Genomic DNA, 57,671 nt, shown 5'->3' on the forward strand with positions numbered 1-57,671 from the left:
CTGGTATAAAGGAAGTAGTTAATTTAAAAGGCGGATTTCTTGAGTGGAAAAAGTTTGGATTACCATACGAGAATTAATTTTTATCTAGTAATTCATCAAATTAGATATTTATCTTATTAATAAATTACTTATGTTATTACAATTATAATAAATATTGGGTAATAAAACCAGTCTTGTAGTATAATGTATATTGTATTAATATTTATATATTCTTGTTAAATATTATAGGATTGGGTGATGATATTGATGAAAACAATTAAATCTATAACATGTATGTCAGTTTTATTATTCATTTTTACATTATTTTTACCAAAAAATTTAGCATTCGCAGAAGAGATGGATAAGGTTTGGGATCCAGAGAAAGGGACTATTTCTGGTTATATCTGGTTTGATGAAAATGAGGATGGGTGGATTGATCCTGAGGAACAAACACTCGCACCTGAAATAGGTGAAATAAAGTTATATTTAATTAATGAAAATGAAGAAATAGTTGAGGAAAAAATAGTTTCTAGATTACAAAGTGGTCAAGCTCATTACTATTTTGAGGTAGAAGAAGGAAAGTATAAAATACGAGCTGAGTTTACTGAAAAGGGAAAATATCAGCTTACTAGAGATGGAAGAGATTCATTTTTCAATTCTACAACAAATGAAACAAGATATTATGAAATTATGAAGTCATATAATATAGATAGTATTCAGCTGGGATATAAAAAAGCATCTTAAGCATATTTAAAATAAGGAAAAAAGCTAAAGATGATAGTAATGAGGTTGGATTTAAATTTTAAGTGGGGCAATCGCCTCTCTTTTTTTATATATGAGATTTGTTGATTATATTATTTGATGTGATGTTATATGAAAAAAGTGGAGGCGTTTATCGTTGCTGAGTTTTGGACGATTAGATCGTGAACAGAGCTTTAATGTTTTATCTTGGGGGCGACCATTGTAAGGGAATCTTATACAACTACAGCATCAGAGCTTTGTGTTCTCCAGTTCTTTAAATTAAAGACTTGTAACTTTATTTTATCACTAGATTAATCTCACAGAACGAGAAAATGTAAATGTTTTATAATGTAATGTGCTCCTAATTGAGGGATTTTCTTATCATTGGTAATTTCATGTACCGTATTTAATAATAAATTTAATTGGGAAGAAGTGAAACAGGAGGAGCTTCCTGCAAAAGTGAAAGAAAAACTTGCTGCGAAATAATAAAAAGGATTTGGCCTTAAAGGTCAAATCCTTTTCTGTTTTCAAAATCTTTTTGTGAAATGAAAAAAAATCCATATCTTTTAAATTGAGCTGTTGTTACGTCGTAACTAGTTTGTTTATTTCTACTAATTACTTAAGTTTTATCATTTTTGCACCAAAACTTATCTGTCCATTTGGTAAGGCATCGAATAAACCTTACGTATACCACTGCGATTTCTGATAACTTACATGTATAGGTATCACTCAATATAACAAAAATGTAATGTTAATAAAATGTAATTCCACCGATACCATTAATGAAATTATATAAAATGAAGGGGAGTTAAAGAATTTGTATAATGAAAAAGGAGAAGTATTAATGCGAAATATATTAAGTGTAGAAAAAATCGAAAAATATTATGGTAATAAAGATAATGTAACAAAGGCTATAGATAATATTAGTTTTAAGGTAGATGAGGGGGGAATTTATCGGGAGAATGGGGCCCTCAGGAAGTGGAAAACTACATTACTTAACTGTATATCAACGATTGATAATGTTACGACGGGAAAAATAATAATCAATAATAGTGACATTACACGGTTAAAATCAAAGTCACTAGACAAGTTTAGAAAAAATGAATTAGGGTTTGTATTTCAGGACTTTAATTTATTAGATACTCTTACTGCTATCCTTCCACGAATTTCGTATGAAACTTAAGAACAAACGTAAAACGGTATGAAAAGACTAGAAATTCTCTTCATACCGTTTGTATTATTTAGTCATTTAACATATTGGTATATTTAATTGTGAATCAGATCAATGTTAATCTGGATTAGTCATTACTATTTTTGATGCCCACTAATACTTAACGTAAGATTTGGTTTGATTGCTACACAGACCTCGTAAGCGAGGAATTGTACACTATATAAAACAGTAAAATAAATAGCCGATCCCTTAGCGTAAAAGGAATCGGCTATTTTATGTCTAAATTCTGTTCAAACGCACAGTTTTCTTTTTTGATATTGTGATTCTATGCCCATCAAGCTAAGATTTTTAATTACCCCTAAAACGAAAAAGTTATTTCTCTACAGTCATTTATGAAAAATTAATCGAATTTCTTTTTTTACAGATGATTAATTTTTAAAAATTATACTCAAGGGTTAGGGATTCACAATAACTTTTATGAACTATTAATACTTCATAAAAGTTATTGTGAATTTTGTGAATGAGTGTTTTTGACTTTCTACTTTAATAAATCCATGGTGAGCTTCGATAATTGACTTCGCTAGTGCTAAGCCAATTCCAATGGAGCCTTCTTTATTAGAATTTTTTGTTTTGTAAAATCTATCGAATATATATGGCAAATCTTCTGATGCAATACCTTCACCAAAATCTTGAATTATTATTTCAGTATGAATAGGAGAGTTTGTGACTTCAATATAAATAGAACTATTATCATTTGAATGTTCAATGGAATTCTTTAAAATATTTAATAAAGCTTCTTGCATCCAAATACTGTCATGGAAAAGTGGTATTTTTTCATTGGTTTTTAAATGTATGTTCATATTTTTTTTATTTAATTTACTGTTTAAACTAGCAATGACCTCATAAATTGTATCAATAATATCAGAGTTTTCTTTTTCAAATAGTATTGCCCTAGCATCTATTTTTGAAACTTTTAATAAATTATGTATTAAAAAGCTGATTCTTGAAATTTGAACATCATTATTGTGTAAAAAATGATATTGTTGTTCATTTAATTTACCTTGTAATAAGATATCATTGTTCACTGTTAGTGTTGAGAGTGGTGTTTTTAGTTGATGAGAAATATCTTGTAAAGTTTGAATTAAAAATTGTTTCTCTTCCATTAAATTATGCATACTTTTTCTAATAACATTTTTCAGTTTATGAAAAGAATTAGCAAGTTTAGCTAGATCACCTTCTCTATTTTCCTTGATATCAATGGTGTAATCACCTTCAAAAATTTTATTCGCTGCAGCTGTTACATTTCTAATTTTTAAGAAAAAAGATTTATATTGTAAGTAATTTAGAAAAATTAGGATTAAGCTGAACCCTATTGCTCCAAGGAACATGTATATATTGTTTTGGGATATATGTTTATTTAAATAAGGAAAAAGTCTTGAATCCAATTGAGCAGATAGACCATATTGTTTTAATAGCATTTCTCCATCACTGGAATAATCTTTTTTATTGGCTGTATCATTTGTAAGTGCTTGTATTATTTCGTATTCATTTTCTGGGTTTTGTTCAATTAGTTTTCCAGTAATTTCACTCCAAATAGTAATATAATCATTTTTTAAATGGTCATATAGAATATGAACTGTGATAACTTGATATATAATAAATAAAAAAGAGATTAATGCTAATGTAAGTATATTAATTTTTATTTCTCTATTTATCATTAAATTACTCCTTACTGACGTCTTTATTCCAGAAATATCCGACACCTCTTTGTGTGATTATACAGACAGGATTTTGTGGATTATCCTCAATTTTACTTCTCAATCTTTTTACATAAACAGAAAGAGTATTTTCATCGAAAAACACTTCACCTTCATCTGCTATTTTTTTCAATATCTCATTTCTTTGTAACACTTTATGAGGATTTAGCATTAACGTTAATAAGAGTTTGTATTCTAAATGTGTTAAATTTATACTTTTCTCATGCTTAAAGGCTCTGGCCGCTTCAACTTCAAGCTGTATATTTTCAGACTTCAATATAGTATTAGAAGCTGTTTTAAGTTTTTTTCTTAATTGTACTTTTACTCTAGATAATAGCTCTTTTACCCTGAAGGGTTTTGTTATATAATCATCTCCACCAATATCAAGGCCCATTACTACATTTGCCTCCTCATCCAGTGCTGTGAGAAAAATAATAGGTATATCACCTTTTCTTTTAAGATAGGTACATAAATCATACCCATTTCCATCTGGGAGTCCAACATCCAATATAGCTAAGTCAAATTTATTATTTTCGTATTGGTCTTTTGCATCTTGTACAGTAGAAACTCTTATGACCTCAAGTCCTTCTCCTTTTAGAGTAAACTCAATAGCCATTCCTAGATCTTTATCGTCTTCAACGAATAATACTTTATCCACAGTATCTCTCCTCATTTGTCTTTGATTATGACAGTTATTTTACACGTTGATAGGCTAATTTAAAATAGTTTAGTATGGAAATGGATTTTTGAGGCTTTTCTGAGTATAAGCATAATACTCAAATCGACTTAAAGCTTTTCAGTACATAATGAGATACAACAATTACTTAAAGCAGAATATTTATGTAATTCATACATGTACTTGCTTATATTTTGAAAAACCTTGTAATAGTGTCTTGTTGAATTTGTACGTTTTTATACAATCAGTAAAGTTTTGTTTAAGTTATCTTATACAAAAATGTTAAATGAAATTTGAATTCACATTAATTATGTAAATGAATTTTAAAAAACAGATCATTGAGAATAAGAGCCGAATGGGAGCGGATTTTTGAGAATTTGAAAAGTATGTGTGTACTTAAATAAGTATATAAAAGCCGTTTAATTTTAAAGTATATCTTAATCAGAGTTACGAGTATATAAAAAGTTAGATTTAGTAATCTTACTAAACTGTAAGATTAAAGTATATATAGTAAGACAAGAGTTATTCAATTAACAATTAAAGACGTCTATACTGAAAGTAATCATTCTTTATTAAGACTTGTAGCATTTTAGCCACTGTTTATATAAAGAAAAAACCTACTGTTCTAATCCCAGATTAAACATAGTATATGAGGAGGAAGAAAATGAAAAAGATAATAGGATTTCTAGTAGTAACAGCAATTTTTATAGGTATAGGGTTTGCTGTAAATCGGTATATAAATGGTCCTTCACAACCAGTAAACGGTATCATGGTATCTGGAACGAAAGAAAATATATCAGCTGTCAAAAATCTGTATAAAGATCAAAACGTACGAACAGCAGATTATAGTTATAAATTGGTCACAGAAATAATAAAACAAGAATTCACTACCGAACAGAAAGAAGAAATTAAGAAAGAATGGAAAGAAAAAGGAGGAAATATGACTGAAGAAGAGATAGACAAGGAACTTAATAAACCATCTGTTACAAAGAAACAATATGCGGTTATTACAAAATCTACAGCTGAAAAATTCTTAAAAAAAGGAATTATAAGAACACCCTTATCTAAAGAAGATAGTTCAATGACTTCAACCCCGGTAAAAGAAATAAAAGAATTAGCGAGTGAAAAAAACTTATTTTATAGAAAAAAAGCGGAAGATGAGGAAGTTAAGGATGGAAATTTAAATTTAAATGGACAAATGATACCTGTTCAACATATTGAACAAAATAATTGGATTGGCTATTTTTCATCACCGATAGTAATTGTTAATGAGGAAACATATAAACAATTAAAAGAAAAAGAAGTAAGCCTTTCGTTAATTCAGTTTGCAAAAGAAAATTTTGACTATAAAAATAAAAACAAAGTAAAAAAGGTGGTCGAATACGTTTCAAAAGTGTATGCAGTGAAAGACGAGAATGGTGAGCACGATAAGGATAAAATCTATTTTGTAGAGATTCAAAATTAATCTGTGAAAAGGATGAGTTGTATGGAGGTTGTTAGATTAGAAAATGTAGTAAAAACATATGGAGAGGGAGAAACGCAAGTACAGGCGTTAAAAGGAATTAATCTTTCCATTCATAGAGGAGAATTCGTAACCATAGTTGGAGCATCAGGTTCTGGTAAAAGTACCTTATTGCATATTTTAGGAGGGCTGGATCGTCCGAGTTCGGGAAATGTGTTTATAGGTGATGAAAATATCTACAATTATAAAGATAATGAACTCTCTATTTTTCGCCGAAGAAAAGTTGGATTTATATTTCAGTTTTTTAATTTAATTCCTGTCTTGAATGTACAAGAAAATATTTCTTTGCCAGCTCTATTGGACGATGAACAGGTAGATGATCATTACCTGGATGAAATTATAAGAACTCTAGGGTTAAATGAAAGACGAGATCATTTGCCTTCTGAATTATCGGGTGGTCAACAACAAAGGGTATCTATTGGTAGATCTCTTATAAATAAACCCGATATTATCTTAGCGGATGAACCAACCGGAAATCTAGATACAAAAAATACAAAAGAAGTTCTGAATTTATTAAAAGTAACGGCTAAAAAATATAATCAGACGGTGATTTTAATTACCCATGACCCTGCTATCGCATCAAACTCTGATCGAATTATAACCATTACAGATGGCATGATTATTTCAGATAAAAAATTAGTGCAAAATCAAGAGAAATGTGGAGGGGAGGAGTATTGATTCATAGTTACAAACAGTTAAGTCAAAAATATCTCAGAAGTAATATAAAACGTACTCTACTAACATTAACAGGTATTATTCTAGCATTGGCGCTAATAACAACGATTGGACTTTTTTTAAATAGTGGATACACTTCGGGAATTGATAATGCTAAAAAAGGTTCTATGGGTTCTGCAAATATTTCAGTTGAAAATTATAATCAAAAGCTTTTCAATATGATAAAAAGTAATCCAAATATATCTTCTTATGGCATCATAACTCCAGGAGAGGTGCTCCATGTTGATGATATAGTTGTTTCTTATATGTATGCAGATCATCAAGCATTGAAGCTGTTACAGTCTAGTATTCCTGTAGAAGGTAAGCTGCCTTCCAATGAACACGAGGCTGTTTTGGAAAAATGGATGCTGCCTTACTTCGGTCCCAATCTTAAATTAGGCGGTATGTTTACTATTCATGAAAAAAAATATAAACTTGTTGGTTTGCTAAATAAGTCTAGTAGTACTCAGGAAAATAAAACTGGTCAATTATTTACATATAAAAATAAGTTCAAAGTTGGTGAAGGTAGCGTATTGATTGAATTGCATAAGTACGCAAACTTTGATGAAGTTGAAAACCAATTTAAATTATTGACGAATAAAAAAAATATAAGAGTAAATGAGGAATTAAAGAGAGCTTTAAAGCCTAGTGTGGAGATAATGGTCGCAGCCGCTATTAGTATTGGGATTGTTGTGATTTCTACGATTGTTATTATTTACAATGCATTTCAAATTAGTATAGTAGAGCGAATGAAACAGTTTGGGCTATTGAGGAGTATTGGAGCTACAAAAAAACAAATCAGAAAAATTGTGATAAGAGAAGCAACATTTCTTTCTATTATCGCTATCTTTTTTGGGATTTTGTGTAGTATATTAGTAGTCTTTTTACTTAATCAAGTACTGATAAACGTACTTAAAAACTCTATGGGATATACAATTAAATTAGATTGGTTAATTATATGTGTAAGTTCGTTAATTACATTGATAACTGTTTATATTTCAAGCTATTTTCCTGCTTTTTTTGCAGGTAGAATTTCACCGCTACTGGCCGTAAGTAGCCGATTGGCTATAAAAAAAGAAAAAATAAAGAAAAAAAAGAGAACAAAACTAAAGAAACCACTATCTTTTCCGTTAAGTATGGCATTGAAAAATATCCAAAGAAATCCCAATAGATATACAGTTACAATTTTGTCTATTATTATAAGTAGTGTACTGTATATCACGTTTACGTTTCTCATAGATACTGTCATTCAGCGTAAACAACCGGAAATTCAAGCTCTAAAATCGGATATATCCGTTACGGTTAATTCAAATTTAGACAAGCCTAGCATAGATCGTATGAGTCGAAATATTTATAAAGTTAATAACGTAGAGAATCTGTACAAGCAATATCAGGCACATGATTTTTATACGAAAGTACCAAAAAATAAACAAATTAAAGAATTACAAGGAAATGAATCGCTGTATCATAAAGTAAAATACAATAATCAAACTGTAGAAATTATGGAAACACAAATAAAAGCATACGATGAGAATAGTTTAAAGAAACTAGCTGAAAATGTAACTAGTGGAAAAATTGATATTTCAAAATTAAATCGTGAAAAAGAGGTTATTTTAGTAAAGCAAGCTGCATCAAATGATATGAATACAAGTAAAAAATATATAGGTTCTCTAAGTACTTTTCAGGTAGGGGATGAAATCCAAATAACAAGTCGGCAGGAAAGAAAACCTACAGAGGAAATCTCTTACAATGAAGATAAACTAGAAACTTTAAAAATAACTGCAATTGTAGAATTAGATATTTTTAATATGAGTAGAGTGATGGATGCCATAACTTTTATTACTAGTGAACAAATAGCCGAAAATATAACACCATCTCCACAAAAATTAACAGGTTTTGAAATTGATTTAAAGAATCAATCTCAGGCTGATGCTACAATTTTAGATATACAAAAGAAACTGGGTGGAGATGCATCTATAGAAGTAAAAAATAATATTGTTCAAAGTAATTTCCATACAGACAATATACTTTATATAAAAATATTAGGGTACGGATTTATAGCTGTTATTACACTAATTGGTTGTGTAAATATTTTAAATACCATCACAGTCAGCATCATTATGAGAAGAAAAGAATTAGCTGCTTTAAAATCGATTGGTATGTCGCAAAAGGATTTGAAAAAGATGGTTATATATGAAGGACTCCTGTACGGCTTCTTTGGAAGCATACAAGGAATCTTTTTCGGCTGTATGTTGTCGTATATTCTTTATGTAGCACTATCAAATACGGTTTCGTTTGAATGGATTATTCCTTATCAATCTAGCTTTATCACTTTTATAACCGCACTGTTGATTAGTTATGTATCGGTACTAATTCCGCTGCGAAAAATTAAAAAGGATAACGTTATAGATGTAATTAGAGAAGAATAGCAGTGATTATAACAATATGTGATTCGGAAGTTCAACCGAGATACGTGTAAAACGGTTCGTAATCTGTATTATATTTCAATTATTGGTTTTTTAGCTAAAAATATCTGCCTGACGATTAACAAATAGCTGAGTACCTAAATGCTATAAGGCCCGACACGAACGAAAAAAGAAAATTGTACGTTTAGGGGTTCAGCCACATGCCCATCAAGCTAAGAAAGGTAAATGCCCCCAGAACGAAATTTTGTGCTAACTTGTAGCAAAAAAGCTCATTTTTTCGTTTTGGGGTAATTCTGAACTCTTAAGTTGATGGGCACGTATAGTGATCCCTGATAGCCTTTTTATCCAGATGTATTCGTTTCATGAGCAAAATTACTTTACAAAAATCCTCTACAGTTAAAGTTTAGTCCCTGACATACATCAACGCTCATAATCATAAAAAGGCTGCAGTTGTTATACTGCAGCCTTTCAAATGTTTAATCCGTTTTTTAATCTATCCTTTAATTAACCTAGATATGCTTTTTGCAATGCCTCTAGACCATCTTTATAAATTCCATGGAACAGATTAATTGCCTCTTCATCACTTACTTCTACAGGAGTGAAACTACCAGACCATTCAACTAATGATGTGTTAGCATCTTTACCTTCTTTAACACGGATTGTAGATAAATAGTTCGTCACAGGGAATGGCGCTTGCATAATTGAATATGTGTAGTAGCGCTCTTTCTCATTAAATGCTTCTAAACGTTCTACAATTGCATCGCCATCAGGGTTTGCTAAATGACGTACACGTCCGCCTTCCGTTACTTTACTGCTAGGAATATACGGTAACCAATCTGGAAGTGCATCAAAACCTCCAATTAATTTCCATACTTGTTCAGGTGAAGCTGGAATTTCAATAGATGTAATAGTATTTGCCATTTTCATTACTCTCCTTTTTATTTAACGTTAATTGGTAGTGGCGCATTAGCTGCAACTAATTTTTGTTCACGCATTTCTTCCCAGAATGCTGCTGGAATTACTGTTTTCAATGCAGCTTGGTCTTCTGCAATTCGTTCCGGTTTACTTGCACCAGGAATAACAGCAGCAACTGCTGGATTAGCCAATGCAAATTGTAAAGCAGCAGCTTTAATGCTGATTCCATGACGATCTGCAAGGTTTTTCATTTTATTAACTTTTGCAATGATTTCTGGTGACGCTTTTTGGTATTCGAAATGAGTACCTCCAGCAAGAACACCTGAGCTATATGGTCCACCAACAACAATGTCCATATTGTTTTTTACAGCCGCAGGCATTACGCGTTCTAAAGCGCGCTCGTGGTCTAATAATGAATAACGACCAGCTAGTAAAGAAACATTTGGTTTTGCTTCTTCTAAATCCAGCATAAGTTCAATTGATTCTACTTTATTTACTCCAAGGCCCCAGCCCTTGATTACACCTTCATCACGCAACTGAGTAAGTGCACGAAATGCTCCTGTTCGAGCAATTTCAAATTGTGAAATCCACTCATCTCCATAAAAATCTTGTGCTACATCATGAATATAAACAAAATCTAAACGATCTGTTTTTAAACGTTTTAAACTATCTTCAATAGAACGAAGAGTTGCATCAGCACTGTAGTCGTTGATAATTTTATTTTTACGACCAAATTCGAAAAGTCCGCCTTTTTCACCTAAATCACGTGCAGATGGATCTTCCAATTCATCTGAAATAATTCGACCTACTTTTGTACTTAAGAAGTACTCATCACGATTTCTTTTCGATAATGCTTCACCAAGACGAATCTCTGCTAAACCAGATCCATAAAGTGGAGCTGTATCAAAGTAACGAACACCATTATCCCAAGCAGCATCCACTGTTGCGATTGCTTCTTCTTCCGGAATATTACGGTACATATTACCTAGTGGTGCCGTACCAAAACCAAGTGTACCTTTTAATAAATCTTTCATTTAAAATCTCCTCCTAAAATCTATTTAAAAATGTTTAATGAATATCAATTAATGTGACAAGGGCTGACCGATCAAAGTACGATAGTTATGAAAAATAACGTATATGCTTTTTAGTTCTACACTACTCATTTCCCTCTCACGTATGTAATTATGTCTTATCTACAACACAATAAAAAGTACGCACTTTAAAGTGTTATAGATACTAATAAGTAACAATTTTATGTTTCAACGTCTGTAGCTCCAAAATAAAATTATTAAAAATGATTTTATATAAAAAAATCCACTATTCTTGCGGAGGTAACTATAGAAATTATCAGTGGAACATAGAAAGTTGTTATACTTTGTCATTTAAAAAAAGACAAAAAAAGAACGAGTGAATTAAAACGTTTAATGCCTGATATTACACAAAAAATGCTCACGCAACAGTTACGTGAGCTAGAAGAAGATGGTGTAATTCAAAGAAAAGTATATGACCAAGTACCTCCTAAAGTAGAATATTCTTTAACTGAGTATGGCTGTTCTCTAAATACTATACTAGACTCTTTATGTACTTGGGGAGAATGTCATCTTGAAAAGTATGGGAACACGTCTATGCTCAATGCAAAAGGAGAATAGTAAAAAAGAAAAAACGAGCTAAATTTACATAAATAACTGTAGAGAAATAACAATTTTATTTTGGGAGTACTTTAAAATCTTAGCTTGATGGTGATGGGGTAGCACCACATGCCCATCAACTTAAAAAGAACGAGTTACCCCAAAACAATAAAAAACGAGCAAAATGCACCCATTTTTCGTACAGAGGGTATTACGAGATCTTAAGTTGATGGATGTGTGGCGAGACTATATGAAAGAAGGTTTTGCTTTTTTAACTCAAAACGGTCGTTTATAGTTAGATCAACTACTCACAGCTATTTATGTGATACCCATTTTTTTTAATGTAATCAAAGGTAGAACAGTTGCATCATGAATTTGCCAAATTCCTTGTATCTGTTGTCCCATATGGAAGAATCTCGTATATTTTTACAGCAAGTACTTGGGGAGATTCATTTGCCCCTCTTTTAAGCCAATCGTTAACAATATTATAGATACCGCCTGCTAAAAATAGGATTTGCATTCTGCTCATGTCATGATTGCGGGTAATATTCGCTTGAAAGACCTTTTCCATTGTGTAATTCAAATAATCAAGCATCATACTAGATATATTTGCATCAATTAACTTTCCTGATGGTTTCTGTGCGGACACAAATCCCTCTATGATATATTCAATAATTAACTGCATACTTTCATATGGATCCAAACTATCAACCTCTTTCAAGAAATGTTGAACAATTTCATCCACAGATGCTTGTACGACGTCGTAAACGTTGCGGTAGTATTTGTAGAATGTGACTCTGGCAACTCCAGCCTTTTTGCAAATAGCTGTTACAGTTATATCTTGCAGTTTATGTTCATGCAGCAGTGCGCTTAATGCCTCTTTAATGTATGTCTGAGAGTGTATACTGTCTTCTCTTGACTTTCTCAAAGCTAACACATCCCTTCATTCTGTTCGTTTTAAGTGAAAATCATCACATAGTGCTTGAAAGATGAAAATCCCCTGCTATACTTACAACTGTAAGTACAATTGTTAGCGTAGTGATAACGTCATTGTATAAAAGGACATTATTGCTGTCAATGTGTTCCATTTCCGTTGTTTCCTATTGGAAGTTTACCGCCATTTTACAAGTTATAAATAAGGAGGGATATTCAGATACAATTTATGATTAATATTTTAAAAACATATTATATTAATAATGCATAAATAAGTGTTTGTGCGTTTGTTGATTACAACATAAGAAAAAGTGAAATTTTCGACAAGAATAGGGTGAGGTTTAATTGGCAAAATATTTGTATAGGTTAGGACATTGGGCAGTAAATCATAGAAAAAAGGTTGTATTCAGTGCACTCGCAATGCTGATTGCATTTGTGCTTATTGGATTCAACATGGGCTCCTCTTTCAATGATGAGATGAGTATTCCGAATACACCGGCAGATAAAGCGGGAAAAGTAATTGAAAAAGAGTTTAAAGCGATGCAACCCGCAGGTGCACAAGTAAAAGTAGTATTTCAAGCACCAAAAAATGAAACCTTGGAATCAGCGGAAGTACAACAGAAAATTGCAGAAGTTCTAGGTAAGATTAAAAAAGATTCAGCTGTTGATTCTGTGGCAGCACCGATGCAACTGCAGAACCTTAGTGAAAATAAGAAAATTGGATATGCAGTTGTTACGTACAAAGTGGAAGCGGAAAAGGTCACAGAAGCTTCTAAGGATAAGATTTTAGATAGTATTGAAACAACAAGGGATGCCGGCATTCAAACCGAGCTATCAGGAGGCGATATTAAGTTTTCCGACTCAGAAACTTCAGGTATGACTGAAATTGTTGGAGTACTTGTTGCCTTCGTAGTCCTAACATTTACTTTTGTGTCTTTTCTAGCAGCTGGACTGCCGATTCTCACTGCGATAATCGGATTAGCGATTGGAATGCTAGGAATCATGATTGGAACCAATTACGTGGAAATCCAATCTGTTTCCTTAACATTAGCTGCCATGCTGGGACTCGCAGTAGGCATTGACTATGCGCTCTTCATTATCAATCGCTTTAGACAGCAGCTCGCACAAGGAGATTCTGTTCCAGAATCTGTTGCCATTGCAACGGGGACAGCGGGAAGTGCCGTAATCTTTGCAGGATTAACTGTTATTATTGGTCTTTTGGGACTGTCTGTTACAAAGATTCCATTCCTAATAGCGATGGGCGTATCCGCTGCTTTTACTGTGTTCATAGCTGTGGTGGTTTCCGTCGTCATATTACCGGCCATATTAGGACTTATAGGCCATAAGATTGCCCCATCTAAACAAAATCGATTCTTGCAAAAGTTGACAGGGTCAGGTAAGAAACGTACTGGTTCAAATAAATGGGGGGAATTTGTCGTACGACGTCCTCTGGTTGTTTCGATTTTCGCAATCGGACTACTTGCAGTGATTACGATTCCATTTTTCCATATGAACCTTGGGCTGCTTTCTGATGGAACATCAAAGTCCACAGAAACGACAGAACGAAGGGCATATGATTTATTGACGGAATCATATGGAGAAGGAATTCATGCCTCTTTAGCGATAGTGGCAAAATCGGAGGAAGCAACAGCTGAAACACAAAATGTTATGAGCACCATTACAAAAGAATTGGGTAACCTATCTGACGTGAAAAGTGTAACGCCAGCTATCCCTGGTCCTTCTGGAAAGATTTATATGATTTCAGTTACACCAAAAACAGGACCTGACGATACAAAGACGAAGGATTTGGTAAATGCGATTCGGGACAAATCGAACCAGACCGAGAAAGAAAATGGAATTGAACTAATGGTAACCGGCACAGCAGCGATGAATATTGATATTGTGCAGAAGCTGAGTGACGCCTTGCCAGTTTTCGCTGCTCTTATTGTGGGACTCGCATATGTACTTTTAGTTCTAGTGTTTAGATCTCTACTCATTCCATTAAAAGCAGTATTAGGGTTTCTACTGTCTCTTGGTGCTACGTTGGGAGCCGTGGTATTTTTCGTGCAGGATGGGCATTTCCAAAATTTATTTGGTTTCCCAGCTGCCAGTCCAATCTTAGCTTTCTTGCCTGTTATTCTGATTGGCATCCTGTTCGGACTTGCCATGGACTATGAGGTGTTCCTAGTGAGCAAGATGCGGGAAGTATATACGCATACAGGCGACCCGAAGAGAGCTATTTTAGAAGGAATGCGAGAGAGCGGTAAAGTTGTAGTCGCAGCAGGATTAATTATGATGTCTGTATTTATTGGATTCATGTTGGCACCTGATAGCATCATTAAATCCATAGGCATGGCTCTTACATTCGGTGTTTTCTTCGACGCATTCATCGTGAGAATGACAATCGTACCTGCGGTCATGGCTCTCATGGGTAAGTCAGCCTGGTACTTGCCAAAATGGCTGGATAAAATTTTACCTAACATTGATGTTGAAGGAGAAAGCATTATACATCACATGGAAAACAAAAGTGAAAAGATATATAAACAGAACAGTTAAAGTTAATTCATAGTTGTATTCATAAAAAACCGCTTCCCTATAAAAGAGAAGCGGTTTTTTAGAGAAAGTATAGATCCTCCTTCGCTAATTATGTAAATATATAAAAGGAACCAAGGTATTGCACTATCCATAAAGCAAAAAAGACGTTATCCTTTCTGTAGAATCATAAGAGAGGATGGCGTTTTTTGTATGTCTATTTCTGTATCTGACGAACTAAAACTATTCGCACAGGAGATTCAAAGCTTTTTATCCCCAAATATCTTACGAACTCTTGCTAGAGATGTCGGTTTTGTGCAACGAACCAGTAAGTACCAAGCAAAAGATTTAGTCGCTTTATGTGTATGGATGAACCAAAATGTCGCTACGACGTCTTTGACCCAGTTATCTAGCTGTTTAGAAGCATCAACAGAAGTACTCATCAGTCCTGAAGGACTGAATCAACGATTTAATCAAGCATCCGTCCAATTTTTACAACACATACTAGCTGAACTACTAAACCAAAAACTGGCCTCATATATGCCGATTTCTTCTCCATATATTTCTGTTTTCAAGCGTATCCGCATTTTAGATTCAACTGCATTTCAACTCCCAGAATCCTTTTCATTCGTTTATCCGGGTGCAGGGGGATGCAGCCATACAGCGGGAGTAAAGATTCAGCTTGAGTATGATTTATTAAGTGGACAATTCCTTCATATTCATACAGGTCCAGGTAAACAACATGATCGAACCTACGGTTCCCTGTGTGTCCCAACTGTAACAGCGAATGATTTATTTATCCGAGATTTAGGTTATTTTCATTTGAAAGATCTTCAACATATACAAGATAAAAAGGCTTATTATATCTCACGTATCAAATCGAATACACGTATTTATCAAAAAAATCCTAACCCTGATTATTTTAAAGATGGCAGAATTAAGAAAGGTACAGAGTATATCCAGATAGATATGGAGGTTTTAATGAACTCTCTTCACCCAGGACAAACATGCGAAATATCCAACGCTTATGTAGGAATGACTGATAAAGTCCCAACTCGTGTGATTGTTCATCGACTAACAAAAGAACAATAACAAAAACGATTACACGATCAAACTGTAAGAGAAAAAAAGAAAGGAATGAAGTATTCTGCTCGTAGTAAACGACTTAGCGGTATCAATGTATATATGACAAATACTTCTATAGATATTGTCCCGATGGGACAAGTACATGACTGGTATTCTTTACGTTGGCAAATCGAGATTTTATTTAAAACGTGGAAATCATTCTTTCATATTCATCATTGTAAAAAGATAAAACGAGAACGATTGGAATGCCATTTGTATGGGCAACTGATTGCCATTCTACTCTGTTCTTCTACCATGTTTCAAATGCGGCAATTACTTCTTATGAAAAAGAAACGAGAACTGAGTGAATATAAGGCACTATATATGATTAAAGATTACTTTTTTCTTCTTTTCCAAGCTATACAAAAGACACCCAAGAGCTATCAAAGATTCTCATTCGCCTGTTCAATCTCCTACAGCAAAACGGGAGAAAATCTCATAGGTATGAGAAGAAAACAGTCTTTGATATATTAGGTGTCGTTTACAATTGTACTATGTCTGATAATCAAGCGGCTTAAATCCCAAAAATGAAACCCGTTAGGGTTTATTTCGTATGCAAATCTTTAAATTCCCTATACGTAGCCTTTAGAAAAAAGCAACAGTCTCTACTATAATTGACGTTGTATGAGCTTAACTTGATAGCGATGGGGTTCAGCCACATGCCCATCAACTTAAGAATCTTTACAACCCCCAATTGTAAAAAAAACGTTATTCTTTCTAAAAAGCTAAATAGAAAGGATGACGTTTTTTTATGAATCTTTCGATTCAAGATGAACTACAACTATTTTCTGAAAAATTAAAGCGATATATTACACCCGCATTTTTAGCAGAACTTGCAAGAGAAATCGGATTTATAAAGCGAAAACATAAGTTTTCTGGCTTAGACTTAGCTACGATTTGTATTTGGATCAATCAACGAGTAGCAAATGCTTCCTTAGTACAATTATGTAGTAAACTTCATGCAGCCAATGGTACCTTACTCAGCCTTGAGGGCTTAAATACAAAGGCAGTTTTGTTTTTACAACATATTTTTCTTTATTGTTACAACAAAAATGCTGTGAACAAACACAGACTTTAGCATTTAAAACACATAAATATATTTATGCGTTTCAATAAAATATGAATACCATCTTAAAAAACTTTAGATAAATGTTAAAAAAAACTTTAGATAAACTTTATTTTTTCTTTCTATAATTCATACATGAATATGAAAAATTTCTTTAAAAGATACACAACTTTTTTTGTAGTATCGAGGGGGTAAATGACCTTTATTAAAAGGAAAAGTCTACAATTGACAAGGAGAACACTTTATGAGTAAGAGAATAAACGAATTAGATTCTATACGAGGACTAGCGGCTATCACAGTGGTATTTGGACACTTTTGTTTAATGCTACCATCGTTGCCTAATTCTATTAAATTTTCCCCGCTTAGGTTTTTATGGGCTGGTGGGGAAGCTGTAATCGTTTTTTATGTACTCAGTGGTTTTGTGCTATCTATGGCACTCTATCATTCAAAAACAAATTATTGGGGATATTTAATTAAGCGATTTGTACGAATCTATATCCCTTATTATTTCTGGATATTCATCACCTTTGCTTCATTTATTTGGTTTTCACCACATGAAGTTACGGGACTACGAGATTGGTTCTATGATAAGTGGCAAGGGCCAATAACAAAATTAGATATTATGAATCACTTTGTACTTCTTAATAACTTTTTTACGGATAATTATAATCCGGTTATCTGGTCATTAGCTCAAGAAATGCGTATATCTATCGTGTTTTCCTTGTTATTCCTTCTGTTTTATAAACAGAGTTGGAAGAAAACGATACTGTTTGCTATGAGCTTTTCTTTAATCGGTATTTTCCTTAATATGTTGCATATTGGGAAAGCTGAGGGGTTTTATAATGGTTATGCCGATACACTGCATTTCACATCTATGTTTATGGTTGGAATGCTACTTTTTAAACATCAGGAAAAACTTACTCAATTATATAAAAGGATGAAAAACTTAAACAGAAAACTTCTTATCGTATTAGGGATCTTTCTATATCTATATTCCATTATGATTTATGGGCTTTCTAGTAATGATACTACTTTCTTATTAAAAGATTGGGGTGTCGTAATTGGTGTGAGTATAATAATCATTACGGCAATGAATAACCTAAAGGTAAAAGCTATTTTAAATAAGGGCGTATTTGTATATTTAGGGGAAATTTCATATAGTATCTATTTATGTCATTTTCCAATCACGATGGTACTCTTTAAACTTTTGTATGCAAAGATACCCACCCTTTTTCTTCTTATCTTATGTATTACAACGACAATACTTTGTTCTATATTATCCTATCATTTAATTGAAAAGAAATGTATCAATTGGGCAAAACAAAGAACAGAAAAGTTCCAAAAAAAAGTGTGATATTTGTAGGGGTACGGAAACGATTCAAAGAATAACCCGCTTTGAAAAAACCTCCAATTCAGGCGGCTGTTTTTCTTTAAATTACCATATTAAACTTTGCACTTAAAAGAAATAATTTTGAGTCCGAAAAGGTACGAATTTTTAATACGAGGAGGAGTATATGAAGGATACGATTAAAACACGGTTTATTATATTATTCTATATTGGTATTTTAGGTTTAGGAACCATGCTTGGAATATTTTATGTTAAGCATAAAACCAATATTCAAAAAAAACAAGTGATTGCTGCCGAAAAACGTGTATTGCAATATGAGTCTACCTTGAAAAAAGAATTAGAAAAATATAATTTAGGAGAGAAAACAGCAGTTTTATTAGGAATTATGTACCAAGAGAGTAGAGGTGAGGGAAACGACCCTATGCAGTCTTCTGAATCACTGGGATTAAAGCCAAATGAAATTCAAGAGACAAGATTGAGCATTGAACAAGGGGTAAAACACTTTGCTCAAATGTACAAATATGGAACGGAAAAAGATGTTAGCATGGATACAATTATTCAAAGCTATAATATGGGACCAGGGTATATTGATTTTATTGCGAGTCAAGAAGTTAAACAACACTCGGAAGATTCGGCCAAAAATTTTTCTAAGATGAAAGTTGATCAAAATCCAGAGATGTACACTTGTGGTAGAAATAAAAATAATTTTAGGTATCCATATTGTTATGGTGATTTCACATATGCAACAAAGGTGAATGAAAAAGCAAAACTTATTGAAGAACTTCTCCGAAAAAATTCAAAATATAGTTCAGAAAATTTTTAATGCAAGAACTTTAAGATTCATGTGAGAGATCTATTAAATCAGGTCATAGTGATACCCGTATTCTAAAAATAGTCTGACTACATGTCTGGTTCAGGTAGTTTGGAGTAACTCATGCAAAGTAGGCAGGATTTAAAAAGCACTCTACCAAATCACGAAAATTTAGGTTTTACCATAGGTACCATTTTACGTTCAACAAAATAATATTAGTTTGATAATGTATCCATGTAAATAAACTTTGCTTATCCACACTAATCGTACACCTTTTTAAAGTAGTCTAATTAGTATGGATAATTTTGAGAATGTTCAATCTATCCTTATTATTGTAAAATTATATTAATAAATGTTAATGTACACATGAGAAACAGGATAGTTCCTATAAAAAGTAGATACAACAATGTCTAGGGGGGTAATGGTGGAAACAATAGCTTTTTTAAAAAAATTAGATAAGAAACTAATATTCATTTTATTTATATTATGTGTCACCAGTATTGTTGCAATATACAGTAGTCAGCAAACCGGGCAATACGGTAACCAAAATTTTGCTATGAAACAAATGGTAAATTACGCCATAGGTTTTGTTCTATTGTTAATGGTTGCCAATATCGATTTAGATCAATTACAAAAATTAGCTTGGCCGATTTATATTGTTGGGTTCATCTCAATTATCATTTTAAAAGTATTACCAGTGTCAAGTTTTACACCTGAAATATTAGGGGCAAAAAGATGGTTTAGATTTCCAATTATTGGTGCTATTCAACCAGCTGAATTTTTTAAGCTTGCCTTACTTCTTCTGGTCGCAAGTTTAGTCGTAAAACATAATGCACAGTATATAACACGGACATTTAAAACTGATTTACTTTTGATTGGTAAAATATTTTTGATAACTATTCCACCTGCGTTACTTGTATATAGTCAACCCGATACGGGAATGGTGTTCCTATATATAGCAGCCATTGCATGTATTATATTTATGTCAGGAATTCAAAAAAAGTTAATCGTACTATTTGCAGGGATTCCGATGACTGTATTGTCTGCTTTAATATTTATATACGAAAAATATCCAGATATTTTCTTCAATAAGTTAGTTACTTTATTAAAGCCCCACCAACAATCGCGAATTTTAGGCTGGTTAGATCCATTTCAGTATACAGATCAGGGATATCAAACTCAACAAGCACTTTTAGCTGTAGGTAGTGGAGGGATAGAAGGAAAAGGCTTCAGTTCTGGAAATGTTTATATTCCAGAAAAACATACTGATTTCATTTTTGCCACAATTGCCGAAGAAGGCGGTTTTATAGTTGCCACTTTTATAATATGTATATTCTTCTTAATGCTTTCCCGAATACTTATAATTGGTAATTCCGCAGATAATTTATTCGGCACCTTACTATGCGCAGGAATTGTAGGCGTTCTAATGTTACAATTTTTTCAAAATATCGGTATGATTGTGGGATTAATGCCTGTCAAAGGTATTGCACTTCCATTTTTATCATATGGCGGAAGCTCTTTATTTTCGAACATGCTAATGATGGGGCTTATTCTATCCACACGAAAAACATACAAAGAATATATGTTTTCAGTGAATCAGTACTAAATATCAAATGAGAAGTACTTATACCTTAAACTATTCGTAGAATAATATGTGATGAATAAAAAAGGTTACAGAGCTATAATTAAGTATTGTTAATAGACAGAGGGAGGAGAATAATAAACATTCTTCTCCCTTTGTCTGTAATTAGGGTTTGCATTATAAATATACGTTGTAAGGAATTGCTGAAATGAGTTTTAAGGTTACAAAGGGGAAGCACGCACATTTTAAACTCATCCATACACATAAAGCGACTAAATGCTTCGCTTGATACTTACTAATTCGTTGTACAAAACCAACATCTCTAGCAAGATTTCGTAAGATATTTGGAGATAAATAGTTTTGAATCTCTTGAGCAAATAGTTGTAATTCATCAGGTACAGAAATAGACATACAAAAACGCCATCCTTTCCTATGATTATACAGAAAGAATAGCGTACTTTTTCATTTTAGGGTGGATTTTGTTGTATTAGCTTGATAGCGATGTGATGATCCCCCTATTAATAAACTATAAAAAAGATTGATAAAAATAAGCTATTTTACCTCATGCAAATACATTATTTTGCAAAAAATCCATTTTTTTATATATAAAGAGTTCAACCCAAATTATTTCATCGTTTTTATTAAACTTTAAATTAATTCCTAAAATGATTGGTTCGATTAACTATCTTTCTTTAAATAATGGTTTGGTCTTTTCTAAAAATGATTTAGTACCTTCTCTGAAGTCCTCTGTGGACGCTATCAAACCGAAATAATCTGCTCCAAGACGTGCCGACTCTTCTAAAGTTAAATTACCTCCCCGATGAATTGCCTCCCAAGTCATTTTTACTGCGATAGGAGCCTGAGATAGAATTTCTTGGATAAGCGCTTCTGCTTCTGATAATAATTTATCAGGCTCAACAGTCCTATTAACCAGTCCTATTCTATAAGCTTCATCTGCGCTTATCGCGGTTCCAGTGAGCAACAGTTCTGTAGCACGCCCCTTACCTATGAGTCTGGGCAATCTCGTAGTTCCTCCAAATCCGGCAATAGCTCCAATACGGACTTCAGGGTGTCCTAATCTAGCATGATTAGCACAAATACGAATTGTACAGGATTCAGCTAACTCTAGTCCACCTCCTAGTGCAAATCCATTGATGGCAGCAACAACCACTTTTCCTAATGACTCGATTTTATGAGTAACCGTAACAGCCAACTGAGCTAAATCCCGTACTTCTAGTGAAGTGGCTTTATTGAGAAACTGAATGTCAGCACCTGCGGAAAATGCCTTTTCTCCGGCACCGATAATTATCAATGCTTTTACACTTGAATTAGTTTTAACCCTGTCCAAGGTGGAGGAAAGTTGCTCAAGAACATCTCGGTTTAACGCATTTAGTGATTCCGGTCTGTTTAATGTAATTCTTGCAATACCATTTTCCTCAGTGTAGAGGACGGCACTTTTGTTTAACATTTTAATCCCTCCAATAGTTTAGTGTGCAGACACAAAAGGCTACTAATCTCTATTGCTTCTTTTATAACATTAAGAGAGGATTTTTCCTGAAATGTCATCACCGATTGATTGCTCGTTCATAAGTGAGGTTATATTTAGAATATAATGCGCAATTCAAAAAAGTTTTTTATTCATCAATTTAATCTCGTAGGATGCCCTTGTGGCGAAACATCTTGCATTTTTAACCACGACTAATATTCAGACACTGAACCTATCCCACAATCCTCTTTAAACCGCTTTCAATGTAAAATGTTCTTCTTTGGACATAAAAATCCTCTTTAGGAAAAAATACTTAAGGGGGATTAGAAATATGGAAGGATCAGTCCGGATTGGGCACTACAATTTAAAGAAGAACAACTAAAAGGTACAATGGGAGCATTGTTGTTACTAGTTGGTGGAGTTATTTTCTTAAAACATAAAAATACATAAAAAGAGAAGTAAGGACGAGTTACGTAAAATTGAATATGATTACACGTAGTGAGAAACAAGAATTAGAAACGTGTATGATGTATTGATGGCTACATGTTATGGGGGGAGGATACTTGTTATTGGAAAAAGTATTTAGTGAAAACATAAATTGAATTGTTTGTATAAAAAACCTCCCAAAGGAGGTTTTTTATGAAGATAAACGTTTTGAAGCAGTCATCTTTTTAACTTTCATAATAATTTCACGTTCTAACATTTCATTTTTCTTACCAATTCGGCTTCCAATAAAGAAAACATCGATTAAAGCCCAGAAACCAAGCCCGCCAACAGTCAGTGTCATGGCAATTGCCATACCAAAGTCACGTGCGTAGTAGCGGTGACCACCAAGTCCGCCTAGAAAAAACCAAATTAGGTAAGCAAGTCCTTTTGATTTTTTCTTTTTCTCAAACTCTGAAGTAACAAGAACCATTTGATCCGTTGTTAAGTCCTTTTTCAATAGTAGGTTATCCATTAAAATTCTCCCTTTAAATGTAAGATATAATTATTCCGAATATAAATATATCATAATATTAACTTTAATGTAATAACCCAGAAAAATATTATTGGTAATTCAAAAATTAATGGTTAAATACAATTTAAAGAATATGGTCAATCATTTGTGTGAAATAGCTTGTATATACCATTTGGGATACTATAATTAATTTTCAATTTCATTTTAAGAATAACGGAAACAAAAGAGAAATCGAAACGAAATCATGAAAGAAACTATATTAAAAGCACTACGATTTAAAAATAGAAAAGGCCTCATCAAATAAAGATGACATTGGTGGGGCAGTTTCAAGTTGTATAAAATTTAAAGCGCATTTGTAGAATCATGGAGAAATAAGAGATTGTTTGTTCGGTTCGCATAGCGAATCTGTTATTTAATTAAAACAAGAGGTTTAGAAATATATAACATACATAATTATTATAGATGTCAATGGAATTCAAAAAAGATGAAACTGTTGAATACAGAAATAGCTTTTTCGATGTTGCCTAGCTTTATTAATGTCCTTTACAAAGGAGACAGATTACTTTATATATATAATCATTAAGAGTATGTTTTGTTGGATCAGTATTTCTCAATAACAACAGCTACACATCCCATTTACATTTATTGTATGTAAAGCGTATGCTAGATTTAGTTGTAATAAATGGAAGGGAGCTGTATTTTTGAACAGAAAAGTTTTTTCTTCAGTTTTACTATCGTCACTTTTGTTTTTAGGAGTAACTGGTTCAGGAGGAGTAGAGGCTTCTATGATTACACAAATAAAGTATAAACAAGGCGGAGCAAAGTACATATATACAAATGCACCAGAAAGTGTATACGATAATCCAAATATGGGATCAAACTTTGAAGCTGGTAAGTATGCTTACTACACAAATGAAAGAATATTAGAAGCAAATCAAGAGTATAGTGCTGAATTTTTTAATCGAAATTATACTGGAGGTCAATTGAAATTTGGATATGCTATACACAATGAAGATCGCCAACCGCGAACTATAAGAATTAAAAATATTGCTGTAAATGCAGCATATCCGGTTAGTTCTGATGGTTCATGGGATATAATGGGCATTACATCTAGTACTATAGTTCAATATGGAAATAGTAACAATGATCAAGTTATTACAATTCCAGCAGATGGGCATGTATTTATATTAGAAAAAGATGTAGAAAATACTTTTGCAGTTAATGGAAAAATTAAGTTTATTCCGAACGCAAAATTAACCCTACGTCAATTTGTTTCAAAGAAAAAACCAGATGGACAGTTCTCTAGCCCATCAGAAATTTTTGATCCTATAAAAACATCACAGGTTAAAAATTATAATAAAACTACTTCAACTGCTAATTATAATTACGATGAGAGGTATGCTGTTATTGATAATGTAACAACAAGTACCTTTTATGTAGGTTCAAAGACAAGTAAAGCCTATCCTCAACCTCGTGTTGGTATTAATGAATACGAAGCACCTATATGGTATCTAGAAAATTCTAACCCGACGCTTGAAGGAAACTATGGAATTGTTTATGATTTTCAATTTAAAAATGCGGCAGGAAAGAAAATTAGAATTAAGCCTGAAATTATATCAGAAAATGATAAGTCAACCGATCCAGAGAAATTCCCGCCACTAGCATTTTTTTCACAAGTAACGTACTGGACTTCAGGAACTTGGAAAAGTACAACCAAATTAACTAAACCTGATCAATATCATTATATAACTATTCCAGCAGATCAACATGTGAAATTTATATTACCAGGTGGTAATAATGGCAATAATCTTTTTGAAATTATAGAATAATGTTTTGGAAGTTAGAATTAAATAAATAGACAGAGTCATATTGTTGATGCTAATTTAAATAAAAATGTAAGAGAATAAAAAAATCGTCAGTTGCTTTTTAAAAGCGCTGACGATTTTTTGTATAGTCTCATAGCTAGACTTAATTATTAAAAGTTAAATAAATTTCTATATAGTGTAAATTAAAGAAATTAAATAGGAATTGGGGGCTATATTTGTTTTAAAGGGATTGAGGTGGATCTAATTTCATTGAATCTATCATAACTTTAATATTTTTCAAATTACCTTTAACAGATAGTTTCACTTTTTCAATTTCCAATGTTTTTGAAAAATCTTCATTTCCTATTGAACCAATTAACTGATCTAATTCATTAGTCCATGTAATGTTAGTAGCTTGAATCATTGCCTTAATCGTAGGTATATCTGCGTAGCCAGTATACATAATTCCATCAATTACTTTTCCGTTTTCTCCTAACATGACACTTATCCATTTCATATCTTGATCTGATTTATCTACTTCTTTAGGGTAATAAAACCTATATGTATTGGATTGCTTTTCTAGTTCAAGATTAAATGGAAGAATTTCAATACCTTGTTTAGATACAGTGCTCTTAATGTTATTATAGTTTTTTAAATATTCTTCTGCTGTCATATGTTTAAGTGCAACTTTTTCTTTTACATCCACTGGTTCTTTTTCGGGTGCTTCTATTTTGTTGAGAGTATCTTTGTGTTCTATATCTGTGCAGCCTAAAAGGCTAGCCGCTATCAGAAATGTTCCGAGTATAAGTATTTTCTTTGGCATAAAAATCTCTCCTTAAGTGATATAGGAAAAATGCCGAAAGAGTTAATATCCTTAACAGTTTCGGCATTTTTCAAGTTTGGATACTTGAATTTTTTTATAACGAAAAAGAATCATTTATATGATCTAATTGATTTAAGAAAGAACAGTACAACTAGTCCTGAAATAAATAATAAGACCCCATTTATTAATAAGATTAATGGTGGACCATAAATGTCAGCGAAAAATGAGGAAATTGCTAAAGCGACTGGTGATGCAATACTCGTAAGAGAACCAAGTGTTCCAAAAGTCCTTCCCTGTAACTCAGGATCTACCTCAACTTTAATAATCACATTGACAAGCAATGTACAAAATGAAAAAAGTATTCCTAAGAGGAGAATTAATGGTACTGCGTAAAGAACAGATGGAGCAAAAGATAGCCCTACAAAGATTGGAGCTAGTAAAACCATACTAAGGATTATCCACCAACCCCGTCGATGTAACTTATTATCAAAAAAGATAATAATGCCTGCGCCTAACATATAACCTATTGGAATGCTAGATTCAATTATCCCAAATTCAATCGGATTTGCTTTCCACACTTTTACAGACATTACTTGAATAAGCATTAATGAAGCAGTGAAAAATGTGATTAAAGTAGGCGAGAGTATAATAACAGATTTAGCAAAAGGGTTCTGCCATATATACTTGAATCCTGCAACAAGGTCCTCCTGAAATGAATTTTTGATTCCTGTTTTTTTTGTAGAATTAGGAAACTTTCCACTTAACAGCACTAAAATAGCGGATAACATAAAAGTAACTGCGTCAACTGAGATAGCAATGCTACCACCAAATGCTGCAACTACAACGCCCCCTATAGCTAGCCCCGAAATACGAGATACATTATCTGCTACATTTAATACTCCAGTAGCTTGTTGAACTTTGTCTTTTCCTACAATATCAACTAAGGAAGCATGGAATGCAGGAGACTGAAATAATCCTGCACAAGAAGTAAGAGCGGTTAAGATAATAATAAGAATAAAGGGGGTACCGGGTATTGCAATACAAAATGCGATACTTAGTATTAAAAGACTTCTTATTATATCTGTTATCCACATTAGTTTTCTGCGATCTACCCTATCTGCAACAGTACCTGCAATGGAAGAAAACAACATGCTCATGACCATATGAGTTATGGCAATTGTAGACATCAATTTGGCACTTCCTGTTGCTTGTAGTACCCAAAGGTTTAAAGCAATACTGTGAAATGAATTTCCGAACATTGATAAGGTATAACCTGTAAATACAAAAGTAAATGTACGATTTTTCCATAATGTCTTTTTCGAAGAAACAGCAAGAGCGGAATCTAATTCGACCTGTTGTTGCATAGTATTGTCACCTCACAAATTTAAGTATCTAATTTATAAAAATTTGTTTGCAAACTAATAGTGGTGAACTTTAGTAATCAAGTTAATTAGATGATTAATGAAATGGAATCTAATTGTAAAATAGATATATTGATATAATATATTGTTATTTTGAGGTAAAAACGGTAGGTATGAAATGGATTTAAGTACATACATGTTTGAAAAATAAAACGCAATATAAATTGACCATAGAAATCTTAGAATGTAAGTGGATTTAAATTGTTATGAAATTAAATTACTAGAAAATATCTACTAATGGCATTATTAAATTTGTAGAAGTAAATCTTTAATTTATAGAGAAAATTTTAAATAGCATTTAGGAAGGAACATTTTAACTGTACAATAATGTTTTAATTTTTATATAAGATTTTTGCAAATAAAATATTTCTCCAGATTATTTTGAAATTTCTTTACAGCTTTTCCCTAGGTTTTTAATATTTGTAAGATCGAAAGCTATATTTATATTTTATAGTTTATTTTGGAATATAAGATTGGTATTAGTAGTATAAATAGTATTTTTATTAATAATCTAGTATTTATTTTTAATACTCCTCTCCGCATAAAGTTTTACCAAATATTTTCAGGTGAATATTACCAAATAAAAAATGTTTTGTCTATGTATTTTATTGGGGCTATATTTTGTAAACATAATTCTATGTAAGAATTTTCTATATTTACCTCCCCTATATAATGACATTTTTTCCCTTACTTCGACATAAATCAAATGGTACAGTTTATAGGACAAATATAGAACCCACTTGTAGACATTATTTTGTATGAAAAATTGAATCGAAACATGAGTTACTAGTTAGGAGGCGAAATATATTTTAACTATTTTTCAAATAGTACTTAAGGGTAGAGTGCTAAACGTTTGAAAATAGCTGGTAAATGCTTCTATGGGATGGAGGTTGTCATTTGAAAGAAAAAGATAAGCTTAAGGTGAATGGGAACAACGTTAATTTTTCTAAAGATATAATCTATCAAATTGTAACGGACAGATTCCATAATGGATGCCCATCATATAATCCCAAAGGGGGATTATACGATGAATCTAGGAAAAATAAAAAGAAATACTTTGGTGGAGATTGGATAGGGATTATTGAAAAATTAAATACAAATTATTTTACTGAACTAGGTGTGACGTCATTATGGATATCTCAACCGGTAGAAAATATCTTTACTCCAATAAATGATTTGGTAGGAAGTACTTCATATCATGGATATTGGGCTCGTGATTTTAAAAGAACAAATCCTTTTTTTGGGACATTTGAAGACTTTCAAACCTTAATAACAACCGCTCATGCAAAAGATATAAAAATTATTATGGATTTTGCACCTAATCACACTTCGCCTGCATTACATGATGATGCGACCTATGCTGAAAATGGTAGATTATATGATAATGGATTGTTACTTGGTGGATACGATAATGATTACAATCATTATTTTCATCATAATGGTGGAACGGATTTTGAAGAATATGAAGACGGAGTTTATCGTAATTTATTTGATCTTGCAGATCTAAATCATCAAAATATAGCTATTGATTTGTATTTTAAAGAAGCTATTAAACTATGGCTAGACCAAGGGATAGATGGTATACGAGTTGACGCAGTAAAACACATGTCATATGGCTGGCAAAAAAGTTGGCTAAATTCAATCTATAATTATAGACCAGTATTTATTTTTGGTGAATGGTATATCAATCCGAATGAGAATGACCATAGAAATATTCATTTTGCAAATAATAGTGGTATGAGTTTATTAGATTTTAGTTTTGCTCATAAAGTACGTGAAGTTTTTCGAGATGGAATGGATTCCATGCATGGATTACACAAAATGATTGAAGAAACATATCAAATTTATAATGATGTAAATAATCTTGTTACTTTTATTGATAATCATGATATGGACCGTTTTCACATTAATGGACAAAGTAAACGTAGAATAGAACAATCATTAGCATTCTTGTTAACTTCAAGGGGAATACCTTCTGTATACTACGGTACAGAGCAATATATGGTTGGAAATGGAGATCCGAACAATCGTGGTCAAATGGAATCTTTTGATGTGAATACAGATAACTTTAAGATAATACAATCTTTATCTTCGCTTCGTAGTTTAAATTATGCACTTCCATATGGAAATACCAAAGAAAGATATATAACGGATGATATTTATGTATATGAAAGGTACTTTGGAAGTGATGTGGTATTAATAGCGTTGAATCGAAATTTAACAGAAGGATATGAAATAAAAGATGTTAAAACAATTCTTCCTTCTAGAAAGTATAAGGACATATTAGTTGGTCTTTTAGATGGTGAAACAATTAGAGTTGAAAATAATAATATAGATTCATTATGGCTTGGACCTGGGTCAGTACATGTTTGGCACCATAAAGGAGTAAATAGTATACCTTTAATAGGAACTGTGGGACATAAAATGACAACCGTTGGTCAAATAGTTTGTATTGAAGGATGTGGCTTTACTTCTAAAAAAGGATCAGTATTATTTGAAGAAAAAGAGGCGGAAGTTGTTTCGTGGTCACATACTAGTATAAAAGTAAAAGTTCCAGCAGTGAACGATGGTAAATATGAAATTACTGTTGTAACAGATACAGGAACTAGGAGTAATATCTATAAACATGTAGAGGTCTTAAATACAAAGCAAGTTTGTATTCGATTTGTTATTGAAAATGGATATGAAATACCAGAGAGTGAAATTTTTATAATGGGGAACACATATTCATTAGGAAATATGAATCCTTGCAAGGCAGTAGGGCCATTTTTTAATCAAATAATGTATCAATTTCCTACGGGTTATTTTGATATAAGTGTTCCGGCTGATACCTTGCTTGAATTTAAATTTATTAGAAAGATCAATAACACACTATTGATTGAAGGAGGAGAGAATCATAAGTATCGGACCCCGAGTTTTGGAACTGGAGAAGTAGTTGTAAAATGGCAAACTGCAGAAAAAACTATCTTGGTGGAGTCTTAACTATGGGGGTCTACTTTTTTACAATTGTAATTAAAATTGGGGGAATTTCATTTTGGTAGCTAAAATAAAAGCTTATACTGAAAAATTCTCTTAAAAGTTAATAAAGGGTACGGTTTTAAAGAAAAAAACTAGAAAAGAGCTGTATTAATGAAAGTGAAAAATAGAAAATTGGAGGTTACTATGGAACGAGCTTCTAAAGTGATTACGATTGAAAATTTTCATTCTGAAATACTTGAGAATAGTAGGAAACTATTTATATATTTACCACCTGGTTATGAAAGCAATTCGTACCAAAAGTATCCTGTATTATATATGCATGCTGGGCAGCGCTTGTTTGAGCCAGTAATAAAAAATGATGAATCATGGAATGTCCACAAAACGACTGATATGCTAATTTATGAAGGTAAAATTCAAGAGATAATAATAGTAGGTATAGCACATAAAAGAATCATAGAAAATAATGAGTTTTGTCATTTCATTTCACCAGATAAACATATAGAATGCTCAGGTTTATTATATGAAAAATTTATAATCAATGAGGTGAAACCTTACATTGATGAAAATTTTAGAACATTGACTAATGCTGAAAATACAGCTCTAATAGGGTCATCAGCAGGTGGTTTATCAACTTATAATATTGGTTTCCGCAATCCTGAAGTGTTTGGAAAAATTGGGATGTTATCTCCATTCTTTGTGAAAGTTGAAGATGACCATTCGGAATTAAAATTATTTGAAATGTATGAAGGAAAAAAAGACTTGAAAATATGGATGGATATAGGTAGTGCGGAAGGTTTTTTCTTGGTAAAACATGTGAGAGATATTGCAGAAACTTTATTGAAAAATGGTTACAAATATAGAGATGATTTAATTTTTTATCAGGATCCAAATGGTGCACATTTTGAGAAAGACTGGGGAGAACGTATGCATCTACCATTAATATATTTCTTTGGAGATGTTGGTAATATAGTTAATGTTACATTAGATGGTCGAGATGTAGTTGGATTAAATGGAATGAAAGTGAAAATTAATCCAATTGTTACGTACGATAGTGGTTTTGAAATGAGTGTTTTAGATGGTGTATTTTTAGTTGATAACCCAGATGTGCTAGAGGTTATGGGGGATGGAACAATTATACCTAAGAAAATAGGAGAAGCCGAAGTTACCTTTGTGACACAAGGTGTAAAAGGAATACCTAAAAAATATAAGGTAATAGAAACATTATCAGAATTTGTGGATGTTTCTGTAACAGTCGAAGTACCTGAAAATACACCAGTTGGTGAACGAATTTATATGAGTGTAGGCATGATACTAGATAGAATAGAAAAAAATCGTTTTGCAGGGAATTTTAAAGTGCCAAGGGACCTTGCATGCAGGTTTAAGTTTTCAAGAGGCTTTAGGCTCTTTGAAGTGGATAAATTAGGACAACCTATTCCAAATAGAAAATTTAAAGCTACTAAGGACTTACAGTTGAATTATACTGTTGAGAACTGGATAGGGCTGTAAAAAAATAAATATGGGGTGAGTGCTGTAGTGAAAATGAAAGAATTAATTCCAACTTTTGATGTCCCTTATTATTATTCATGCTATATACCAATTCTTCACGATAAATTAAAAAGTATGGGTAGCATTAGTTACATGAGTTTAATAGCTAATGAAGAATTATATAGTATACCAGCATATCGAATGGATACTGTCACATCGGTACCTTCTGTAGCAAGATATACACAGTTGTTAGAATATAATCAAACATTTCGTATGGAGAAACATGTATATTCTAATTTTGAAAAGGGGCTTCAATATATAAAAGAATGTTTGAATCGTCAAGAAGTATTTATTGCATTAGGAAGCACCTTTTTTCTACCATATAGTAATGATTATTTGAACCCCAAATTTATAAAAAGTCATATAGATGTCCATACGGATAAATATGTTACAGACCATTACCTCGCAATTAACAAACTTACAGAAGATAGAGTATTTGTTCAAGATCCAGTTCCTAATAAATTTATGGGTGAGATATCAATGGAGGAGTTCCATTCTTTTTGGAAAGGAGGAAAAGCTATACCTGAATTGGCTCAAGCAAAAGGTATAGAAAAAATTTCATCTTACTCATCAATTGATGTGATTATACAGGAAAAAATAAGCAAGGAAAATCTTAAAGATATTTTTTTGAGAACACTAAAAAAAATATCAAGTGAGTATGTTCGAGGTTTAATTATGCAAAAAAACAATAAGATATATTATTTTGGAAAGATTGCAGCCCTTGAACTTAAAGAAAATATAAATGAAGATTTTCATAAACAAAGAAATATGTTTCCTTTGTATTTGAAATGTTTATTTGATATGAGATGGAGTAGATATTTTTTATATGACTTACTTATAGACATGAACGAGTTATTTAAAGATAAATTTATTCATATTACTAGTGAGTTAATGGATATAAAACAATCATGGGAAAGACTGTATAAGATTGCACATATTAAATTATTAAAAAAAGATAGTAACTTAAGTGATCTCGAATCTTTTAATTTGATAATGATGGATATTATTAATAGAGAGTGTGTCTTACATGAGAATATTTTATTTCTTCTGCAACATAATTATAGCCTTCAGTCTTAATAGGGGAAAGATAATTGAGAGAAGGAGAGTAAGGCTACTACGTATACTTACAAACTTTATCAGTAGAAGAATAAGTGTATTTAGTGTTCATATTATACAGTACTAGAGTTGCTGGAAGGGAATCTTCATAGTAAAAAGATGATTCATAAAAGGAGTGTATTTACTTGAAAGATACAAATAAAGAAAAAATTATTCAGATTGTATTGTGCTGTGTTGAAGAAGTGAATGAAAATCTTGAAAATAAAATTGATCTTGAAAAAGGCTTGAAAGCACATCTTTATGATTGGGAGGGGTATTTAGATTCGTTAGGGCTGGTATCTTTACTGGTAAGTATTGAACAAGGATTAGAAGATGAATTAGGTTTATCAGTTGATTTGGTGAATTTAGATACAATGTCACAACATAATAGCCCATTTAAAACAATAGAAGCATTAGTTGCGTATATTTTAGAATGCCAGGAACAATTAAAATCACTAACATAACAAAATATTAAAGGAGAAAATTAAAAAGGAGGTTAGGTATGTATATTGATTTTTTATTTGAAAGATTTGAAATGAATAAAGATTGCGAAGCCATTGTTTGGAAGGAGAAAACTTACACATATGAGTGGTTTCTAAATCAAATAAAGATTTATACAAAGGAGTTAAATGAACATCGAAAGATAGATTATACAACAGTCTCTTTGGAAGCTGATTATTCTCCATACTCTATAGCAATGTTTTTAGCACTTATTGAATTAGGGTGTACTGTAGTACCGATCTTAAATTCATTGGTTGAAAGTAAGAAGAAAGAATACTATGAAATAGTTGAATTAGAAAATGTGATTAAAGTTGAAAGCGGAAGCTTTGAAATAATTAATATACAAAGAGATTACATTCAAAATGAATTATTATTACAACTGAAAAAGTTAAAACATCCAGGATTAGTATTGTTTTCATCTGGTACAACTGGACGTAGTAAAGCAATTGTACATGATTTTACATTACTTCAAAAGAAGTACAGTGTTGCAAGGAGTGCAAAACGCGTTATACCATTTATGTTATTTGATCACATTGGAGGAGTGAATACTCTATTCCAAATCATTTCCAGCTCAGGGTGTTTGGTAATTATTGATGATCGTAGCCCTAATCGAGTATGTAACATGATTGAGAAACATCAAGTACAAGCTTTACCCGCATCACCAACTTTTATAAATCTACTTATACTGAGTGAGGTTTATAAAAAGTATAATTTAAATAGTTTGCAGACCATTTCTTATGGATCAGAAGTTATGCCTGAGGCTACACTAAGTAAAATAAACGAAATATTCCCTCATGTTAAAATTACACAAATGTATGGGTTGTCAGAATATGGAGTTTTATATTCACAATCTAAATCGAATGATTCTTTGTGGATCAAACTAAGCGATAAGAATATTGAGTCAAGAGTAGTGGATGGAATGTTGCAGATCAAATCAATGTCTACAATGATTGGTTATATTAATGCTCCAAGTCCATTTACTCAAGATGGCTGGCTTATGACAGGAGATATGGTGGAAGTAGATGGAGATTATATTAAAATTTTAGGAAGAAAATCAGAGATTATAAATATTGGCGGAGAAAAAGTATTTCCAGCTGAAGTTGAAAATGTAATACAGCTAATGGATGGAGTAGAGGAGGTTGCTGTTGTTGGTGAAAAAAATGGAATCACAGGGCAAATGGTTAAGGCTGTGGTTAAATTAAGAACAAATGAAAGTGTAAGTGAATTTAGAAAGCGATTAAGAGAGTTCTGTAAAGATAAACTACCATTATATAAGATTCCACAGAAAGTGGTATTAACAACTGAGAAAATGCATACAGAGCGTTTTAAAAAAGATAAGAAGGTATTTATGTAACCAAAAGTTGAAGTCCTTTTATACAATAATTTAAAAGTAAATTATAAATCCCTTATATTTTGAAAAAACTTTTTCAAAATATAAGGGATTCTTTTTATTTTTTTCGAATCTAAATTGAGTAATTCATATAAATAAGCCTCTTCGCAAAATAAAAATTTACGTGTTGAGGAGAAAATTTATGTTTATAGAGTTTGTTGTTGTTTATTATTACGATTCGATAGGAATTTATCTAATGAAATAGAGTGGCTGTTATTTACTACAAAAAATAAAGAAACAGCCAATAATAATAAATCAAATTCATACCCTCCTATAAATCCTTGATCAAATTTCACAGTAATAATGGCTCCGGCTATAAGTAAAGAAAATAAGGTTGAAATAATTCGTGTACCAAGCCCCAGAATAACTAAAATTCCACCCACTAGTTCAAGAATTGCTACTGGATATGCAAGCCAATCGAATATTCCTAGGCTGTTGAAGAAATTTTCCGTATTATGAATGCCATCTTGAAATTTTGTTAGTCCATGAGCAAAAAAAGTTAACCCCAATACTAATCTAATAATGAAAAAACTTAACTCATTTTTGTTTGACAATTGATATTCCCCCATTCAGTGATTTTGAAGTACGATTAGCCATAGATTTTTCCCTTTCCTTATTCTAATGATCTATATATGATATAGAATCAAAAAACAGTATATTTTTTTGTTTTTTAACTTTACTACTTGATCACTTTTTGTTTATAGGAATAAGGTTCTATCCCTTTAATATCCATTTCAATATCCTGAAGTACTGTATTGTTAATAGATCCTTCAATTATTCCAAATGTTTTATTTAGGATGTGACCGGCACTTTTAAACCCAACATAATGTCCACGAACCATACGTGGAAAACATGCACCAAACATGCCTTGTACTGTTATAATTGATTGGAAATGTAGAACTTCAGTAATTAATGTTCCTATCATTGCTATTTTGATTTTACTATTTGGAGGCACTTTAATAGAATGTTCAATTGAAGGAGAGATATGAATTGATTTTGAATTACTTTCGCCTACAAAAGTCGAAATATTAAATTCATTACCCGACTGAAATTTACCTGCAATGATGAGATCTGATTTTAAAGTTAAACCTGTAATAGATTTCGAAGTCCAAGATTGTATATTTACCCATTGTTCTTCTATGGTCACTACAATCTCTTTTTCTTCATTATTAGGATTACATACAAATTGTTCCTTTAGGGTTATTTCATTTTTCGAAGGTTTTTCAGGATCTCGAAATATAAAAGGTCCCAGCATTTTATAACAAGCATGATCATAACGTTCAGTAATAGCAGGCTTATTATGAATTGGAAACGTCTCATTATTTACTGAAATTTCATCAGGAAGTATTCCATAAAGATCTTTAAACGCATCCATTATGGAGTCGGTAGTTGAATCTAATGAATCTAGATCTGAAAAAGATAATTTTTCTTGTATAATCATACTAATGCTCCTTACCTATTTGTGTATTTTATTTGTTTGATCGTGGTTAAAAGACAATTAAAATATGAAGAAGAGATAAACTAATAGTTTGACAGATAGAATAATTAATAACTTTTGAGAATAAATTCCATTTTATGCCGTGGGATTCCTATCAATTAATACTCGTTAGAAATTTATAAAGATTTGATTGAATTTTAGGAAAATAGAGGTTGTTATTGAAAATCTAACTAAGGATAAAGTTATGGAACGCATCAATAAACGGATTACTAAGGATGAAAAATAAAGGATAAATAGCAGAGAGATGAATACGAACGAAAGAAAACTTGTGGATCATAAAGAATTTAAGAGCTAGAGGTGTAAATAACAGCACAGATAAGGTTGAAGAAACGTACAAAAAGTTTACCTATACCAACCTTTAGCTAAATGATAAAAGCCCTGCAGGGGATGCAGGGCAAGACTAAGGGTATTGAAGAATTGTCGATTCTAAAAGTAAAGGACTTCTTGGAATGTTTTAAGTTTAACACATAAAATATTAAAACTTTATATAGAGATGTTACAAAAATATGAATATAAAAAAATCTAATAAATATTATGAAAAAGTTGATAATCTATAGAAGCTAAAAGGGATTATGTTTGTAATGGTGTCTTTATAGAGTTAATAGGGCAGGCTTTTGTTTGTCTTAATATTCGGGAATCTAGTAGAATTCCCCAACTAATAGGCAGGTTCCTGGGTATTACGAAGCGTGTAAGCATCAAAAAAGCCCGTACAGAAGCACAGGCCGGTTGATACACATATCGGTAACTAAATATTAACAGAAATACTTAGTAAGTACTATCGAAAAAATAAAAAACTGCTTTTCACCTAAGACAGTTTGAAGAAAACACATATAATAAAGCACTTATATTATACCAAATGTTTTCTCCTACCTTAAATTAAGGAGGAATGTGGAAATGATTGAGAATCCAGTGTTAATTGACAATCATCATGTTTCATCAGCCGATAATTCTATTGGAAATTGCGAAAGGTGTTCTCAAGAGTTTTATTAAGGTAATGAGTATTTTTACTTTGATGGTGTTTATATACATAACTCAACGGAATGAGTTGACAAAACAAAATTGAAGCTGAAATTCAAATTATGAAGAGTTTAGTTAAATGATATAAACAAAGTAAAGAACCTAATGCTGTATTTCGATGTTTTTTATGAACGCCAAGGAAAATCTACTATACACTAAGGAATAGTAATAAAAAGATGATACCAATAAAAATGTATACAAACAAAAAGAATCCTAATAGGGGTAATTCTTTATGAAAGTTGAGCATGACAAACCTCCTTGGATATATAGAATATTTTAATATATTGTTGTTCTATTTAAAAAGGAAAAAATAACTTGGTACATTGGATTAGAGGATATCTATATAAATAGGTAGAATCTAATTATTTGGTTCATATTTTAATCCAAGGGGTACAAATTCGATGCGACATGAAAAGGATTTGTTGAAACAATGGAAGGCGGATTTGCAAGCTATTCAAGAAGAGAAAAGGCTGAAGAAAAAGGCTAAGAAAAAGAATAAGAAATATAGCATTCCGGGTAAAACTGCTGACTTCATGGATGGCAAGAATACTTATCGTAAAGATAATGGGGTATGGAAGCAAAGAAATAAATAATGTGAGGATAAATAAGTTTGATCAAGCTTATAGCAATTATCGGAGGCGCTGCCGTGATTTGGGAGGCGTCTTGTTTGTTTTTAAGGAAAGATAATAAAACAAACAAATACAATGAACGAAAAAATACCTGAGACTATTGCCACAGGTAGGCTTGTACATTAATAAAAACAATTTTATTAATGTACTATTTTGAATGTAGATTTAATTCAGTAAGATTCGAAACTATAATGCCATGATTTGAAAATGAGCTCAAGAGTGTTTGTAAATTCATGCCGCTCTATAATCTTTGTTTTTAATCTTTTTTCTAATATCTATAAATCCTATAATCATTATTGTTATGCATATTAACTTGAGCCAACGAACCTCCTGATGGAATATTAGGCCAGAGAAGAATTCATAAGCGAATAATAAACCGACAATTGGGAATAGCCAAGTCATAAATTTCAAATCTTTTAGATGAAACTTATAATTATTAATCTTTTTCCACATATGAATCAACTCCTATTTTCCTAATGTTTTGTAGTTTTTCTTTCTAATATCTCGCATGTTTAGGATAAAGAATAGAAGGAAAATCAAGGCTATGATTCCGTTAACCCAGTAGTATGTATGTCCTGCTATGAATCCAGTATAGAAAGAAAAGGAATTCCAAACTAAAAGGATTGTTGAACAGATAGTAGAGATCAATAATGAACCAAAAGTCCTCATGATTGTCACCTCGATTCAAAATGTAAGTAGTTAATTATAATTATACATTTAAATAAATAGATCCAAAAGGGTAGGATATAATAAAATAATATAAAGGAATCACTGTGAGGCGAGAAATATGGATAGGTAGCGAATCCGCTGGTTTTTTTATTTTAAATAGAAAAAGGAATCTCGAAAGATCCCTTTTTCTAATTCCGATATATCTTAATCGCATATAAGTAAAGACATGAAATATTATATAACAATAAAAAAATATAAACAATAAGTATTTTAGTTAACATAAGGAGGATTTATACAAATTACTTCCTATTAGTACAGAGAGTGGTGGGTGATATGAAAGGAAAGAGAATACGTATCGAAAAAGTGCATGAGGTAAACAATAGCACTCAAAATAATGATGATGTGTGGATTTGGTCTTAATTTGATTAATAATACCAGAATCAAAACAGTAAGATGTTCTTATGTTATAAAAGCTATACTGAAGTGAGTATGGATTATAATATTCATTTCAATTAAACAAAGGAGAGGAGTCTATTCTATGACTTCTCTCCTTTGCTTTATTCAAACTTTGTTTGAGTCTATGTATATGACCATATTTAAGCAAAAATAGCTTTTAAAATCGACACTTTGTTTGTAGTAAATAATACATAATTTTGTTTTACAGTTCTAATTAATATACGGTCAGTTGTCCCATATGCTGTTCCAATACGGATTGCAGTTGGTTCTTCAACTCCCGCATAGGTAGCATCTTCGGTAACCTCAAGCACATCACTTAATGGGATCGTAACCTCCGCCAATTGCCATGAAATTATTAACTCTTCTTTTGTTTTTTTTACATCAATACCTAGCATTATACCAAGACCCTTCTATAATAGAATGCTACACTTCATATCTTATTATACAAATTCTTAAATTATTTTTCTACATGTATGAATAGAACTGATATTTTAAAGGTGTCAACAGAATGGAGGATATACTATCAATCTATTAAGTAATACGCTATGAAGAAAAGTTCACAAAGAATTAATATGGATATGACATGGTTACAGTATGATGAATGAGTAATAGTAGGCGTTGCAGGAAGGAAATGAATGATGAGACTTAAATTAGTAGGAACCTTAACTTGTATAGTAGTAATATTAGGTATCTTTATAGTTTACACTAATATATCTATTGGTAAAGAACCATATAAGACAAACCATGAAACTAGTGAAAACTCCATAAATAATGAAAAAAATAGAAAGCAAAATGGAGCTTCAAGTAAGATAGCAAGCTCTTTTGCTAGTATACAGGCTGTAGTAAATAAGGAATATGGTTTACCCGAAAACTATAAGCCAGAGGATTTAGTTGTACCCAATGTACCCTTCTCATTTAGTGGAACGGTAGAAAAGAGTCACCTTCGTAAAGAGGCAGCGGAAGCGTTAGAAAAACTATTTCTTTTAGCTAGGCAAGATGGTATACAGTTGAATGCTGTTTCAGGATTTCGTTCCTATGAATATCAAAAAGGCCTGTATGCCAGCAATGTCAAAAAGAATGGGCAAGAGCATACGGATCGCTTCTCGGCAAAGCCAGGGCACAGTGAACATAAAACAGGCTTAACTATGGATGTTTCTTCTAAAAGTGCAAACAATGAATTAGAGCTAGCCTTTGCCAATACGAAGGAAGGGAAATGGTTGAAAGATAACGCACATCGTGCAGGGTTTATCATTCGTTACCCAAAAGGTAAGGAAAGTATAACAGGTTATGCATATGAACCTTGGCATATTCGTTATGTAGGAGATATCTCTGACAATATATATCAAGAAAAGCTAACTCTAGAAGAATATATGAATCTGAAAAAATAAAGAATTATTGGCATATATCATGTAAGTGCGAATGCAGATGTACTGATTCGCACTTACATGAAGCAGAAAGCACACAGAATGAGGTTACACTGAGTGAATATAGTAGGGAGGAATGTTGCTTAAAAAAAGGCAAAGGTATTTACAATAACATACTTTTAACCAGTTTACATAACACATCTCATAGATATTTGTAAAAAACAAGTGAATAAATCTCAAAATGAAAAGAATACTTATATCATTGAGACAGAAAGAGAAATTTAGTAGTGATATTTTAAAATCTGCATTTAAATAATATTTAGCGGAATGCTCAGCTAAATCAAGTACAATAAAAAGAATTAAAGGAAATGCTCTATTTCGACATCACAACAATTAAATTTTGTAAAATACACCATCTATTTAGTCTTAAGGAGTTAAAGTTAACTGTTTTGTATTAAAATGTTATACACTGGCTATGTCCTATAAGCAACTATTTAATCAATATCAATATCAATATTAATATGTATAGCTGAATGTATCTGAAACTAAAAGATATTTGTACTGATGAAAGGTAAGGTATATGATACCTTTATAAAAGTGGGAAAACAAACACTTATAACTTCGCACGAAATACCAATTTTACGAACAATAAGATATATAATTAAAAATCTAATACAGTATTTAGGGATTTCGAGCTCGATAGCATGAATCTCTGTATATTGGTATGTGTCTATATAATTCATGCTTTATATAGAAATCATAAACTGCTAAGTTAGTTATTAATATTTTTTATGGTAGATTACATTTTAATTTATAAGATTTTTTCTTAAGTTGATCTAATTAACCCCTCATAATCATGATTAAATTAGCCAATTCATGTTAGATAACGAATTTTGAACTGTTTTCATATATTGATTTTTTGTATGAATTTATATAAAAAATTGTTTTATTTTACTTACATTTATATGTAGTTTTTACACTAATTTTTATGGTCTTATACAAATTTATCACTTAGTTAGCTATAATTTTCATTTGACTAACTACACTATATCATTCAATTTTGTGTATATTTTAGTATTTCATAATTTAATTATGTAAATAAGTTTGTGTAAAAATTGAATTTAACGCGAACTTGTGTTCGATTCTGTTTTCTGTTATATTATATATGAGGTGATTTTTATGGACTACAGCAAGCAACGTCAAAAATCCGTACATCGTAAAAAATTATACGAAAATCTAAACGAAATGCCCTTTTACATAGAAGAATTTGTGGAGTACAAAGAATTGCATGACGCCTCTCCCTCCACCCTACTGAATTATGTATATGATTTTAGAGTCTTCTTTAATTGGCTATTATCTGAACAAGTTATTGAATTAAAACCCATTAAAGACATATCCTTCGCTGATTTGGAGAATTTAAAGAAAAAAGATGTTGAGAACTTTATGAGATTTCTAAAACTACAACAGAACATGCAGAATTCTTCTGTTAACAGGAAAATTTCAGCCTTAAAATCCTTATTTAAATACCTTACCTCCCTATCAGAGAATGAAGATGGAGAATGTTATTTTTATAGAAATGTAATGGCTAAAATCGAAATACATAAAGATAAAGAAACATTAAATGCTCGTGCAAAACGTATGAGATCTAAAATATTTCATAATAATGATGATCAAGAGTTTTTAAATTACGTTAAGTATGAGCACGAAAAATCTTTAACAAAACATCAGTTGTTCTATTTCCTAAGAGATAAAGATCGCGACGTAGCAATCCTCTCGCTTTTTCTTGGCAGTGGCATTCGTGTAAGTGAATTGGCGGATCTTCGTATGGAAGATATAAACTTAAAAGAAAGACTCATTGATGTAATACGAAAAGGAAACAAAGAAGATTCTGTATGGATTACCCCAATTGCATTAAATGATCTTGAAAAATATATGGAAATTCGAGATAACAAATATGCTCCAGGGAAAGAATTGAAAAATGTGTTTCTATCAAAATATAAACATACTGCACAGCCTCTTTCAGTTAGGGCTATCCAAGATATAGTAGAAAAATATACTAAAGCTTATGGAAAAAGAATGTCTCCTCATAAATTAAGACATACATTGGCAAATAAATTATATATGGAAGAGAAAGACTCATTACAAGTCATGCAGCAACTTGGACATACGAGTCAAGATACAGCTTTGCTATATACACAACTTGGGGAAACAACTATTAAAGATAGTTTAGGCAGAATAGGAAAGAATAAGGAATAAAAGTTCAGCAATTTTGCATTGTTGAACTTTTATTTTTTTACATACTTACGTTAGCTTTAAAAGCTATTTATTATTCGTTTTAAATTTGATTTTATTATGTAAAAAATACATAATTTGAATCCTTCTATAATTGGTATATAAAGACTCTCTCTTGTGGATTATAAATGAAAATTTTAGATTACTACAATTGTTGGTTACTTTAATACTCATAATAAAACTAAATACTCGTTTATTCTCAATATGTTGTACGTTAACACTTTTTTTAAAACATAAACCAGAGGAGATTCATACTATTTAGTAACAAAGTAAAATTGAATTTATCAAGGATAAACCATTTAACAATTAGTTTGCAGCACTGAATGATTTACAAAAGAATCCCCATCGATACACTACGAATAAAAATAATCAGCTAATCGAGGGAATATAATTATTTTTATTTAATTCGCACTTGTACTTCTTGTTCTTGTATTACTTGAATGATTAACTCCAATACAATATTTTGTATTAACTGATGCTCATTATCATGAAGTGTACTTTGTTCTGATATGTATTGAATACATTGATATATATACCCTTCTACCAATAAGCTCCCTTTTTCAACTGTAAGTGTATTTTGCCCATTCTTTTTTACCTTTGGTATTAAAAATTCGTTTTTTGTCAAAATAATCTCCTGTTCAACCTCTTTTATTCCTATGACTTTTTCTTTAAATACAACCTTTTCTCGTAAACTAATTTCACCTTTATATCTTCCTATTTCTATTGGTAGTTTCGCTGTAATAAAATTATTTACGTCTTCCCCATTTTCACTCTCTAATATTATACTGTGAATAGGAATCCATGAAGATGCCTCTACCTTATTCTCTTCTTTATTCCCTTTATTTTTTTTGTTATATAATTCAAAATGAACTCTCTTCTCATGAAGATTTAAAGAAACTAATTTACAATAACTATCCGAATGATATTGTTGCACTGTATTTAATAACTTACAATCTAATTCACGCCCTTCTACACCTTTTTCATTCCTAAATACAAATGCTTCTTGATTTTTTACATTTATTTTTGGAAATATTTTAAAACTAGTTACTTCTGAAAAAATAGAAAATGGAGTTTTGACCACCAGTGAGCGTATTAAAGGCCCTATTTGTGATCCAGACGCTTGACCTTCTTTCTCTAATTTTGATGCTACATCTTCTTCCTTTAATTCAGGTGGTACTTCTTCTTTTTCACCTCTTTTTTCGTGTAAATTATCTTGTATATTCAGGTTTTTATACTTGTAAATTTCATCCCATATTCCCTTACCAATCCATGGATTTTTCATCACCATCCCCCCGTCTGATGAAATTCAAAAAATTTGTTTTTTTGTATGTGACCATTTCATCATTATATATGTTGTATAAAAATAAAAAGAAATTGTCTTTATTAAAAAGACAATTTCTTTTTATTTTTATAGTGCTACTTGTACTTGTTGTACTTGTAAAACTTTTAAAGTAAGATCTAGTACAATTTTTTCACGAAGCGTATCAAATGGTTCGTTTAGGTCTGTAGAACAAGGTGAAAAGTCTAATTCAAAAAATTGAGCGCTTACTAATTCACAATATGGTTGTTCGTTATAAAAAACTGCATTTTCAAAGAAATATTTGTCTAGACGTGGTAAATCACCGTTTTTAGGATTTATAAAATGAGAAGTAGTGTCCGAAGAAGAAGCTACTAAAGCTAATGATAGAAAATCACCTTCTGTCAGATCTGCAAAACCAGAAAATGGAACATTTGCAATACGATCATATAGAACTCCATTACATTCGTTATTTGCATATTCAATATTTTTACGAATATAGCCTTGTACAAATAATTTTGCTCTTGTAACTCGTCGGTAAGGTGTACCTGGTACTGGTACGAATGCTACAGGCACTAACTTACATTGTGTTAAAAATACGTTTTTTAAGATGCGTTTAATTTCGACTGCTGGAGGATCTAATGAAATATCGGACTCTACAACAATTTGAAGTGTTCTTTCAGCTAATACAACTGGAATCTTTACAATGGGTGCTCCTGGAGTAACAATTGGTGTTGCAGTCTCATCACTTAATGGTGTTTGGGTTTGTCCTTCTACCTGACATGGTACATTAATTGGACATTGTTCGCTCATGTTTTATGCTCCTCTTTTTATAAGATTTTAGAGTTTATGAAATTTTCAAACTCATAGTACCTGTATATGTCTTTCTTCTATTAATGTTTGGGTTCTATAGTAGTCTCTTTAATCATTATCATTAAGTTGGTATAATTTAATCATTTTTATTGAAAATTCAGAAAACTAACATTTTTAGACAGATACTAGATTATAGTAATTAAAAAGCTGACTAAAATTATTTTCAGTTTTTTAGCTTGCGAAGCTGAAGCTTCAATGTACTTAGAACCTTTCACCGTTTTTATCATTGACCAGGCTTTCTTTAATTCTTGCCAAGATGTTTCGATTACTTGGTTTAATTCATCATTTTTACCAATTTTCATCGTGTTCCCATTTGTTGATTTTCTTTTTAAATATTCTACCGTGTTCTTTATTATGGCGATCCACACAGATTGTTTCGAGATTATCTATATCAAGTGCAAGCTCTTTGATATGATGAACAACTAGTTGTATCTTCTTACACTGGGCACTCTCATTGTACTCATTCGTATCAAAACGAACCCGACCATTACGTTTACATTCTGGATATTCATAGTTGTCACATTTCTTTACTTGTTCACGTATACTATTCCCGTCACCACTGTCATAGAACTTACGCTTCTGTTGTTTAGTTTTATATTCATTCATCTGTCTTTACACAGCGTATTCGATTCCCTCTATCTCTTTCCAATAAATCTTTTATTGGCGTTTGTGTGAGATATTCTACAGAATAAAACATCGGCTTCTGTTCATATAACTTATAATATTTGAATTAATTAACATCAATCCCAGACTTCTTGTACGCTTTCTCATGAGGTTTAATGTATTTGATATATGCTTTTTTATCAATAGGTATAAGACCGTGTGCAGCAATCTTACCGTTTAATACACTTTCCAATTATCCTCATTCCTCTCTTAATTTTCTCCAAAATATAAAGCACCCAATTATGGATGCTTAGATATACTTTAGACGTATCTTCATTCTTTTTTATTAAATTGTGATCTATGTCTTTTAATGTCAACTCTTGGTGTTTTACTCTTTCAGACTAACAGCACATATTAATTACATGTAACCTTTTCAAACTACACCAATGCATACTATCCTACACTTAATTACAGAAATTAATATCCTTAAGCTTTTGCAATTAAATAAAATTAAATTGGTCTTGGGCTCCCTGTTCCTGGCGTTGAATTAAACGTAGTAATTACCCATTGATCTATTCTTCTAGGAAAACTCTCCATTGCATAGAAAGGAGCGTAATCCTTTGGTGCCCATCCTCCATTTATAACTTTCATTCCAGGCGCATTTAAAAAAGCAACAAGATATTCGTCTGTATTAATATCATAGCCTGTCCATCTAAATGATATAAAACCATTTCCAAGGTCGGTTTGTGACGCTGAACCAGGTGATAACTGAATTTCTCTTCTTGTAGATCGTTCATCTTTATATTTAGTACCAGGATTTGAATATAGATGGTAATCCTGTTCAACAGTCGACATATCATTTTGGTAATACTGGCAATCAGAGTTCACACTTGAAACAGAGTTTTGATACAAATTATAATTAGATTTATTTCGTCTATACGTACGCTCACTCATACCAATTTTGTTATAAACCATGTAATCAAAGACTTCTTCATCTTCTAAATATCGTTTTACAATAATATCCCTTTGGTTTTTACTAAAACGACTTAATGCCTTATCAATTTGAAAAGATAAACGTTGTAGTTTCACTTCTCTTTCACTCATACAACATTTGCTAAAGCAATATCTTCAGCTGGCTTCCCTACTATATTTGTTGGACCGTGATATCTTACCTCGCTAGATGCTGTAACCTTCATCTCATGTCTAAGCATCCCAAGTTGTCTATAAATAGGAACATTTTCAAGAAACTCTTCTAAACGAGTCTGCGTTGCTTTGCGATCAATTTTAGGTGAAAAAGTTAATTGCACCATATATAAAAATACCCCTTATATATTTTGTTAATAAAAACAAAATAGCGGACACCAAACTACAGAGCAATATCACTAATGCTCTTATAGTTCGATGTCCGCTGGTTCTTCCAGTAGGACTAAATGTTTAATTTGGATTATTATATCATTTTCTCATATTTTAGTAACCTTTTATTAGAAAAGGATTATTTTGTTAAAAAATTTATTTCGATTTATAATCGCTATCTTTTTCTTTAATTTTCCAGTAAAATCAAATGTAAATATTTTAATTATATAGGAGAAAGCAATGAAACATAACATCAATCTATGGTCCTTTATTTTTTCTTTTATTTGCATTGGTTTATTCCTCTTATATCTTGAAATGGGTTCGATAGCCTCATCTGAAACGAAATTGTTTATTATGAATTCGCTACCTGTCCATCCTTTATTTTTTTTACTAGTTTTAACAATAGGAACTTTTTTTGCTGGTATGAAAGGCTTTTCTAAAATAGATAATTGGGTTGCTATGCTTAGAAGCATAGCGACAGTTCTACTAACACTTTTATTATCAGTGTTTTTAACACTAACTTTAATCGTTGGCTATGCATTAAGTTAAACGTCATTCTTTGTGTTTAAAACTCAATATCTCGTCAATAATGTAGACACATGGTTATCTTTCTCCGATTTCCTTATAAGATCAGTTAGCTTTTGCTAGCTGATCTTTTATTTTCAAATCATTGCTGTCATTACCACTGGCGGCCCATTGGTTCCGTATTTCATAATTTTAGAGATTGATTTTAATTGCTGAATTCCTTCTTTTTCATTACGTTCACCTGGGATAATTACTGACGAACAATATAACGGTTGAACTGAGTCGCTATATGGAGACTCTTCAGATAAATAAAACTGCGCGACCATAGGAAGATCTTCTCGTTTACATATTTTTAGGATTCGTTACAATAAAGGTGCAATTTCCTCATCGTATACTTTCTCTTTATCGTACATATCAATCCATTCCCCTTTTATACAAAATGAAATTTTTATGCTAATTTCTTTCGTCCCTCACAATCCAATTCAATTTCATAAGTACATGGTCTAAAATGCCTATTTGTTTATTAACACCCTCTCTATATTCCTCGCTATGGATTCTTGAAAGACCATTTTGGATCCGTTTTACCTAGATTTTCTACATTCTAAATCAATGATAAGCTGATTAACTTCTTCAGGTTTCAATCTGCACATCCTTTTCTACAAAGTGAAGTTTTTGTTATACTCTCTCTCAAAACCCACAATATGTTAATATATACATAGATTAACAACATTTATCATTTAGACATTTAAGAAAGGATGATAAAATGGTTATTTTTCAATGGTTAGAATCATGGTTATCTAGTGACATTCTTCATTTTAATTTATTTGTAGGTATAACAACCTTTCTTACTCTAGCATCTGTCATCTTATTCTCTATAACATTTAAGAAAATAGGTACCAACGACACAGAAAGACTTAGAATCAAGCTCCAAATCTCTTATACAATGTGTACTTCACTACTTGTCTTTTTAGCCCTCTTTATTCTGTGGATGCCTACAAATACTATCTATTCCAGACAGTATCTCATCATGATAATCTCCATCTCACTTCTTTTGGGATCAATATCTGGCCTGTACAATTATAGAAAAGAAGCACTCACACAGAGTTAAACTCTTTTTTAGAACTCGTTGCAGTTAGCGGGTTCTTTTTTTATAAAATAGCGTTTTTGTTAAGTACCTGTAGTTAGATTTTCTCCCCACTTTACCAGGTCTTCAACTGTTGCATGTAGTGCCCCATCACCTGTATGTTCCCAAGGACTTTCATAGATTTTATATGATCCTTGCTCATTCTTCGAATACCCACTAGTAATTGGTACAGTAGTTGGGTAGTAATCTATAATTGTTGTGTCTCTCATATGTAAAGGATCAAAAATACGATCCTTTGTAAACTGACGTAGAGACTTGCCGCTTACCTTCTCTACCACTTGTGATAATAAAAAATATCCTGTATTGCTATACTCAAATTTTGTACCAGCTGCGAACCTTGCAATTTGTTGACTATTAAGGTGGTTTAGCGATTCTTTCACAGTTAATGAATCAGTAAATTTAATATTTACTGATTCAGCTAATGCCATATAATCAACTAGTCCACCAGTATGATGAATTAGATGTTTCAATGTTACAGGTTCAGCATATGTTCCTATAAAAGGGACGAACCTTACAATTGAATCATCTAAACTCAATCTTCCCTCTTGTTCTAAGAGTAATATAGAAAATGCAATGAATTGTTTAGAAACTGAGGCAATATTAAAAATATTTTTTTGTAGTTATAGGTAAATTTTTCTCTATAGAAGCTAAGCCAACCGTACCTTTATAAGTTACCCCGCTATCAACACTAGCAATATATGCAAAGCCAGGAGCTTTTGGTGAAAACTTGTTAAATAATTGTTTAATCAATGTATGTGACTTTTCATTATATGAATTATTCATCTCAATCTCGTACCCCTTCCATTAAATAATTCAAAATAGATTACCCTATTATCTTTCTCATATTGAATTCAATTAACCTTCATATCGAATGTTTGATATGGGGAAAATCTCAAGTTATCTCATTTTAGTTTCCGAGGAAACTAAAATAGAGTATAATTATATTTGCACAATAGATATCGTTTACAAATCCATTGTGCAAATTCTTGTATTAGCTCTTAATTAAATAAAAAAATGGAGGGCATGACATGGAAAATTATTATGATGTAGCGGTAGTTGGCAGTGGTCCGGTTGGACTTATGACAGCATGTGAATTAGCTATTCAAGGTGTAAAAGTTGTCGTTGTAGAGAGAAGATTAAATCGGATAAGAAATTCTAGAGCACTCACACTTCACCCCCGCTCCTTAGAATTAATGGCTATGAGAGGTATTGAAAATCGATTTTTATCTAGAGGGAAGAAATCAGATACAAGCCATTTTGCTGCCCTAGATACAAGATTAAACTTTAAAAATTTAGATACTGATTTTCCATATACGCTTTTTATTCCCCAATCTATTACAGAAGAAATATTAGAAGAGCGTGCGTTAGAATTAGGTGTAGATATTAAACGTGGTTATACATTAAAAGATTTAAAACAGCATGAAACATTCGTACAACTAGAAATAGAACAAGCAGAAACGATAAATAAAATAGAAGTTCCATATGTAGTAGGCGCTGATGGCGCAAGAAGTGTAGTTCGTGAGTTATCACATATACCTTTTAATGGAACAGATACAACAACTACAGCTATATTAGGCGATGTCATTTTAGAAGATGTACCAGATAACCCATTTTTTTCTACATCTAATATAAATGGGTTAATAATAATGGTACCTATTGCACCTAATGTATTTCGTTTTGCAATTGTAGATCCTAAGAATCAGACAATACCTGTTCATGTTGCTGTCACAGAAAAAGAGCTTATCGATAGTATTTATAGTATTACAGGTGAACATGTTCAAATTAAAAGCTCAATATGGCTTTCTCGTTTTGGAAATGCAACCAAACTAGCAAATACTTATCAACATAAGCGTGTATTCTTGGCAGGTGATGCAGCGCATATTCATTTCCCTGCAGGAGGACAAGGTTTGAATATAGGTTTACAAGATGCTTTTAATTTAGGATGGAAATTGGGACTCGCTATAAAACAAAAAAAATATGAAAGCCTATTAGAAAGTTATCATTTTGAACGACATGCTGTGGGAAAACAATTTTTAAAGGATGTACAAGCACAAGAACAATTAATGATAAACTTTTCAAATGCAGGTATAGAATTAAGAGAGTTATTCTCGCATTTACTCACATACCCAGAGATGAATAAAGATTTAGCTGAAAGAGTAAGTGGCTTAGGGGTTATATATTCCTCTATGCATACGAAAGAAAAGCATCCATTAATAGGGAAAAGATGTACAAATCTTACTATTTCTTCTCAAAATAAGAAAACTTATAAACTCTTTGAATTGATGCAAGATGGTAAATATATTTTATTAATACATCCTTCTTATAAAGAAGAAATAGATAAAATAAACATTGATTCGCACACAAAGGTGGTTGTAGGAGAAATACAGGATTATCAATTAAAAAATATTGATGTCATTTTAATTCGCCCCGATGGTCACATAGCTTACATTGAGTATGATGAAAGAAAAGACTGTACAGATTTGAAAATAAAATTGAATAATTTTTAAAAACTACTATTTATGTAATGTTCTTATGGCAGTTAGCTTTTTATTATTAAGTATGTCCTCATCAAAATGATGAATCCCTAACTATTAGCTCAGCTCTTTCTATCTAGAAGAGTAGTTTGTACTTTTGCTTAAAATTCCTTGAAAACAATTTGAGCATAAATTTTTCACATTAAAAAAGGAGAGATTATAACCTCTCCTTCTAATCCATACACTATATAATTAGCGAGTGAATCGACCGACAAGTTGTTCCTCAGCCATTGCTATTAGACGTTTTGTAATTTCACCACCAACAGTCTGTTTGGACGAGCGGTTGCGTCTGCACCAAGTTGTATATCAAACTCTTATGCGATTTTATATTTCATTTGATCAATTACACTTTCAGTACCACGAACTAATAATCCGTTACGGCTTCCACTATTCTTATGTATACTCGTCAAATTTCATGTCCATACTGTTTAGAGACGGTAGTCCATGCCATTCGGATTGACCTCCAGCACATGATAAATTTATAACCGTTCCTATAAATTAGGAGCGGTCTTATTTCATTTCCTATAATTCTAATGATAAGAAATCATTATTTGTTCCCTTTCGATAGCTATCTATAGTCACCTTTAGAGGAAACATATCAATTTATTAGGAGAATACCTTTTTAATATGGATAATATAGTATCATTAGATTCCTTAAAGCCACTACAAGCTAAGTAATTTTGCATGTCTTATTCATGATAAAACACCCATGTCATTCCAATATTTTATTTACCACGGAGATATCTACTTCTTTTGGAACTGTAACATCAAACTTATAAACATCTGTTTGATCAGGATTAATCATATTTCCTTTTACAAGCTTATTAAACCTGAGTATCTTCTCTTCTTCAAGCAATCCACCTGTTTGCGAGTCTTTTTTACAGTAACTTTTATTTGTTCTTTACTTTCTTTTCCTCTACTATCTTTAACTGTTAGTTCTACATTATATGTTCTTTTTTCTCCATATCCATAGCTAGGATTGGCTTCTGTACTTGTTCTACCCTCTCTAAAATTCCATAGATAAAAAATAATTTTTCCATTTTCACTTTCTGTACCATCACTATGGAATTGAATTTCTTCATTAGAATCATAGGAAGGATAACTTATTAGTTATTTAAGATATATTTTGTAAGTAAGTTCAATTTATAATTATAGTCTTATATACATAAGGATTATTATTAATCCTCTCAATTACTTTAAGCGATGGTAACTTATCTAATTCAATGACCATAATATTATTTATCTTTTGAGGAGAACTTTGAATTTTTATAATATTAATTTCATAATCACTGCATAAGGATGTTATAAAAGCGAGAAATTTACAACTATTTTTATTCCTCACTAAAATAGTTGGATTATTTTCTGATATGTTAAAATTAAACCCATTAATTTCTGAAATAAGTAATTTTCCTATATCATTTTTATATGTAACAACTTCTATACTTTCTTTTTCATTAAACAAAGAAATTTTTGCAGTATAAGAATAAGGTGTTTTTGCAAATTCTTCTACAAATTTAATTCCAGTGCTATTACCAATCCTAAAAGGATCTTGTTCTAACATACTTTTTTCTGTAAGATTAAATATCCCTTTCAAAAACGCTATTTGCAATTCATATTTATTTGTAACGTGTTTAAAGCTTCCATAGACTGAAATATTCACTTGTTCTGGTCTTAAAATAAATAACTCTCTAACTAACTTACCCATTTCAGTTCCTAAAATTTCAGGTGATAAATTATTAGTTTTTACAAGATCGAACATAGGACAACTCTCCATAATTAACTCCCCCTCACTTAAAATACCCCATATAAATATGGGGTATTTCAAGTAGTAAACTACATGTAATTTTAATATCCTAAAATATCATTTGATTTACAATCAAAATAATTTTATATATAGATATTATACTATTACTTGTTCTTCCTTCAAGAAAGGTATATCGAATGCAATAAATACCTCAGTCAATGCATTTGTTAATTGTATTATCTGTTCTTCAGTGTGATTTGGAGTAATGTTTACCCTAAATCTCTCAGTCCCAATTGGTACAGTTGGTGAATTAATTGGTTGTAAATAAACATTATGTTTCTCAAGTAACTGACGTGCAGCAGCTTTACACTTTGTTGCATCACCAATTAAAACTGGTAATATATGTGTCTCGCTTGAATTCATAATTGGAATTCCCGCTCTTTCAAAAGATTTTCTTAACATTTCTGTTTTTTTATGTAAACCATCTCTTTCTACGTTAGAAACCTTTAAGTGCTCAACACTTGTATAACATGCCGCTACTATAGATGGTGGTAGTGAAGTCGTAAATATAAAACCTGAGGCAAAAGATCGGATTGCATCAATCATTGGTCCCGAACCCGTAATATAGCCTCCGATAACACCAATTCCCTTAGCCATAGTTCCTTGAATAATATCAACTGAATCTGCAATACCTAGATCAGCAGCTATCCCTGCTCCTCTAGGTCCATACATACCAATTGCATGAACTTCATCAAGGAATGTTAAAGCGTTATACTTCTTAGCAAGTTTAACAATTTCTTCAATTGGTGCAATGTCACCATCCATAGAATAAACTGACTCAAAAACAATTACTTTTGGCCGGCTATATGGTTGTGATGCAAGTAATTGCTCTAAATGTTTTGTATCATTATGTTTAAATATTGTACGCTCTACCTTCGTACTACGTATCCCATTAATTATAGATGCATGATTAAGTTCATCGGAAAAAACAATACAATCTTCAAATAAACGTAGTAAACACTGAAGTGTTGCATCATTTGATCCATATCCTGTCGGGAATACAAGTGCAGATTCTTTACCATGCCATTCAGCTAATGATGACTCCAATTCCTCATATTGGTAATGTGTACCACCAATATTTCTAGAACCACCTGATCCCGCACCATATAAATTGATTGCGTTATGCATGGCTTCAACAACAACTGGATGTTGTGACATTCCTAAGTAATCATTACTGCACCAAACAACTACAGGCTGACTATCTTCTGATCCATTTAATTTAGCTAAAGGATATTGCCCACGAATTCGATTTAATGTAACAAACTCACGATATTGCCCACTTTTTTTCAGTTCTACTAGTTTTTCATTTAATATTTTTGTATACATATAGTGCCTCCAATTATAAGTTCTCTAACTATCAATTTAAAGGGGGTAATGTAAAAAAATGTTAATAAAGTTATGGTGCTCTCTCATTATAGGCATAATACAAACAAAAAACAAACAAAAATTTTAAAAATAAAATTTTTTCGGTAAATTATATTTTTACTCTTCCTATATATATATTTATATTAAATTTTAAGCTTTAGTTCGATTAGAAATAGTGAAAAGCTTATAAATAGAGTGTTTTTAGCCACTTATTTAACAAGAAAATAGATTTTTTATTTTTTTAATTTATTTCTAAAGAGTTAGAAAATTAATATTGATATAATATTTAAGTCGTGATAATATTTGGCTCGTGAAAACTAATTTTACAAAAAAGGTATTTTTAGGTTATTAAAATTAATAGTTAAAGATCAACTATACTTTCTCAAATTAAGTTTATGATTATCGAAATAATACATCATTATATTTTAATTAAGGGATAAATTTGCTGTCTTTAGTCTGGTTATTTTACCCCCTAAAAATACAGATCCATCACACAATGAACTTTAGGAGGAATTTTGATTATGCAAGAAAAATTATTAATTCGTAAAGCTACCATTCAAGACACTGAAGAATTAGTGGAATTAAGAAAGATTTTATTATCTGGTGGTGACACACATTATGCAGCAAAAAGTGAAGAAGATAATTTGGCCTGGCAAAATGCTTATCGCGTTTGGATTAAAGAAAATATTTCAAATGAGAATGTACTGATTCAGGTTGGTCAATATGATGAAGATGCAAAAATATGTTCATGTGTTATTGGAATAATTGATTCACGCGCTCCTATGGTAGGTGCACTTAACGGACGAGTTGGCTGGGGACAATCTCTTGTAGTAAGCAAAGATAGACGTGGTCTAGGAATTGCAGAAGCAATGATGGATGCTTTTCATAATTGGTTTAAAGAAAATAATGTTCAAAAAATTGTTGTCCAATCTAGTAAAATGGCCGAAGAGTTCAATAGAAAAAGAGGCTATCTCCAAACTGGGGAACAGTTATTATTTAAAACAATAGAATAGGAGCGTACCAAAATGAAAGTTTTAATTATTGGAATGGGTTTTTCAGGTCAAATGTTTTTAGAAGCTTTCCAGAACATCTCATCTCTCTACAATAATGATATTGATATTGCTTATACTTCAAGATCTCAAAAAGATATTGATTTAGTGTATTATCCGACTATTGAATCTGCCTTGGAAGTATTTAAGCCAGATATTTTAGTAATATCCGTTAACGACGAAAATCATGGAGAAGTATTATTTTCAATTCAAAATTTCAATGGATTTGTAATATGTGAAAAGCCTTTTGTTGATCCAAATTTCAAGTTAGAAAATGCAGAGAAACTATTGAAATACACATCGGGCTTTTGTTTAAATATGGTTGCAAGATATTCACAAGCCGCTCGATTATTAAAAGCATATGTAAATGAAAATAATTTAAAATTAGTACGTGCCAACTTCTTATGGGAAAAAAATAGAATTAATGATTATCGACCTACAACAGGAGTTATCAGTGAAATTATACACTCTTTAGATCTTGTTCAATGGATCAACGGTAATTCACCATTACAATTAAGACATATTCAAGGAGTGAAGTCTGATTATTCAATTTCTGGAGATGAAATTTCAGATAGCGTTTCTGTTATGGGTGAAATAAATGGTGCTGTAGTGACAGGATATAGTAGTTTTGTAAACTTATTCAGAAGAAGAGAATTAGATTTTGTTTTTCAGGATGCTAATAATCAATTAATTTTTGCACAACTCTCTTATGACACACCAAACTGGTATGAAGATTCAGTAAAAATTTGGACAGAAACTAGCACACAATCTGAAGAACTGTTATACTTTAACTCCCTTGAACACGAATATAATGGGGATAGAAAAATAGAGCGAATTATAAATGTAGTCAAAGATGTTACTGATTTTGTTATGCTGGAAAAAGAACCTTCTTTTGGTTTTCCAAATCTAAAAGATGCAGTTCGCTTACAGGAATTACTTAATGAAATTGATTCTAAGAAATCGAGCTTTTATAGAGTTAAATATAACAGTTCTGAGAAAAGAGTCTTGCTCAACGAAAATAGTGGATTTGGACGATTAGGATAAAAAATAGCAAGGAACTTAAAATAAGTTCCTTGCTATTTTTATAAATTCCTGAACATAATGTCCTTCTGCATGTGTTAATTCTGTAGCATGTTTATAAGATATGTATATATTTCTATAATGTCTATCCGGCAATTCATATATCTTTATATTATCAAATGATTTTAAGAAAAGCTTTGGTCCTATAGAAATACCTATTCCTAGATCAATCATTTTCACAATTGTATTGCAGTCACTTATATACGAATGAACCTTAGGCTCTATACTGTGCTGATTAAAAAATTTCTCAACTTGATTTCTGTATGGCGCTGCTGGCATAATAATATTATTTTGATCAAAGAAATCCTTTAAAGAGCAATCTTCAGGAATTAACTTTAAGTTATTTGGTGTTGCTATAACTAACTCGTCTTCCCAAAATGGGACGGATTCACATCCGAATTCCCCGTTAATTGTAAATCCTAGGTCAATTACTTTATTAATAACCCATTCTTGTATTTCATCATAAGTCCCCTCAAATATTATAATTTCAATAAACGGATACAATTTATTAAATTCTTTCATAATTGGAGGTAATATATGTTTTTTTACACTTGTAAAGGCTCCAATCCTCAGTGTTTTAGGCAATAATTGATCATTAAAATTTGTCTCTATTAATTTACGGTTTATATTTAATATCTGACCAATATACTCATAAGCTTTAGTGCCTTGAGGAGTTAAAGTAATCGTCCGACCAGTTCTCAGGAATAAAGACGTTCCTAATTCCTTTTCTAAGCTAGAAATTGCATGGCTTACTGCAGATTGCGTCATGTTTAATTTTTCGGCAGCCTTTGTAAAACTCCCCGTTGTAATAACTGATTCAAAAATTTCATACTTAATAATACTCATGAGTTTTTTTCATCCCTTGCATTAATATTATTCATTTTATTTAATCCCATTCATTAAGTATACTAATATTAACCTACTTAAGCTAGACGAGTAATGATTATCAAATGTTATTTTACCTTAATTTAATCTGCAGATTTTTTAATTACTATGGCATTATTCAATAATTATATATAACTCAATTATTATAATTGTAAGTAACATCATTATAGAGTTATATATTGATTCAATAATCATTCTCTATCTGTATAAAACTAGCAACTAGAGTGTATAAGATTGATAATTTATTATAATCTTGACAATGTAAAGGTGGCAGAACTATGAAAAAAGTTATCTTTTTAGCTATT

Annotated in this window: 44 protein-coding genes and 13 pseudogenes (2 of these 57 only partly in view); 28 read left to right on the plus strand and 29 right to left on the minus strand. The window is 31.5% G+C overall.

Features of this window, described 5'->3' with window-relative positions:
* The 3 genes and pseudogenes from V7S45_RS28285 to V7S45_RS28295 all read left to right on the plus strand — a co-directional run.
* Positions 1 to 77 (plus strand): annotated as a pseudogene (locus tag V7S45_RS28285) (rhodanese-like domain-containing protein) (its annotated part extends 16 nt beyond the left edge of the window); the annotation flags it as partial.
* Between the two features lie 169 nt (positions 78 to 246).
* Positions 247 to 723, plus strand: coding sequence for an SdrD B-like domain-containing protein (locus V7S45_RS28290; RefSeq protein ID WP_088344617.1), 477 nt, complete (start codon positions 247 to 249; stop codon positions 721 to 723).
* Positions 724 to 1,537: 814 nt separating this feature from the next.
* On the plus strand, positions 1,538 to 1,903 hold the full coding sequence (locus V7S45_RS28295) for an ATP-binding cassette domain-containing protein (protein WP_142292904.1): 366 nt from the start codon (positions 1,538 to 1,540) through the stop codon (positions 1,901 to 1,903).
* 473 nt (positions 1,904 to 2,376) lie between these two features.
* Here the strand turns inward: V7S45_RS28295 and V7S45_RS28300 are convergent, their stop codons facing one another.
* Positions 2,377 to 3,609, minus strand: coding sequence for a HAMP domain-containing sensor histidine kinase (locus V7S45_RS28300; RefSeq protein WP_342762115.1), 1,233 nt, complete (start codon positions 3,607 to 3,609; stop codon positions 2,377 to 2,379).
* A gap of 4 nt (positions 3,610 to 3,613) precedes the next feature.
* Complete coding sequence (locus V7S45_RS28305) at positions 3,614 to 4,306, minus strand: response regulator transcription factor (RefSeq protein ID WP_342762116.1); 693 nt, start codon at positions 4,304 to 4,306, stop codon at positions 3,614 to 3,616.
* A 682-nt stretch (positions 4,307 to 4,988) separates the two neighbouring features.
* On the opposite strand from V7S45_RS28305, the gene V7S45_RS28310 reads away from it, so the two are divergent.
* The 3 genes from V7S45_RS28310 to V7S45_RS28320 are packed head-to-tail and all read left to right on the plus strand — an operon-like array spanning position 4,989 to position 8,989.
* Complete coding sequence (locus V7S45_RS28310; RefSeq protein WP_025687970.1) at positions 4,989 to 5,789, plus strand: lipoprotein BA_5634 family protein; 801 nt, start codon at positions 4,989 to 4,991, stop codon at positions 5,787 to 5,789.
* Between the two features lie 21 nt (positions 5,790 to 5,810).
* Positions 5,811 to 6,524: an ABC transporter ATP-binding protein gene (locus V7S45_RS28315; RefSeq protein WP_088346775.1), complete on the plus strand. Its 714-nt coding sequence runs from the start codon at positions 5,811 to 5,813 to the stop codon at positions 6,522 to 6,524.
* A complete protein-coding gene (locus V7S45_RS28320) occupies positions 6,521 to 8,989 on the plus strand; it encodes an FtsX-like permease family protein (protein WP_342762117.1) in 2,469 nt (822 codons plus the stop codon). The genes V7S45_RS28315 and V7S45_RS28320 overlap by 4 nt, the downstream gene beginning before the upstream one ends.
* A gap of 501 nt (positions 8,990 to 9,490) precedes the next feature.
* Here V7S45_RS28320 and V7S45_RS28325 read toward each other — a convergent pair.
* Positions 9,491 to 9,907 carry an SRPBCC family protein gene (locus V7S45_RS28325; protein WP_342762118.1) on the minus strand — a complete coding sequence of 139 codons (417 nt, stop codon included), beginning with the start codon at positions 9,905 to 9,907 and terminating at the stop codon, positions 9,491 to 9,493.
* 17 nt (positions 9,908 to 9,924) lie between these two features.
* The gene (locus V7S45_RS28330; RefSeq protein WP_342762119.1) at positions 9,925 to 10,935 is read right to left on the minus strand and encodes an aldo/keto reductase; all 1,011 of its coding nucleotides are present in this window, start codon (positions 10,933 to 10,935) and stop codon (positions 9,925 to 9,927) included.
* Between the two features lie 270 nt (positions 10,936 to 11,205).
* On the opposite strand from V7S45_RS28330, the pseudogene V7S45_RS28335 reads away from it, so the two are divergent.
* A pseudogene (locus V7S45_RS28335) lies at positions 11,206 to 11,550 on the plus strand (winged helix-turn-helix transcriptional regulator).
* A gap of 346 nt (positions 11,551 to 11,896) precedes the next feature.
* Here the strand turns inward: V7S45_RS28335 and V7S45_RS28340 are convergent.
* Positions 11,897 to 12,457 (minus strand): TetR/AcrR family transcriptional regulator, encoded by a 561-nt coding sequence (locus V7S45_RS28340; protein WP_342762120.1) that lies wholly within the window; start codon positions 12,455 to 12,457, stop codon positions 11,897 to 11,899.
* Between the two features lie 350 nt (positions 12,458 to 12,807).
* Here V7S45_RS28340 and V7S45_RS28345 point away from each other — a divergent pair, with 350 nt between their 5' ends.
* The 5 genes and pseudogenes from V7S45_RS28345 to V7S45_RS28365 all read left to right on the plus strand — a co-directional run bounded on the left by V7S45_RS28345 (position 12,808) and on the right by V7S45_RS28365 (position 19,356).
* The gene (locus tag V7S45_RS28345) at positions 12,808 to 15,018 is read left to right on the plus strand and encodes an MMPL family transporter (RefSeq protein WP_342762121.1); all 2,211 of its coding nucleotides are present in this window, start codon (positions 12,808 to 12,810) and stop codon (positions 15,016 to 15,018) included.
* A gap of 189 nt (positions 15,019 to 15,207) precedes the next feature.
* Positions 15,208 to 16,637: pseudogene (locus V7S45_RS28350) on the plus strand (IS4 family transposase).
* A gap of 233 nt (positions 16,638 to 16,870) precedes the next feature.
* Positions 16,871 to 17,187 (plus strand): annotated as a pseudogene (locus tag V7S45_RS28355) (IS4 family transposase); the annotation flags it as partial.
* A 242-nt stretch (positions 17,188 to 17,429) separates the two neighbouring features.
* Entirely contained in the window at positions 17,430 to 18,539 is a 1,110-nt protein-coding gene (locus V7S45_RS28360; protein WP_342762122.1) for an acyltransferase, read from the plus strand.
* 160 nt (positions 18,540 to 18,699) lie between these two features.
* Positions 18,700 to 19,356, plus strand: coding sequence for a lysozyme family protein (locus V7S45_RS28365; protein ID WP_342762123.1), 657 nt, complete (start codon positions 18,700 to 18,702; stop codon positions 19,354 to 19,356).
* A 169-nt stretch (positions 19,357 to 19,525) separates the two neighbouring features.
* Here V7S45_RS28365 and V7S45_RS28370 read toward each other — a convergent pair.
* Positions 19,526 to 19,603, minus strand: a pseudogene (locus tag V7S45_RS28370) (IS6 family transposase); the annotation flags it as partial.
* A gap of 162 nt (positions 19,604 to 19,765) precedes the next feature.
* Between V7S45_RS28370 and V7S45_RS28375 the strand changes: the two are divergent.
* Positions 19,766 to 20,950 (plus strand): FtsW/RodA/SpoVE family cell cycle protein, encoded by a 1,185-nt coding sequence (locus V7S45_RS28375; RefSeq protein ID WP_088346785.1) that lies wholly within the window; start codon positions 19,766 to 19,768, stop codon positions 20,948 to 20,950.
* A 225-nt stretch (positions 20,951 to 21,175) separates the two neighbouring features.
* Here the strand turns inward: V7S45_RS28375 and V7S45_RS28380 are convergent.
* From V7S45_RS28380 to V7S45_RS28390, 3 genes and pseudogenes are all read right to left on the minus strand, one after another.
* Positions 21,176 to 21,337 (minus strand): annotated as a pseudogene (locus V7S45_RS28380) (IS4 family transposase); the annotation flags it as partial.
* Between the two features lie 271 nt (positions 21,338 to 21,608).
* Positions 21,609 to 22,394 (minus strand): enoyl-CoA hydratase-related protein, encoded by a 786-nt coding sequence (locus tag V7S45_RS28385; RefSeq protein ID WP_088346789.1) that lies wholly within the window; start codon positions 22,392 to 22,394, stop codon positions 21,609 to 21,611.
* A 655-nt stretch (positions 22,395 to 23,049) separates the two neighbouring features.
* Positions 23,050 to 23,370 carry a TM2 domain-containing protein gene (locus tag V7S45_RS28390; RefSeq protein ID WP_342762124.1) on the minus strand — a complete coding sequence of 107 codons (321 nt, stop codon included), beginning with the start codon at positions 23,368 to 23,370 and terminating at the stop codon, positions 23,050 to 23,052.
* A 79-nt stretch (positions 23,371 to 23,449) separates the two neighbouring features.
* Between V7S45_RS28390 and V7S45_RS28395 the strand changes: the two are divergent.
* Positions 23,450 to 23,742 (plus strand): annotated as a pseudogene (locus V7S45_RS28395) (IS3 family transposase); the annotation flags it as partial.
* A 329-nt stretch (positions 23,743 to 24,071) separates the two neighbouring features.
* Positions 24,072 to 25,199 carry a copper amine oxidase gene (locus V7S45_RS28400; protein ID WP_342762125.1) on the plus strand — a complete coding sequence of 376 codons (1,128 nt, stop codon included), beginning with the start codon at positions 24,072 to 24,074 and terminating at the stop codon, positions 25,197 to 25,199.
* 217 nt (positions 25,200 to 25,416) lie between these two features.
* Here V7S45_RS28400 and V7S45_RS28405 read toward each other — a convergent pair whose 3' ends face one another.
* Together V7S45_RS28405 and V7S45_RS28410 are read right to left on the minus strand one after the other, a co-directional pair.
* Positions 25,417 to 25,998, minus strand: a complete 582-nt coding sequence (locus V7S45_RS28405; RefSeq protein WP_342762126.1) for a hypothetical protein — start codon at positions 25,996 to 25,998, stop codon at positions 25,417 to 25,419.
* 110 nt (positions 25,999 to 26,108) lie between these two features.
* The gene (locus V7S45_RS28410) at positions 26,109 to 27,362 is read right to left on the minus strand and encodes an MFS transporter (protein ID WP_342762127.1); all 1,254 of its coding nucleotides are present in this window, start codon (positions 27,360 to 27,362) and stop codon (positions 26,109 to 26,111) included.
* A gap of 954 nt (positions 27,363 to 28,316) precedes the next feature.
* On the opposite strand from V7S45_RS28410, the gene V7S45_RS28415 reads away from it, so the two are divergent.
* The 5 genes from V7S45_RS28415 to V7S45_RS28435 all read left to right on the plus strand — a co-directional run bounded on the left by V7S45_RS28415 (position 28,317) and on the right by V7S45_RS28435 (position 34,893).
* Positions 28,317 to 30,401, plus strand: coding sequence for an alpha-amylase family glycosyl hydrolase (locus V7S45_RS28415; RefSeq protein WP_342762128.1), 2,085 nt, complete (start codon positions 28,317 to 28,319; stop codon positions 30,399 to 30,401).
* Positions 30,402 to 30,581: 180 nt separating this feature from the next.
* Positions 30,582 to 31,904 (plus strand): alpha/beta hydrolase-fold protein, encoded by a 1,323-nt coding sequence (locus V7S45_RS28420; RefSeq protein WP_088346797.1) that lies wholly within the window; start codon positions 30,582 to 30,584, stop codon positions 31,902 to 31,904.
* A 27-nt stretch (positions 31,905 to 31,931) separates the two neighbouring features.
* A complete protein-coding gene (locus tag V7S45_RS28425) occupies positions 31,932 to 33,020 on the plus strand; it encodes a hypothetical protein (RefSeq protein ID WP_088346799.1) in 1,089 nt (362 codons plus the stop codon).
* 164 nt (positions 33,021 to 33,184) lie between these two features.
* On the plus strand, positions 33,185 to 33,502 hold the full coding sequence (locus V7S45_RS28430) for a hypothetical protein (RefSeq protein ID WP_016082896.1): 318 nt from the start codon (positions 33,185 to 33,187) through the stop codon (positions 33,500 to 33,502).
* Between the two features lie 38 nt (positions 33,503 to 33,540).
* Positions 33,541 to 34,893, plus strand: a complete 1,353-nt coding sequence (locus V7S45_RS28435; RefSeq protein ID WP_088346801.1) for a fatty acid--CoA ligase family protein — start codon at positions 33,541 to 33,543, stop codon at positions 34,891 to 34,893.
* A 182-nt stretch (positions 34,894 to 35,075) separates the two neighbouring features.
* Here V7S45_RS28435 and V7S45_RS28440 read toward each other — a convergent pair whose 3' ends face one another.
* Both V7S45_RS28440 and V7S45_RS28445 read right to left on the minus strand, forming a co-directional pair.
* Entirely contained in the window at positions 35,076 to 35,483 is a 408-nt protein-coding gene (locus V7S45_RS28440) for a DoxX family protein (RefSeq protein ID WP_025687804.1), read from the minus strand.
* Positions 35,484 to 35,608: 125 nt separating this feature from the next.
* Complete coding sequence (locus V7S45_RS28445) at positions 35,609 to 36,370, minus strand: hydralysin-2 (protein WP_088346608.1); 762 nt, start codon at positions 36,368 to 36,370, stop codon at positions 35,609 to 35,611.
* Positions 36,371 to 37,845: 1,475 nt separating this feature from the next.
* Here V7S45_RS28445 and V7S45_RS28450 point away from each other — a divergent pair.
* Complete coding sequence (locus tag V7S45_RS28450; protein ID WP_088346606.1) at positions 37,846 to 38,037, plus strand: hypothetical protein; 192 nt, start codon at positions 37,846 to 37,848, stop codon at positions 38,035 to 38,037.
* A gap of 267 nt (positions 38,038 to 38,304) precedes the next feature.
* On the opposite strand, the gene V7S45_RS28455 is transcribed toward V7S45_RS28450, so the two are convergent.
* From V7S45_RS28455 to V7S45_RS28465, 3 genes are all read right to left on the minus strand, one after another.
* On the minus strand, positions 38,305 to 38,526 hold the full coding sequence (locus tag V7S45_RS28455; protein ID WP_025688918.1) for a hypothetical protein: 222 nt from the start codon (positions 38,524 to 38,526) through the stop codon (positions 38,305 to 38,307).
* A 12-nt stretch (positions 38,527 to 38,538) separates the two neighbouring features.
* Positions 38,539 to 38,742, minus strand: coding sequence for a hypothetical protein (locus tag V7S45_RS28460; protein WP_088346604.1), 204 nt, complete (start codon positions 38,740 to 38,742; stop codon positions 38,539 to 38,541).
* A gap of 596 nt (positions 38,743 to 39,338) precedes the next feature.
* The gene (locus V7S45_RS28465; RefSeq protein ID WP_088346602.1) at positions 39,339 to 39,593 is read right to left on the minus strand and encodes a hypothetical protein; all 255 of its coding nucleotides are present in this window, start codon (positions 39,591 to 39,593) and stop codon (positions 39,339 to 39,341) included.
* Positions 39,594 to 39,836: 243 nt separating this feature from the next.
* On the opposite strand from V7S45_RS28465, the gene V7S45_RS28470 reads away from it, so the two are divergent.
* The gene (locus V7S45_RS28470; RefSeq protein WP_342762166.1) at positions 39,837 to 40,586 is read left to right on the plus strand and encodes a M15 family metallopeptidase; all 750 of its coding nucleotides are present in this window, start codon (positions 39,837 to 39,839) and stop codon (positions 40,584 to 40,586) included.
* A 1,155-nt stretch (positions 40,587 to 41,741) separates the two neighbouring features.
* Positions 41,742 to 42,818 carry a tyrosine recombinase XerS gene (gene xerS, locus V7S45_RS28475; protein ID WP_000386619.1) on the plus strand — a complete coding sequence of 359 codons (1,077 nt, stop codon included), beginning with the start codon at positions 41,742 to 41,744 and terminating at the stop codon, positions 42,816 to 42,818.
* A gap of 433 nt (positions 42,819 to 43,251) precedes the next feature.
* Here xerS and V7S45_RS28480 read toward each other — a convergent pair whose 3' ends face one another.
* The 6 genes and pseudogenes from V7S45_RS28480 to V7S45_RS28505 all read right to left on the minus strand — a co-directional run.
* Positions 43,252 to 44,136 carry a BC_2427 family protein gene (locus tag V7S45_RS28480; RefSeq protein WP_025687811.1) on the minus strand — a complete coding sequence of 295 codons (885 nt, stop codon included), beginning with the start codon at positions 44,134 to 44,136 and terminating at the stop codon, positions 43,252 to 43,254.
* A gap of 126 nt (positions 44,137 to 44,262) precedes the next feature.
* Positions 44,263 to 44,964 (minus strand): CsxC family protein, encoded by a 702-nt coding sequence (locus tag V7S45_RS28485; protein WP_001294996.1) that lies wholly within the window; start codon positions 44,962 to 44,964, stop codon positions 44,263 to 44,265.
* Between the two features lie 224 nt (positions 44,965 to 45,188).
* Positions 45,189 to 45,308, minus strand: a pseudogene (locus V7S45_RS28490) (head-tail adaptor protein); the annotation flags it as partial.
* Between the two features lie 4 nt (positions 45,309 to 45,312).
* Entirely contained in the window at positions 45,313 to 45,630 is a 318-nt protein-coding gene (locus V7S45_RS28495; protein ID WP_025687812.1) for a hypothetical protein, read from the minus strand.
* Positions 45,623 to 45,880, minus strand: a pseudogene (locus V7S45_RS28500) (hydrolase). Before V7S45_RS28500 ends, V7S45_RS28495 begins: the two are co-directional and overlap by 8 nt.
* A gap of 665 nt (positions 45,881 to 46,545) precedes the next feature.
* Positions 46,546 to 46,937 (minus strand): annotated as a pseudogene (locus V7S45_RS28505) (ArpU family phage packaging/lysis transcriptional regulator); the annotation flags it as partial.
* A 283-nt stretch (positions 46,938 to 47,220) separates the two neighbouring features.
* Between V7S45_RS28505 and V7S45_RS28510 the strand changes: the two are divergent.
* Positions 47,221 to 47,529, plus strand: coding sequence for a hypothetical protein (locus V7S45_RS28510; RefSeq protein ID WP_080470023.1), 309 nt, complete (start codon positions 47,221 to 47,223; stop codon positions 47,527 to 47,529).
* A gap of 113 nt (positions 47,530 to 47,642) precedes the next feature.
* On the opposite strand, the gene V7S45_RS28515 is transcribed toward V7S45_RS28510, so the two are convergent.
* Positions 47,643 to 47,831: a hypothetical protein gene (locus tag V7S45_RS28515; RefSeq protein WP_088344725.1), complete on the minus strand. Its 189-nt coding sequence runs from the start codon at positions 47,829 to 47,831 to the stop codon at positions 47,643 to 47,645.
* Positions 47,832 to 48,675: 844 nt separating this feature from the next.
* Positions 48,676 to 49,432 (minus strand): annotated as a pseudogene (locus V7S45_RS28520) (serine hydrolase domain-containing protein); the annotation flags it as partial.
* A 245-nt stretch (positions 49,433 to 49,677) separates the two neighbouring features.
* Between V7S45_RS28520 and V7S45_RS28525 the strand changes: the two are divergent.
* A complete protein-coding gene (locus tag V7S45_RS28525; RefSeq protein WP_342762129.1) occupies positions 49,678 to 51,156 on the plus strand; it encodes an FAD-dependent monooxygenase in 1,479 nt (492 codons plus the stop codon).
* A 219-nt stretch (positions 51,157 to 51,375) separates the two neighbouring features.
* Here the strand turns inward: V7S45_RS28525 and V7S45_RS28530 are convergent.
* From V7S45_RS28530 to hemA, 4 genes and pseudogenes are all read right to left on the minus strand, one after another.
* Positions 51,376 to 51,584 (minus strand): annotated as a pseudogene (locus V7S45_RS28530) (alpha/beta-type small acid-soluble spore protein).
* Between the two features lie 291 nt (positions 51,585 to 51,875).
* Positions 51,876 to 52,266, minus strand: a pseudogene (locus V7S45_RS28535) (PKD domain-containing protein); the annotation flags it as partial.
* Positions 52,267 to 52,321: 55 nt separating this feature from the next.
* Positions 52,322 to 52,957 carry a serine dehydratase gene (locus V7S45_RS28540; RefSeq protein WP_088344708.1) on the minus strand — a complete coding sequence of 212 codons (636 nt, stop codon included), beginning with the start codon at positions 52,955 to 52,957 and terminating at the stop codon, positions 52,322 to 52,324.
* A 126-nt stretch (positions 52,958 to 53,083) separates the two neighbouring features.
* The gene (gene hemA / locus V7S45_RS28545; protein WP_088344706.1) at positions 53,084 to 54,313 is read right to left on the minus strand and encodes a 5-aminolevulinate synthase; all 1,230 of its coding nucleotides are present in this window, start codon (positions 54,311 to 54,313) and stop codon (positions 53,084 to 53,086) included.
* A 560-nt stretch (positions 54,314 to 54,873) separates the two neighbouring features.
* Here hemA and V7S45_RS28550 point away from each other — a divergent pair.
* Positions 54,874 to 55,365 carry a GNAT family N-acetyltransferase gene (locus tag V7S45_RS28550; RefSeq protein WP_001156572.1) on the plus strand — a complete coding sequence of 164 codons (492 nt, stop codon included), beginning with the start codon at positions 54,874 to 54,876 and terminating at the stop codon, positions 55,363 to 55,365.
* A gap of 12 nt (positions 55,366 to 55,377) precedes the next feature.
* Positions 55,378 to 56,445, plus strand: coding sequence for a Gfo/Idh/MocA family oxidoreductase (locus V7S45_RS28555; protein ID WP_342762130.1), 1,068 nt, complete (start codon positions 55,378 to 55,380; stop codon positions 56,443 to 56,445).
* Positions 56,446 to 56,460: 15 nt separating this feature from the next.
* Here V7S45_RS28555 and V7S45_RS28560 read toward each other — a convergent pair whose 3' ends face one another.
* Positions 56,461 to 57,327 (minus strand): LysR family transcriptional regulator, encoded by an 867-nt coding sequence (locus tag V7S45_RS28560; protein WP_025687816.1) that lies wholly within the window; start codon positions 57,325 to 57,327, stop codon positions 56,461 to 56,463.
* 317 nt (positions 57,328 to 57,644) lie between these two features.
* Between V7S45_RS28560 and V7S45_RS28565 the strand changes: the two genes are divergently transcribed.
* Positions 57,645 to 57,671, plus strand: partial view of an MFS transporter gene (locus V7S45_RS28565; RefSeq protein ID WP_000755603.1) — the 5' portion only. It continues 1,140 nt past the right edge of the window; 27 of the gene's 1,167 nt are visible here — the first part of the coding sequence; it begins with the start codon at positions 57,645 to 57,647; its stop codon lies beyond the right edge, outside the window.

Origin of the sequence: Bacillus sp. BR3(2024), assembly GCF_039134555.1 — a bacterium.
Lineage (GTDB): Bacteria > Bacillota > Bacilli > Bacillales > Bacillaceae_G > Bacillus_A > Bacillus_A cereus.

Coding starts and splice junctions, on each gene's coding strand:
- V7S45_RS28290 (WP_088344617.1), top strand. CDS start 247: ATGAAAACAATTAAATCTATAACATGTATGTCAGTTTTATTATTCATT.
- V7S45_RS28300 (WP_342762115.1), bottom strand. CDS start 3,609: ATGATAAATAGAGAAATAAAAATTAATATACTTACATTAGCATTAATC.
- V7S45_RS28310 (WP_025687970.1), top strand. CDS start 4,989: ATGAAAAAGATAATAGGATTTCTAGTAGTAACAGCAATTTTTATAGGT.
- V7S45_RS28315 (WP_088346775.1), top strand. CDS start 5,811: ATGGAGGTTGTTAGATTAGAAAATGTAGTAAAAACATATGGAGAGGGA.
- V7S45_RS28325 (WP_342762118.1), bottom strand. CDS start 9,907: ATGGCAAATACTATTACATCTATTGAAATTCCAGCTTCACCTGAACAA.
- V7S45_RS28330 (WP_342762119.1), bottom strand. CDS start 10,935: ATGAAAGATTTATTAAAAGGTACACTTGGTTTTGGTACGGCACCACTA.
- V7S45_RS28360 (WP_342762122.1), top strand. CDS start 17,430: ATGAGTAAGAGAATAAACGAATTAGATTCTATACGAGGACTAGCGGCT.
- V7S45_RS28365 (WP_342762123.1), top strand. CDS start 18,700: ATGAAGGATACGATTAAAACACGGTTTATTATATTATTCTATATTGGT.
- V7S45_RS28375 (WP_088346785.1), top strand. CDS start 19,766: ATGGTGGAAACAATAGCTTTTTTAAAAAAATTAGATAAGAAACTAATA.
- V7S45_RS28385 (WP_088346789.1), bottom strand. CDS start 22,394: ATGTTAAACAAAAGTGCCGTCCTCTACACTGAGGAAAATGGTATTGCA.
- V7S45_RS28390 (WP_342762124.1), bottom strand. CDS start 23,370: ATGGATAACCTACTATTGAAAAAGGACTTAACAACGGATCAAATGGTT.
- V7S45_RS28405 (WP_342762126.1), bottom strand. CDS start 25,998: ATGCCAAAGAAAATACTTATACTCGGAACATTTCTGATAGCGGCTAGC.
- V7S45_RS28410 (WP_342762127.1), bottom strand. CDS start 27,362: ATGCAACAACAGGTCGAATTAGATTCCGCTCTTGCTGTTTCTTCGAAA.
- V7S45_RS28420 (WP_088346797.1), top strand. CDS start 30,582: ATGGAACGAGCTTCTAAAGTGATTACGATTGAAAATTTTCATTCTGAA.
- V7S45_RS28435 (WP_088346801.1), top strand. CDS start 33,541: ATGTATATTGATTTTTTATTTGAAAGATTTGAAATGAATAAAGATTGC.
- V7S45_RS28445 (WP_088346608.1), bottom strand. CDS start 36,370: ATGATTATACAAGAAAAATTATCTTTTTCAGATCTAGATTCATTAGAT.
- V7S45_RS28450 (WP_088346606.1), top strand. CDS start 37,846: ATGCGACATGAAAAGGATTTGTTGAAACAATGGAAGGCGGATTTGCAA.
- V7S45_RS28455 (WP_025688918.1), bottom strand. CDS start 38,526: ATGTGGAAAAAGATTAATAATTATAAGTTTCATCTAAAAGATTTGAAA.
- V7S45_RS28460 (WP_088346604.1), bottom strand. CDS start 38,742: ATGAGGACTTTTGGTTCATTATTGATCTCTACTATCTGTTCAACAATC.
- V7S45_RS28465 (WP_088346602.1), bottom strand. CDS start 39,593: ATGCTAGGTATTGATGTAAAAAAAACAAAAGAAGAGTTAATAATTTCA.
- V7S45_RS28470 (WP_342762166.1), top strand. CDS start 39,837: ATGAGACTTAAATTAGTAGGAACCTTAACTTGTATAGTAGTAATATTA.
- xerS (WP_000386619.1), top strand. CDS start 41,742: ATGGACTACAGCAAGCAACGTCAAAAATCCGTACATCGTAAAAAATTA.
- V7S45_RS28480 (WP_025687811.1), bottom strand. CDS start 44,136: ATGAAAAATCCATGGATTGGTAAGGGAATATGGGATGAAATTTACAAG.
- V7S45_RS28485 (WP_001294996.1), bottom strand. CDS start 44,964: ATGAGCGAACAATGTCCAATTAATGTACCATGTCAGGTAGAAGGACAA.
- V7S45_RS28495 (WP_025687812.1), bottom strand. CDS start 45,630: ATGAATGAATATAAAACTAAACAACAGAAGCGTAAGTTCTATGACAGT.
- V7S45_RS28510 (WP_080470023.1), top strand. CDS start 47,221: ATGAAACATAACATCAATCTATGGTCCTTTATTTTTTCTTTTATTTGC.
- V7S45_RS28515 (WP_088344725.1), bottom strand. CDS start 47,831: ATGGTCGCGCAGTTTTATTTATCTGAAGAGTCTCCATATAGCGACTCA.
- V7S45_RS28525 (WP_342762129.1), top strand. CDS start 49,678: ATGGAAAATTATTATGATGTAGCGGTAGTTGGCAGTGGTCCGGTTGGA.
- V7S45_RS28540 (WP_088344708.1), bottom strand. CDS start 52,957: ATGGAGAGTTGTCCTATGTTCGATCTTGTAAAAACTAATAATTTATCA.
- hemA (WP_088344706.1), bottom strand. CDS start 54,313: ATGTATACAAAAATATTAAATGAAAAACTAGTAGAACTGAAAAAAAGT.
- V7S45_RS28550 (WP_001156572.1), top strand. CDS start 54,874: ATGCAAGAAAAATTATTAATTCGTAAAGCTACCATTCAAGACACTGAA.
- V7S45_RS28555 (WP_342762130.1), top strand. CDS start 55,378: ATGAAAGTTTTAATTATTGGAATGGGTTTTTCAGGTCAAATGTTTTTA.
- V7S45_RS28560 (WP_025687816.1), bottom strand. CDS start 57,327: ATGAGTATTATTAAGTATGAAATTTTTGAATCAGTTATTACAACGGGG.